Origin of the sequence: Arthrobacter sp. NPDC080031 (assembly GCF_040702485.1) — a bacterium.
Classification (GTDB): domain Bacteria; phylum Actinomycetota; class Actinomycetes; order Actinomycetales; family Micrococcaceae; genus Arthrobacter.
In genome coordinates, this window is the sequence record NZ_JBFBLA010000009.1 from 1 (window position 1) to 56568 (window position 56568).

The 56568-nt window shown below is 64.9% G+C and carries 59 protein-coding genes (1 of these 59 only partly in view); 18 read left to right on the top strand and 41 right to left on the bottom strand.

What is annotated here, in order from left to right:
* From AB0323_RS09030 to AB0323_RS09045, 4 genes are all read right to left on the bottom strand, one after another.
* Positions 1-3107, bottom strand: a 3107-nt coding sequence (locus AB0323_RS09030) for a fibronectin type III domain-containing protein (RefSeq protein WP_366177023.1), incomplete at its 3' end; no start/stop codon positions are given.
* 240 nt (positions 3108-3347) lie between these two features.
* Positions 3348-4730 (bottom strand): NAD(P)(+) transhydrogenase (Re/Si-specific) subunit beta, encoded by a 1383-nt coding sequence (locus AB0323_RS09035; protein WP_366177024.1) that lies wholly within the window; start codon positions 4728-4730, stop codon positions 3348-3350.
* Positions 4727-5068, bottom strand: coding sequence for an NAD(P) transhydrogenase subunit alpha (locus AB0323_RS09040; protein ID WP_364538841.1), 342 nt, complete (start codon positions 5066-5068; stop codon positions 4727-4729). The genes AB0323_RS09035 and AB0323_RS09040 overlap by 4 nt, the downstream gene beginning before the upstream one ends.
* Complete coding sequence (locus AB0323_RS09045) at positions 5068-6258, bottom strand: Re/Si-specific NAD(P)(+) transhydrogenase subunit alpha (RefSeq protein WP_366177025.1); 1191 nt, start codon at positions 6256-6258, stop codon at positions 5068-5070. The genes AB0323_RS09040 and AB0323_RS09045 overlap by 1 nt, the downstream gene beginning before the upstream one ends.
* A 226-nt stretch (positions 6259-6484) precedes the next feature.
* On the opposite strand from AB0323_RS09045, the gene AB0323_RS09050 reads away from it, so the two are divergent.
* The gene (locus tag AB0323_RS09050) at positions 6485-7096 is read left to right on the top strand and encodes an NADPH-dependent FMN reductase (RefSeq protein WP_366177026.1); all 612 of its coding nucleotides are present in this window, start codon (positions 6485-6487) and stop codon (positions 7094-7096) included.
* A 24-nt stretch (positions 7097-7120) separates the two neighbouring features.
* On the opposite strand, the gene AB0323_RS09055 is transcribed toward AB0323_RS09050, so the two are convergent.
* The 12 genes from AB0323_RS09055 to AB0323_RS09110 form a co-directional block, all read right to left on the bottom strand.
* Entirely contained in the window at positions 7121-7927 is an 807-nt protein-coding gene (locus AB0323_RS09055; RefSeq protein WP_366177027.1) for an IclR family transcriptional regulator C-terminal domain-containing protein, read from the bottom strand.
* A 96-nt stretch (positions 7928-8023) separates the two neighbouring features.
* A complete protein-coding gene (locus tag AB0323_RS09060) occupies positions 8024-8710 on the bottom strand; it encodes a 3-oxoacid CoA-transferase subunit B (protein WP_366177028.1) in 687 nt (228 codons plus the stop codon).
* A gap of 1 nt (position 8711) precedes the next feature.
* A complete protein-coding gene (locus AB0323_RS09065) occupies positions 8712-9371 on the bottom strand; it encodes a 3-oxoacid CoA-transferase subunit A (RefSeq protein ID WP_366177029.1) in 660 nt (219 codons plus the stop codon).
* Between the two features lie 4 nt (positions 9372-9375).
* Complete coding sequence (locus tag AB0323_RS09070) at positions 9376-10590, bottom strand: thiolase family protein (protein WP_366177030.1); 1215 nt, start codon at positions 10588-10590, stop codon at positions 9376-9378.
* An 80-nt stretch (positions 10591-10670) separates the two neighbouring features.
* Positions 10671-11132, bottom strand: coding sequence for a 4-carboxymuconolactone decarboxylase (gene pcaC / locus AB0323_RS09075; protein ID WP_366177031.1), 462 nt, complete (start codon positions 11130-11132; stop codon positions 10671-10673).
* Positions 11129-11935, bottom strand: a complete 807-nt coding sequence (locus AB0323_RS09080) for an alpha/beta fold hydrolase (RefSeq protein WP_366177032.1) — start codon at positions 11933-11935, stop codon at positions 11129-11131. Before AB0323_RS09080 ends, pcaC begins: the two co-directional genes overlap by 4 nt.
* Positions 11928-13391 (bottom strand): lyase family protein, encoded by a 1464-nt coding sequence (locus tag AB0323_RS09085; protein ID WP_366177033.1) that lies wholly within the window; start codon positions 13389-13391, stop codon positions 11928-11930. Before AB0323_RS09085 ends, AB0323_RS09080 begins: the two co-directional genes overlap by 8 nt.
* On the bottom strand, positions 13388-13963 hold the full coding sequence (gene pcaG / locus AB0323_RS09090; RefSeq protein ID WP_366177034.1) for a protocatechuate 3,4-dioxygenase subunit alpha: 576 nt from the start codon (positions 13961-13963) through the stop codon (positions 13388-13390). Before pcaG ends, AB0323_RS09085 begins: the two co-directional genes overlap by 4 nt.
* A gap of 3 nt (positions 13964-13966) precedes the next feature.
* Entirely contained in the window at positions 13967-14842 is an 876-nt protein-coding gene (gene pcaH / locus AB0323_RS09095; RefSeq protein WP_366177035.1) for a protocatechuate 3,4-dioxygenase subunit beta, read from the bottom strand.
* Positions 14843-14893: 51 nt separating this feature from the next.
* Positions 14894-16825 carry a TIM barrel protein gene (locus AB0323_RS09100; protein WP_366177036.1) on the bottom strand — a complete coding sequence of 644 codons (1932 nt, stop codon included), beginning with the start codon at positions 16823-16825 and terminating at the stop codon, positions 14894-14896.
* Positions 16825-17748, bottom strand: coding sequence for a shikimate dehydrogenase (locus AB0323_RS09105; RefSeq protein WP_366177037.1), 924 nt, complete (start codon positions 17746-17748; stop codon positions 16825-16827). Before AB0323_RS09105 ends, AB0323_RS09100 begins: the two co-directional genes overlap by 1 nt.
* Positions 17749-17915: 167 nt before the next feature.
* Positions 17916-18686, bottom strand: coding sequence for an IclR family transcriptional regulator (locus AB0323_RS09110; RefSeq protein ID WP_364538813.1), 771 nt, complete (start codon positions 18684-18686; stop codon positions 17916-17918).
* A gap of 207 nt (positions 18687-18893) precedes the next feature.
* On the opposite strand from AB0323_RS09110, the gene AB0323_RS09115 reads away from it, so the two are divergent.
* The gene (locus AB0323_RS09115) at positions 18894-20210 is read left to right on the top strand and encodes an MFS transporter (RefSeq protein WP_366177038.1); all 1317 of its coding nucleotides are present in this window, start codon (positions 18894-18896) and stop codon (positions 20208-20210) included.
* A gap of 173 nt (positions 20211-20383) precedes the next feature.
* The gene (locus AB0323_RS09120; protein WP_059388807.1) at positions 20384-20620 is read left to right on the top strand and encodes a hypothetical protein; all 237 of its coding nucleotides are present in this window, start codon (positions 20384-20386) and stop codon (positions 20618-20620) included.
* A gap of 16 nt (positions 20621-20636) precedes the next feature.
* Here AB0323_RS09120 and AB0323_RS09125 read toward each other — a convergent pair whose 3' ends face one another.
* From AB0323_RS09125 to AB0323_RS09135, 3 genes are read right to left on the bottom strand one after another with little or no spacing between them, the layout of a single operon-like run.
* The gene (locus AB0323_RS09125; RefSeq protein WP_284982690.1) at positions 20637-20924 is read right to left on the bottom strand and encodes a MoaD/ThiS family protein; all 288 of its coding nucleotides are present in this window, start codon (positions 20922-20924) and stop codon (positions 20637-20639) included.
* 8 nt (positions 20925-20932) lie between these two features.
* Positions 20933-22099 (bottom strand): exo-alpha-sialidase, encoded by a 1167-nt coding sequence (locus AB0323_RS09130; RefSeq protein ID WP_366177039.1) that lies wholly within the window; start codon positions 22097-22099, stop codon positions 20933-20935.
* Between the two features lie 57 nt (positions 22100-22156).
* Complete coding sequence (locus tag AB0323_RS09135) at positions 22157-22357, bottom strand: hypothetical protein (protein ID WP_366177040.1); 201 nt, start codon at positions 22355-22357, stop codon at positions 22157-22159.
* A 405-nt stretch (positions 22358-22762) separates the two neighbouring features.
* Here AB0323_RS09135 and AB0323_RS09140 point away from each other — a divergent pair, with 405 nt between their 5' ends.
* From AB0323_RS09140 to AB0323_RS09155, 4 genes are all read left to right on the top strand, one after another.
* Positions 22763-24151 carry an EAL domain-containing protein gene (locus tag AB0323_RS09140; protein ID WP_366177041.1) on the top strand — a complete coding sequence of 463 codons (1389 nt, stop codon included), beginning with the start codon at positions 22763-22765 and terminating at the stop codon, positions 24149-24151.
* A 72-nt stretch (positions 24152-24223) separates the two neighbouring features.
* Positions 24224-24577 carry a metal-sensitive transcriptional regulator gene (locus tag AB0323_RS09145; RefSeq protein WP_366177042.1) on the top strand — a complete coding sequence of 118 codons (354 nt, stop codon included), beginning with the start codon at positions 24224-24226 and terminating at the stop codon, positions 24575-24577.
* 49 nt (positions 24578-24626) lie between these two features.
* On the top strand, positions 24627-24866 hold the full coding sequence (locus tag AB0323_RS09150; RefSeq protein ID WP_366177043.1) for a heavy-metal-associated domain-containing protein: 240 nt from the start codon (positions 24627-24629) through the stop codon (positions 24864-24866).
* Between the two features lie 8 nt (positions 24867-24874).
* Positions 24875-27364 carry a heavy metal translocating P-type ATPase gene (locus AB0323_RS09155; RefSeq protein WP_366177044.1) on the top strand — a complete coding sequence of 830 codons (2490 nt, stop codon included), beginning with the start codon at positions 24875-24877 and terminating at the stop codon, positions 27362-27364.
* 7 nt (positions 27365-27371) lie between these two features.
* Here AB0323_RS09155 and AB0323_RS09160 read toward each other — a convergent pair whose 3' ends face one another.
* Together AB0323_RS09160 and AB0323_RS09165 are read right to left on the bottom strand one after the other, a co-directional pair.
* Positions 27372-27644, bottom strand: coding sequence for a DUF2277 domain-containing protein (locus AB0323_RS09160; RefSeq protein ID WP_364538797.1), 273 nt, complete (start codon positions 27642-27644; stop codon positions 27372-27374).
* Positions 27645-27685: 41 nt separating this feature from the next.
* Complete coding sequence (locus tag AB0323_RS09165; RefSeq protein ID WP_366177045.1) at positions 27686-28717, bottom strand: EamA family transporter; 1032 nt, start codon at positions 28715-28717, stop codon at positions 27686-27688.
* Between the two features lie 70 nt (positions 28718-28787).
* On the opposite strand from AB0323_RS09165, the gene AB0323_RS09170 reads away from it, so the two are divergent.
* Positions 28788-29336, top strand: a complete 549-nt coding sequence (locus AB0323_RS09170) for a CGNR zinc finger domain-containing protein (protein ID WP_366177046.1) — start codon at positions 28788-28790, stop codon at positions 29334-29336.
* 119 nt (positions 29337-29455) lie between these two features.
* Here AB0323_RS09170 and AB0323_RS09175 read toward each other — a convergent pair whose 3' ends face one another.
* From AB0323_RS09175 to AB0323_RS09185, 3 genes are all read right to left on the bottom strand, one after another.
* Positions 29456-29806 (bottom strand): hypothetical protein, encoded by a 351-nt coding sequence (locus tag AB0323_RS09175; protein WP_364538791.1) that lies wholly within the window; start codon positions 29804-29806, stop codon positions 29456-29458.
* 67 nt (positions 29807-29873) lie between these two features.
* Positions 29874-30428 (bottom strand): hypothetical protein, encoded by a 555-nt coding sequence (locus AB0323_RS09180; protein ID WP_366177047.1) that lies wholly within the window; start codon positions 30426-30428, stop codon positions 29874-29876.
* 9 nt (positions 30429-30437) lie between these two features.
* On the bottom strand, positions 30438-31781 hold the full coding sequence (locus AB0323_RS09185; protein WP_366177048.1) for an MATE family efflux transporter: 1344 nt from the start codon (positions 31779-31781) through the stop codon (positions 30438-30440).
* Between the two features lie 40 nt (positions 31782-31821).
* On the opposite strand from AB0323_RS09185, the gene AB0323_RS09190 reads away from it, so the two are divergent.
* Positions 31822-32391, top strand: coding sequence for an antibiotic biosynthesis monooxygenase (locus tag AB0323_RS09190; RefSeq protein ID WP_366177049.1), 570 nt, complete (start codon positions 31822-31824; stop codon positions 32389-32391).
* Between the two features lie 53 nt (positions 32392-32444).
* A complete protein-coding gene (locus AB0323_RS09195; RefSeq protein ID WP_366177050.1) occupies positions 32445-33413 on the top strand; it encodes an acyl-CoA thioesterase in 969 nt (322 codons plus the stop codon).
* On the opposite strand, the gene dnaB is transcribed toward AB0323_RS09195, so the two are convergent.
* A complete protein-coding gene (dnaB, locus tag AB0323_RS09200) occupies positions 33410-34792 on the bottom strand; it encodes a replicative DNA helicase (RefSeq protein WP_366177051.1) in 1383 nt (460 codons plus the stop codon). The genes AB0323_RS09195 and dnaB overlap by 4 nt on opposite strands.
* A 626-nt stretch (positions 34793-35418) precedes the next feature.
* On the opposite strand from dnaB, the gene AB0323_RS09205 reads away from it, so the two are divergent.
* Both AB0323_RS09205 and AB0323_RS09210 read left to right on the top strand, forming a co-directional pair.
* Positions 35419-35898 carry a hypothetical protein gene (locus AB0323_RS09205; RefSeq protein ID WP_366177052.1) on the top strand — a complete coding sequence of 160 codons (480 nt, stop codon included), beginning with the start codon at positions 35419-35421 and terminating at the stop codon, positions 35896-35898.
* Between the two features lie 3 nt (positions 35899-35901).
* Positions 35902-36477, top strand: a complete 576-nt coding sequence (locus AB0323_RS09210; protein WP_366177053.1) for a hypothetical protein — start codon at positions 35902-35904, stop codon at positions 36475-36477.
* 14 nt (positions 36478-36491) lie between these two features.
* On the opposite strand, the gene AB0323_RS09215 is transcribed toward AB0323_RS09210, so the two are convergent.
* The 6 genes from AB0323_RS09215 to rpsF form a co-directional block, all read right to left on the bottom strand.
* On the bottom strand, positions 36492-37118 hold the full coding sequence (locus AB0323_RS09215; RefSeq protein ID WP_366177054.1) for an FMN reductase: 627 nt from the start codon (positions 37116-37118) through the stop codon (positions 36492-36494).
* Positions 37119-37218: 100 nt separating this feature from the next.
* Complete coding sequence (locus tag AB0323_RS09220) at positions 37219-38055, bottom strand: PhzF family phenazine biosynthesis protein (RefSeq protein WP_366177154.1); 837 nt, start codon at positions 38053-38055, stop codon at positions 37219-37221.
* 112 nt (positions 38056-38167) lie between these two features.
* Positions 38168-38620 (bottom strand): 50S ribosomal protein L9, encoded by a 453-nt coding sequence (rplI, locus tag AB0323_RS09225; RefSeq protein WP_236813849.1) that lies wholly within the window; start codon positions 38618-38620, stop codon positions 38168-38170.
* Positions 38621-38637: 17 nt separating this feature from the next.
* Positions 38638-38877: a 30S ribosomal protein S18 gene (gene rpsR / locus AB0323_RS09230; protein WP_003800144.1), complete on the bottom strand. Its 240-nt coding sequence runs from the start codon at positions 38875-38877 to the stop codon at positions 38638-38640.
* A gap of 125 nt (positions 38878-39002) precedes the next feature.
* Complete coding sequence (locus tag AB0323_RS09235; protein WP_078107100.1) at positions 39003-39578, bottom strand: single-stranded DNA-binding protein; 576 nt, start codon at positions 39576-39578, stop codon at positions 39003-39005.
* A 55-nt stretch (positions 39579-39633) separates the two neighbouring features.
* Complete coding sequence (gene rpsF, locus AB0323_RS09240; RefSeq protein WP_028267876.1) at positions 39634-39939, bottom strand: 30S ribosomal protein S6; 306 nt, start codon at positions 39937-39939, stop codon at positions 39634-39636.
* 228 nt (positions 39940-40167) lie between these two features.
* On the opposite strand from rpsF, the gene AB0323_RS09245 reads away from it, so the two are divergent.
* Positions 40168-40506 carry a YnfA family protein gene (locus AB0323_RS09245; RefSeq protein ID WP_366177055.1) on the top strand — a complete coding sequence of 113 codons (339 nt, stop codon included), beginning with the start codon at positions 40168-40170 and terminating at the stop codon, positions 40504-40506.
* 163 nt (positions 40507-40669) lie between these two features.
* On the top strand, positions 40670-41341 hold the full coding sequence (locus tag AB0323_RS09250) for a DUF1345 domain-containing protein (RefSeq protein WP_366177056.1): 672 nt from the start codon (positions 40670-40672) through the stop codon (positions 41339-41341).
* An 18-nt stretch (positions 41342-41359) separates the two neighbouring features.
* On the opposite strand, the gene AB0323_RS09255 is transcribed toward AB0323_RS09250, so the two are convergent.
* The 6 genes from AB0323_RS09255 to AB0323_RS09280 all read right to left on the bottom strand — a co-directional run bounded on the left by AB0323_RS09255 (position 41360) and on the right by AB0323_RS09280 (position 48300).
* Entirely contained in the window at positions 41360-42661 is a 1302-nt protein-coding gene (locus AB0323_RS09255) for a M18 family aminopeptidase (protein WP_366177057.1), read from the bottom strand.
* Between the two features lie 51 nt (positions 42662-42712).
* Entirely contained in the window at positions 42713-43408 is a 696-nt protein-coding gene (locus AB0323_RS09260; RefSeq protein ID WP_366177058.1) for a response regulator transcription factor, read from the bottom strand.
* Positions 43405-44691 (bottom strand): sensor histidine kinase, encoded by a 1287-nt coding sequence (locus AB0323_RS09265; RefSeq protein ID WP_366177059.1) that lies wholly within the window; start codon positions 44689-44691, stop codon positions 43405-43407. Before AB0323_RS09265 ends, AB0323_RS09260 begins: the two co-directional genes overlap by 4 nt.
* 63 nt (positions 44692-44754) lie before the next feature.
* A complete protein-coding gene (locus AB0323_RS09270) occupies positions 44755-45642 on the bottom strand; it encodes an ABC transporter permease (RefSeq protein WP_366177060.1) in 888 nt (295 codons plus the stop codon).
* Entirely contained in the window at positions 45639-46637 is a 999-nt protein-coding gene (locus AB0323_RS09275; RefSeq protein WP_366177061.1) for an ATP-binding cassette domain-containing protein, read from the bottom strand. The genes AB0323_RS09270 and AB0323_RS09275 overlap by 4 nt, the downstream gene beginning before the upstream one ends.
* A 166-nt stretch (positions 46638-46803) precedes the next feature.
* Entirely contained in the window at positions 46804-48300 is a 1497-nt protein-coding gene (locus AB0323_RS09280; protein WP_366177062.1) for a phosphatase PAP2 family protein, read from the bottom strand.
* Positions 48301-48458: 158 nt separating this feature from the next.
* On the opposite strand from AB0323_RS09280, the gene AB0323_RS09285 reads away from it, so the two are divergent.
* Genes AB0323_RS09285 through AB0323_RS09300 form a run of 4 tightly spaced genes read left to right on the top strand, consistent with a single transcriptional unit; the run spans position 48459 to position 52446 of the window.
* Complete coding sequence (locus AB0323_RS09285; protein WP_366177063.1) at positions 48459-49997, top strand: HlyD family efflux transporter periplasmic adaptor subunit; 1539 nt, start codon at positions 48459-48461, stop codon at positions 49995-49997.
* A gap of 6 nt (positions 49998-50003) precedes the next feature.
* Positions 50004-50732, top strand: a complete 729-nt coding sequence (locus AB0323_RS09290) for an ABC transporter ATP-binding protein (RefSeq protein ID WP_364538757.1) — start codon at positions 50004-50006, stop codon at positions 50730-50732.
* On the top strand, positions 50729-51976 hold the full coding sequence (locus AB0323_RS09295) for an ABC transporter permease (RefSeq protein WP_366177064.1): 1248 nt from the start codon (positions 50729-50731) through the stop codon (positions 51974-51976). Before AB0323_RS09290 ends, AB0323_RS09295 begins: the two co-directional genes overlap by 4 nt.
* A 56-nt stretch (positions 51977-52032) precedes the next feature.
* Positions 52033-52446, top strand: coding sequence for a hypothetical protein (locus tag AB0323_RS09300; protein ID WP_364538753.1), 414 nt, complete (start codon positions 52033-52035; stop codon positions 52444-52446).
* Between the two features lie 87 nt (positions 52447-52533).
* Here AB0323_RS09300 and AB0323_RS09305 read toward each other — a convergent pair whose 3' ends face one another.
* The 4 genes from AB0323_RS09305 to AB0323_RS09320 form a co-directional block, all read right to left on the bottom strand.
* Positions 52534-53727 carry an MFS transporter gene (locus tag AB0323_RS09305; protein ID WP_366177065.1) on the bottom strand — a complete coding sequence of 398 codons (1194 nt, stop codon included), beginning with the start codon at positions 53725-53727 and terminating at the stop codon, positions 52534-52536.
* The gene (locus AB0323_RS09310) at positions 53724-54494 is read right to left on the bottom strand and encodes a DeoR/GlpR family DNA-binding transcription regulator (RefSeq protein WP_366177066.1); all 771 of its coding nucleotides are present in this window, start codon (positions 54492-54494) and stop codon (positions 53724-53726) included. The genes AB0323_RS09305 and AB0323_RS09310 overlap by 4 nt, the downstream gene beginning before the upstream one ends.
* A gap of 227 nt (positions 54495-54721) precedes the next feature.
* Complete coding sequence (locus tag AB0323_RS09315) at positions 54722-56404, bottom strand: ATP-binding cassette domain-containing protein (RefSeq protein ID WP_364538747.1); 1683 nt, start codon at positions 56402-56404, stop codon at positions 54722-54724.
* Between the two features lie 122 nt (positions 56405-56526).
* Positions 56527-56568: the final stretch of an FAD-dependent oxidoreductase gene (locus tag AB0323_RS09320; RefSeq protein WP_366177067.1), read on the bottom strand. Its footprint extends 1239 nt past the window's final position; 42 of the gene's 1281 nt are visible here — the last part of the coding sequence; its start codon lies off the right edge, out of view; it ends in the stop codon at positions 56527-56529.

Here is a 56568-nt window from a genome sequence, read left to right on the forward strand (position 1 = left end):
GACAGGCTGCTGTCCCCGAGGGGCTCGGCTCCGGAGGCCAGGCCCAGGAGCGCGGAGCCGGTGCCGGTGTGGGCGGTGGTGGAGGCCACGGGTGCGCGGACGCCGCCGGTGGTCCAGGAGGCCAGCCCGGATTCGAAGCCGCCGTTGGTGATGGCCGTGGTGGTTGTTCCGGTGGGGGTGACCGGTGCCGAGGCGGCCGAGGCCGGGGACGTGCCGACGGCGTTGGTGGCGGTGACGGTGAAGGTGTAGGCGGTGCCGTTGCTCAGCCCGGTGACGGTGGTGCTGGTGGCGGGCGGGTTGCCGGTGACGGTGACCGGGGCCAGGGTCGTGGCCCCGGTGTGCGGGGTGAGCGTGTAGGAGGTGATCGGGGAGCCGCCGTTGGCCGGCGCGGTCCAGGACACGGTGGCGGAGGCGTTGCCGGCGGCCGCGGTGACCCCGGTGGGGGCGGCGGGTGCCGTCGCCCCCGCCGTGGGGGTGACAGCGGCAGAAGCGGCCGAGGCCGGGGAGGTGCCGACGGCGTTGGTGGCGGTGACGGTGAAGGTGTAGGCGGTGCCGTTGCTCAGCCCGGTCACGGTGGTGCCGGTGGCGGGCGGGTTCCCGGTGACGGTGACCGGGGCCAGGGTCGTGGTGCCGGCGTGCGGGGTGACCGCGTAGGAGCTGATCGGGGAGCCGCCGTTGGCCGGCGCGGTCCAGGACACGGTCGCGGAGGCGTTGCCGGCGGCCGCGGTCACGGCGGTGGGGGCGGCCGGTGCCGTGGGGGTTGTCTGGGTGTTGGTGAGGGTGACGTCGTCGAGGTACATCCAGGTGTCGTCTGCGGGGCTGGAGCCGTCGAGGTGGACGTTGAACCAGAGGGTGATGCTCTGCCCGTTGTAGGCGGAGAGGTTGGTGCTGAGCTGGGTCCAGGTCCCGGAGTTGCTGCTGAGTTTGAACAGGCTGGCCAGGGTGGTGCCGGTCGTGGAGCGGACTTGTGCTTCCATCCAGTCGTAGCGGCAGGTGGTGCCGGTGCAGGTGTCGTCCGCGGTGTGGGGCTGGTACCAGAAGGACAGGGTGGTGGTCCCGGCGGCGGGCATCGTGATGGTCTGGGCCAGGCTGCTGTCCCCGAGCGGCTCGGCCCCGGAGGCCAGGCCCAGCAACGCGGAGCCGGTGCCGGTGTGCGCGGTGGTGGAGGCCACCGGTGCCCGGACGCCGCCGGTGGTCCAGGACGTGAGCCCGGATTCGAACCCGCCGTTGGCGACGCCCGGGGCGGGCGCGCCCGGGGTGATCGGTGCTGACGCGGGAGACGGCGCGGACGTTCCCACGGCGTTCGTCGCGGTGACGGTGAACGTGTAGGCGGTGCCGTTGCTCAGTCCGGTCACGGTGGTGCTGGTGGCGGGCGGGTTACCGGTAACCGTGACCGGAGCCAGGGCCGTGCCGCCGGACGAGGGCGTCACCGCGTAGGAAGTGATCGGGGACCCGCCGTTCGCCGGCGCCGTCCACGACACCACCGCCGAAGCATTCCCCGCCGTCGCACTCACGCCTGTGGGAGCGGCAGGTGCGGTCGGCGCCGTCGGGGTGACCGGTGCCGACGCGGGAGACGGCGCGGACGTTCCCACGGCGTTCGTCGCCGTCACCGTGAACGTGTAGGCCGTTCCGTTGCTCAGTCCGGTGACGGTCGCCGTCGTCGCGGGCGGGTTACCGGAGACCGTGACCGGAGCCAGGGCCGTGCCGCCGGACGAGGGTGTCACGGTGTAGGAGGTGATCGGGGACCCGCCGTTGGCCGGAGCCGTCCAGGACACCACCGCCGAGGCGTTGCCCGCCGTCGCGGTCACGCCAGTGGGTGCGGCAGGCGCCGTTGCCGCTGCCTGGGTGATATCGATCATCGAATAGTCATCAGTGGTGATGGAACCGTTGGATTGGATATTCAATCCGTAGCTGATTCCTGAGGCGCCTGCCGGCAGCGCTGGCGTGGTCCAGGTTATCTGGGTCCAGTTACTGCTCGCGTTGAACAACGGGCTCGCCGTCCAGTAGGTCCAGTACCCCGTTCCGGTGCGGTAGTAGACCTCGAACTGGGTGATGACATTGGATTTATACCAGGCGCTGAGCTGATAGATATGGCCTGGAGTGCCCGTCGGTGAGCAGCCGCCGAGGTCCAAGGCGGGCAGGAGCTTCGCGTCGCCGCTGACATAACCGCTCATTGTCAGCTGTTCTGCGTTGTTGCCCGTGTGGCCCGGGGAGACCACCGAATAGCTGGGTGTGTTGGTGCCGTATCCACCCGCTGCCCAGCACAGCGGAATTCCGCTGGTGAGCGTCTCCAGGCTCGGGTTCTGGATCATGTTGGTCCCCTGTGGAGGCGGGGGCGGCACCGGCGGGCCGGAGACGAGGGGCTGGACCGCGCCACCGATTACCTGGTCGACCGTCTTCACGACAACACTGCCCGCTGTCTGTTGTTGCGCGAGCCACGAGGCGAATTGGTTGAACAGACTAGGGCTGATGGTGAGGGTCGGATCGGTCCCCACTGCGATGTGGTGGAACGTCAATTGAACCCAGCCACCGCCAGCCGCCTGCGCCCTGGTCACGGAGTTTTCAAGGTTGGACAGCGTCCATGTGCTGTCCACTTCCTCCGGCGCTGCGGTGTCATAGGGGTTGGCAGGCGGGATCGTCTCGGCAGCAGGGAGGCCGGGATCGTCCTTGCTGTAAAGGTCCCCGAGGCCGCGCGCGCTGTTGAAACCGCAATTCTTCACGATGGTCTGAACGGCAGGGTCCAAGGAAGCGAACGGGTAGGCGAAGCTGGTGATCTTGAAACCCATGTTTGCCAGGGCGACCCTGCCGTTGCACACCTGCCGCGTCACTTCATCCGACGTCAAGGTGACCAGGTCCGGGTGGGTGACCGTGTGCCCGGCAATCTCATTGCCGTCCGCATAGAGTTGCTGCAGGTTCGCCGACGTGAAATAGCTCGGCTGATCGACCCATCCCGAGACCGTGTAAAAGGTGCCGTGAAGACCCAGGTTCTTCATCGTGGCAGCGGCGGTCAACTGGTCGGCGTTGCCGTCATCGAAGGTAAGCGTGATGACAGTATTTGCCGCCGCATGGGCTGGCAAGGCAAACCCGCTCAGTAATGCCAAGACCATGGCAGCGCACGCCCCAATGGCACCCCAAATGGTCCCAAGGCGCGGCGTTGCAGCCCACTTTCGCGTCGAGGATTCACCCACAACACTCACCGTCCAATCGAAGCCCAGGCAACCGGTCAAGGATGGGAGTGCTCCCCCCACAAGACCTGCGCTGACCATACGGCGCCGCATCCGACCAAGTCGTGAGTGTGCTTCACCCGCTTCGGCAGAATCCCTGGCCGTCGGGCACCCCAGGGTTGGTTAACTAAGCTTGAGCGCCTTGACCGCACTCAACACTTTGGTGAGGGATTCCTTGGCGTCGCCGAACAACAGCGTTGTTTGCGGCTCGTACATGAGTTCGTTCTCGATTCCCGCGAAACCCGGCCGCATCGACCGCTTCAGGAAGACCACCTGGCGGGCCTCAGCCACTTCGAGGATGGGCATGCCGTAGATCGGCGAACCTGGAGTGGTCTTCGCGGCCGGATTGACGACGTCGTTCGCGCCGACCACGAGCGCTACGTCGGCCGTCCGGAATTCCGAATTGATCTCGCCCATTTCCTTGAGCGACTCATAGGGAACGTTGGCTTCGGCGAGCAGCACGTTCATGTGCCCGGGCATGCGGCCGGCCACCGGGTGGATCGCGAAATCCACATCGATGCCCCGCGCCTCAAGTTCGAGCGCCAGTTCCGCGGCCGTGTGCTGACCCTGCGCTACCGCGAGCCCGTAACCAGGAACGATGATGACCCGCTGCGCGTAGCCGAGAAGCACGGCCACGTCTTCTGCACTGGAGGAGCGCACGGGGCGGTCGCTCACCGCCGTCGACCCCGCCGTCGAGCCTCCCTTGAACGCGCCGAAGAGGATACCCGCAACGCTGCGGCCCATGGCCGCGGCCATGGCCCGGGTGAGGATGGTGCCGGAGGCGCCCACCAACGTGCCGGCCACCACCAAAAGCACATTGCCAAGCACCAGGCCGGAAGCTGCCACGGCAAGGCCCGTAAAGGCATTCAGCAGCGAGATGACGATCGGCACGTCCGCGCCGCCTACCGGCAGCACCAGCAGCACGCCTGCCGCCAGCCCCAGCACCAGGAGCAGCAGGGCGAGCGACAGGGAACCACTGAAAACGACGGCGACGGCGGCACTCACCGCCGCGAGCAGCACCGCTCCCATGAGGGTCGGCAGGCCAGGGAACACCACCGGGCGGGTGGTCATGAGCTCCTGGAGTTTGGAGAACGTGATGGCGGAGCCGGCCAATGACACCGCCCCCACCAGCAGCGTGAAGACAATGGCCACCCGCACCCAACGGTCCTCAGTATGCGCGAGTTCCAGGAGTGCGACGAGCGCCGCGGCGCCGCCGCCCACGCCGTTGAACAGCGCCACGAGCTGTGGCATCTGCGTCATCTTGACGTGGCGCGCCACCGGCGCGGCCACGCCCGAACCGACCACCATCGCCCCCAGGATCCAGGGAACGTTGTCCATTTTGACGGACATGAAGACGGTGGCGACGGCGAGCGCCGCGCCGAACGCGCCCACCAGGTTGCCTCGCCGGGCGGTACGTGGCGAATTCAGTCCCTTGAGCGCGAGGATGAAACACACGGCAGCCGCGAGGTAGAGGAGCGAGGTCCACACCGGATCGATGAGGGTCATCGCGTGCGCTCCGTAGACTCGGCCTCGACGGCCGCAGCTTTCCCGTCCGGGGGCACGACGCGTTTACGCCCGCGGAACATTTCCAACATGCGGTCGGTCACTACGAAACCACCCACCAAATTGGCGGTGGCGAGCACCACGGCAAGCAAGGCGACCGCGAGGACCCAAGGGTCCGAGGCCTGCCCTGCAACGATGATCGCGCCCACCAAGATGATTCCGTGAATGGCGTTGGCCCCGGACATCAAGGGCGTATGAAGCGTGCTTGAGACCTTGGAGACCACTTCGAAGCCCACGAAGACCGCCAAGACGGTGATGGTGAGCAGGGCGATGCCGTCCATCAGGAGACCCCCTCGTTGGCGGAGCTTACGGATTCCGCCGTCTCGGCGGAGAGCGCCGCAAGGGCCTCGGCGGTCGGACCGTGCCGCACCTCGCCGTCGTGCGTCAAACACGCACCCGCCACCACCTCATCGCCGAAGTCCGGGACGACTGCGCCATCACAAGTCATCAGGGCCAGCAAGTTCGCGACGTTCTTCGCGTAGAGGCGCGAGGCGTCCGCGGGCATGGCAGAGGCGACATCCTTCATTCCCACCAGGGTGACCGTGCCTTGGCCGTCCGCCGTCGGAATCTCAAGGTCCAGGCCAGGCACCGTGCCTTCCACATTGCCGCCGGACTCCGCGGCGAGGTCGACCACCACCGAGCCCGCGCGCATGTGCTGAACCATTTCCCGGCTCACCAGGAGAGGGGCCCGCCGTCCGGGGACCGCCGCTGTCGTGATGAGGACGTCCGCCTGGGCCACGTGCGGGGCGAGCAGCTCACGCTGCAGGGCGCCGCGGTCGGCGCTGAGCTCGCGCGCGTAACCGCCGGACGATTCCGCCGTCTCCACGTCGAGCTTGATGAACGTGCCGCCCATCGACGCGACCTCGTCCGCCGACGCCGGCCGGATGTCGTTGGCGGAGACGCGCGCACCCAGCCTTTTCGCTGTACCGATGGCCTGCAGGCCGGCCACGCCCGCACCCAACACCAGCACGCGGGCCGGGGGGATGGTTCCGGCGGCCGTCATGTAGAGCGGGAAGAAGCGCGGGAGGCGCATTGCCGCCTCGAGCACGCAGCGGTATCCGGCCACGAGGGCCTGGGATGTGAGCGCGTCCATGGATTGTGCCCGGGAAATCCGCGGCACCAGCTCAAGCGCGAAGGAGGTCACGCCCGCTTCGGCGAGCGCGCGGACAGTGGGAAGTTCCGACGACGGCGAGGCCAGCCCTACGGTGACAGCGCCCCGGCGCAGCGCGGCCGCCGTCGTGGGTTCGAGGGGGCGGACGTGCGCGTAGACGTCCAGCCGGGCGAGATCCAAGGCGGGGACGATGAGGGCTCCTGCCTGGCGGTAGTCCTCGTCGCTGTGGCCAGCGGCGGTTCCGGCTCCGCTTTCGACAACGACTTCGAGTCCCAGTCCAGCCAACTGGGTGACGGTCTCCGGCGTCGCAGCCACACGACGTTCACCCTCCAGGCGTTCCCGCGCTATGCCAAGTTTCACGCGCGCTCCCTTTCCGAACCCCAGTGTCCCTCTGAACATCATTGTCATGAGCCGTTGTTGGCTTGAGTCTAGGACGCGGAAGGCCCTGGCGGGAGTAGGGATGACGGCCCTGCCCGGCCATTCCCATCTTCGGGCTGCTCTAATAGGCTCGCTGTGGGCTGGGAGCCTCCAGTTACGCACCGTCGATGAGCCGGTTCCGGCCGCGCCGTCGGGAAGGAACACAGCTATGGCAACGTACAAGATCGGATACTTCGTCGGCAGCCTTTCAAGCCGCTCCATCAACCGGGTCCTGTCCAAGGCGCTCATCAGCGTTGCGCCGGAGGAACTCGAATTCACCGAGATTCCGATCAAGGACCTGCCCCTGTACAGCCCGGATTACGACGCCGATTACCCGCCAGCCGGCCGGGCCCTCAAGGAGGCGATCGCGGCGTCGGACGGCATCTTGTTCATTTCCCCCGAGTACAACCGCTCCGTCCCCGGCGCACTGAAGAACGCCATCGATTGGGGATCCCGGCCCTGGGGCACCAACTCATTCGCGCGCAAGCCCACGGGCATCATCGGCGCATCGCCCGGAAGCATCGGGACGGCCGTGATGCAGGCCTCGATGCGCAGCGTGTTGAGCTTCCTCGACGCGCCTCAGCTGAACGCCCCGGAGGCCTATATCAAATTCAATCCGGCGTCCTATAACGAGGACGGATCGGTCAGGGACGAAGGCACGGCATCCATCCTGCGGCACTATGTGGAGGAATACTGTGCGTTCGTCGAGCGCGTCCTGGCTGCCAACGCACCTGGGCACATCGGCGACCACCATCCGGACCACGCCAAACTGACGCGGTAGCGCGGGCGCAGGTTCTACGCGCGGCTAGTGCTTCGCGCAGACGTCCTGCGATATCGCACGCGCGGTCTCCACGATCTGCTCCCGGACCGACCCGATATAGGCTCCCGGATCAGGCTGAGCGGCGACGTTTTGAGCCTGGAGCGAGACGTTGACGGCAGCCACCACCTTGCCGGCAGCATTGCGGACGGGCGCAGCAACGGACATGAGCCCGAGTTCCAGCTCCTGGTCCAGGACGCACCAGCCCTGCCTGCGCACGCGGTCCAGCTCGGCCACCAGTTCTTCACGGGACGTGACTGTGCGCGGCGTCAGGGCGTTGAACTCCACCGTGGACAGGTACTCGTCCAGTTTCTGCTGCGGCAGGCCGGCCAGGAGCACCCTTCCCATGGACGTGGCGTAAGCAGGGAAGCGGGTGCCCACCGAGATGCCAACGGTCATGATGCGGCGTGTGGTCACGCGCGCCACGTAGAAGATGTCCGCCCCATCCAGCACCGCGGCCGACGTCGACTCCCCCAATTTCAGGGAGAGTTCTTCAAGGTGCGGCTGCGCGAGCTGGGGCAGTGACAACGCCGACAGGTAAGAATAGCCAAGTTGCAGCACCATCGCGGTGAGCGCGAAGGTCTTGCCGTCGGTGCGGACATAGCCGAGCTCCACCAGGGTGTGCAGGAACCGACGGGCCGTGGCACGCGTCAGGTTGGTACGCGCCGCCACCTCGCTGAGCGTCATGACGGGGTTGGCCGCGTCGAACGCACGGATCACGGACAAGCCACGTGCCAGGGATTGCACGTACTGGTCACTCGCCTGCGGAGCTCCGGCTACTGCTGCGTCGGTCATGGTTACCAATCTTATTGGCGCGAACTGGCAGCAGGTGCCCCTTGGATTGCTTCCAAAGGGCATTTGCTGCCAGTTCGCGCTCGACTTGAGGCGCGTTTAGACACCGACGACGGCGCCAGCCGCCTTCTCGTCGAACGGCACCAGCGGGACCGGCACCATCGCTTGGAGTTCTTCGAAGGTGCAGCCGAACGTCTCACGCACGGTCACGCCGTCGGGCCCTATCAGGAAGACCGCTTTGTCCGTGTACACGCGCGTCACGCAGCCTACGCCGGTGAGCGGGTAGCTGCAGTGCTCCACGAGCTTGGACACTCCCTCGCGGGTCAGGAGCGTCATCATGACGAACACGTCCTTGGCGCCGGTGGCCAGGTCCATCGCACCCCCGACCGCGGGAATCGCGTCCGGCGCGCCGGTGTGCCAGTTGGCGAGGTCGCCCGTGGCGGACACCTGGAAAGCGCCGAGGACGCAGATGTCCAAGTGGCCGCCGCGCATGATCGCGAAGGAATCGGCATGGTGGAAATACGAAGCGCCTGGGAGCTCGGTGACGGGGATCTTGCCGGCGTTGATGAGGTCGCCGTCAATCTCCTCGCCCTGGGCCTCCGGGCCCATGCCGAGCATACCGTTCTCCGTGTGGAGCGTGATGTTCTGCTCTTCCCTAAGGTAGTTGGAAACGAGCGTGGGCTGCCCGATTCCGAGGTTCACGAACGAGCCCGGAGCGATGTCCAGCGCGACGAGACGCGCGAGGTCGTCGCGCCCCAGGGGTGTTGCTGAGGTTTGGATGCTCATGTCAGGCCACCTTGACGATGCTGTTGACGTAGATTCCGGGGGTCACCACGTTCTCCGGATCCAGGGCACCGGTCGGAACGATCTCCGACACCTGGACGATGGTGTGCTTCGCCGCTGCGGCCATGATGGGACCGAAGTTCCGGGCGGTCTTGCGGTAGACGAGGTTGCCTTTGCCGTCGGCCTTGAGCGCCTTGATGAGCGCGACATCGGCGTGGATCGGCGTCTCGAACACTTGCCACTTGCCGTCCAGCAGCCGGGTTTCCTTGCCCTCGGCCAGCATGGTGCCGTAGCCGGTGGGCGTGAAGAACCCGCCGATGCCGGCCCCGGCTGCCCGGATGCGCTCGGCCAGGTTGCCTTGCGGCACAAGCTCCAGCTCGATTTCCCCGGCCTTGTACTTGGTGTCGAAGTGCCAGGAATCGGACTGGCGCGGGAAGGAGCAAATCATCTTGCGGACCCTTCCTTCCTTGATGAGCAGCGCCAGGCCCTGGTCCCCCTGGCCCGCGTTGTTGTTCACCACGGTGAGGTCGGTGGCGCCGGAATCGAGCAGCGCGTCGATGAGTTCGAACGGCTGGCCGGCGTTTCCGAAGCCTCCGATCATCACGGTGGAGCCGTCCTTGATACCGACGACTGCTTCGCCGACCGTGTCAATGAAGTCCAGCATTGCCCTAGCCCTTCACCGATTGAGCCGGAATTCCGGCAGTGACGTTCTCAAGCACCACGGCCAGGCCCTGCCCGACGCCGATGCAGATCGCCGCGACACCCCAACGCTCACCGGAAGCCTGCAGGCTGCGGGCCAAGGTGCCCAGGATCCGGGTGCCGGAGGCGCCCAGCGGGTGGCCCATCGCGATCGCGCCCCCGTGCCGGTTCACGATGGACGGATCGATCCCCCACGCATCGATGCAGGCCAGGGACTGCGCGGCAAAGGCTTCGTTAAGCTCGACGGCGCCCACCTGCTCCCAGCCGATGCCCGCCTTCGCGAGGGCCTTGTTGGCCGCTTCCACCGGCGCGTAGCCAAAGAACTGTGGATCGTTTCCGTGGGCCCCGCGGCCTGCGATCCGGGCGAGCGGTTCCAGCCCGAGCAGCCTGGCGGCGCTTTCGCTGCCGATCCACGCCGCGGAGGCGCCGTCGGACAGCGGGGACGCGTTCCCCGCGGTAACCGTTCCGTTTTCGGTCCGGAACACGGTCTTGAGCCCGCCGAGCTTCTCCGCCGTCGAACCCGCCCGGATGCCTTCGTCACGGACCAACTCCGTACCCGGAACCTGGCTCACCAACTGGTCGTAGAAGCCCTCGTCCCACGCTGCCGCGGCGAGGTTGTGGGAGGCCGCGGCGAACTCGTCTTGCCGCTCCCGGGTAATCCCATACTTCTCGCGGAGCCGTTCGGTGGCCTCGCCCAGGGAAATTGTCCAGTCCTTGGGCATGGCCGGGTTCACCAAACGCCAGCCCAGGGTGGTGGAGGCCAGGGTCATGTCCCCGGCCGGGTATGGCTTGGAGGTCTTGGGCAATACCCAGGGTGCGCGGGACATGGACTCAGCGCCGCCCACCAGAACCAGCTCGGCGTCGCCGGCGTTGATCTGGCGGGAGGCGATGATCGCGGCGTCCAAGGAAGAGCCGCACAGGCGGTTGACCGTGGTGCCGGGGATCGACGTCGGGAGCCCGGCCAGGAGGGTGGCCATGCGGGCGATGTTGCGGTTCTCTTCGCCGGCGCCATTGGCGTTGCCGAATACAACCTCGTCGATGCGCTCAACATCCAGGTCCGGCGCGCGTTTCACGGCCTCGCGCACCACGTGGGCCGCGAGGTCATCCGGGCGCACCCCCGCAAGGCCCGAGCCGAACTTTCCGAAAGGGGTGCGTACGGCGTCGTACACATACGCCTGGTTCATGGGTCTCCTCTAGATTCTGTGGTCCCAACTAGCTCGCAGTTAATGTCGTTATGAGGGCTCAAAACGACATCTAATTCGAGCTAGTTGGGCGGGGTGGGGCTCGCGGGTTCGGTGGATTCGGGGCTCGCGTCGAGCTCGGCGAAAACGGCCTGCGCGGTCTTGAATGCGGTGTTGGCGGAGGGGACTCCGCAGTAGATGGCGGTCTGCAGCAGGATTTCCTTGATTTCGTCCCTGCTCAGCCCGTTGGTGATGGCCGCGCGGATGTGCATGGCCAGTTCTTCCCAGTGCCCGTGCGCCACCATCGCGGTGATGGTGACGGCGGAACGCATCTGCCGCGTCAGGCCCGGGCGGGTCCAGATGCCGCCCCAGGCGATGCGGGTGATCATGTCCTGGAAGTCCTCGGTAAAGGAATCCTTGTTCGCGTTGGCACGGTCCACGTGCGCGTCGCCGAGCACTTCACGGCGGACCACCATGCCGGCGTCGTAGATTTCCTGCGAGGTGGCGCCGCGCTGAACGGCGCCCTGTGAAGAATCAGTGCTCATTTTCCGGCCTCCGTCATGAACGTCCGCATGAAGTCCGCGACGACGGCGGGCGCCTCCGCTGGCGCAAGGTGCCCGACGCCGTCGAGCGCAATAGCGATAGCGGTGCCGCCGCCAGCGTTGATGCCCGCGGCAATTTCTTCCGCGAACGACGGCGGCGCAACAGTGTCCTCGACGCCCGCCAATGCCTGGGTGGGGACGGTGATGCTGCCGAGTTCGGCGCGGACGTCGAATCCGGCGAGGGCCTCACAGCAGAACGCGTAGCTGAAGCGGTCGGCGTCCCGCAGGGCGTGCAGGAGGCGGCTGCCGACCACGGGCTGGCGGTCCATGAAACCGGGGGCGAACCAGCGCTGCGCGGACCCTTGGATCATCACTGCAGTACCTTGCGCACGAACAGTTTCGGCGCGTTCCAGCCAACCCTCCGGGGTGCCGAGCTTCGCTCCGGTGCACTGGACGGACAGGGATTTGAGCCGTTCACCGTGTTTGATGCCGAGCTGCAGTCCTGTGGCGCCGCCCAGGGAGTCCCCGGCGTAGTGGAACACGGCGGCTCCCGGCGCGATCGAGTCCACCAGGTCCACCACCGCGTCGGCCAGTTCGGCGACACTGAACGTTTCCGAGGCTGCGGGCGACACGCCGTGACCGGGAAGGTCCCAGCCGATGACGTCGAAGTCGTTGCCGAGCAGGGCTGCCGTCTCGGTCCAAAGCACCGTTGACGTTCCGAGCGACGGTCCCACGACCAGGAGCGGCTTCTCCCCCAGGGTTCGCTGCGGGGACAGCAACACCGCTTTGACGTTGGGCTTAGCCACGATCGGCTCCCTTCGGATTGGTGTGGGAAAACTCGGGGTAGGCGGCCAGGATGCGGCGGCTGATTTCGGCAGCCTCACCCACGTAGTTGGCCGGATCCAGAAGGGCCTGCAGGTCCTCGTCGGACAGTTTGCTGGCCGGCACGGCTTCGCGGAGGAGCTTGGTGTAGATCCGGGCCTGCTCCGCAGCGGGTGCCCGTAGGGTCTCGTCGACGACGGCTTGCAGCCGGGCCTTCGCGTCGCTCCTGTCGGCGCCGAGGAGCGGAGCAACGGAGGATGCCACGGCTTCGCTGAGCAGTAAGGGCCCGGAAATTTCCAGGTTGCGGCGCATCGCCTCTGGGAAGACCCGGAGCCCTTCGGCAAGCGCGCGCAGCTGGGTCGCGGCGCCCAGGCTCAGGCGGAGCAGCTGGCGGAATGCCTGCCATTCGCTGTGCCAGGCGCCGTCCGGGCGTTCGTCGTTGAAGTTCGCGGCCGCAAGGTGCAGCTGCATCGCCAGCCCGGGTGCCTGAAGCGCCGCGCTGCGGATCAGCACGGACAACACGGGATTCTGTTTTTGCGGCATCGCCGAGGAGACGCCCCGACCAGCGGCAAGCGGCTCACCCAGCTCGGCCACCTCGGGGCGGCTGAGGAACAGCAGGTCAGAGGCGATCTTGCCGAAGGAGTCCGTCAGTGCCGCGAGGGCGTCGCCGAGCCCGGTGACGGCAAGACGGTTCGTGTGCCACGGTGCGGGAACGGGAGCGAGGCCTAGTTTCCCGGCCAAGTCATCGGCCAGCGCAAAGGGGCTCGACGCCGAGCCTTCCGCCAGCGGCGACCCTTCCGTGAGCACCGTACCGGCAGCCAGGGTGCCACCGGCGCCGCCGAACTGCACGGGCAACTCCAGAGCTTCAAGGCGACGGGCCGCGGCGGCCACTCCATGGAACCATTGCGCCGCCTTGAGCCCGAAGGTGAACGGAAGAGCATGCTGCGTCAGGCTCCTGCCCACGCACAGCGTGTCCGCATGCTGCTCCGCAAGGGCCGCGAGCGCCGTCGTCGTGCCTTTTACTTCGGCGAGAAGCACGGAAACCACGCGGTGCGCGAGCAGCATCAGCGCCGAATCCAGGACGTCTTGGCTGGTCAGGGAGGTGTGCACGGCTGAAAGGGCGCCGATGGCCCCGCCGGGATGCCCGGCGTCGAGCTGCCTGACCCTGCTCCGGAGATCGGCCAGCAGCGGAATGACAGGGTTGGCTCCACCCTTTGCGCGTTCGGCGATGGAAGCGGCGTCGTACGCCCAGGATTCCGCGGCCTCGGCGACGACGGCGGCGGAACCGGCGGGCGCGAAGCCCGCCTCTTCGAGCACCGATGCCCAGGCGGCCTCCACGTCGAGGATGGCGGCGATCACTCCGCGGTCACCCGTCAGCGCCACCACGGCGGGCGAGGCCGAAACCGGGCTGAGCAGCCCGAAATCGCCGTCGCCACTCACTGGGAGGCGCCTTCGACGCGTTCGAAGTCGAGAAAGACGGTCTCGTTCCCGCCCTGCAGGCGCAGATCCCAGGTGAGTCCGCCATCCGCGTCGCGGCGGGCGATCAGGGTGCTGCGGCGCTCGGGATCGAGGGAGCTGAGCAGCGGATCGGCGGCGAGCGCTTCCTCGTTTTCCGGCAAGTAGATACGGGTGAACAGGCGGTTCATGAGGCCGCGGGCAAAAACGGCGACGGAGATGAACGGAGCTGCCCCCGCTTTGGTGGGTCCGGGGTTGACCGTGGTGAAGGTGAAGACACCGGAGTTGCCTACCGCGGCACGGCCCCAGCCGGTAAACGTGTAGCCATCCCGGACCAGGGATCCCGTGCGCTGGACCACCTTGCCGTCGGCGTCGGGCTGCCAGATCTCCAGGATGGCATCCGGGATGGCGTCTCCCGCGCCGTCGTACACGGTGCCTTGCAGGCGGATGCTTCCGGCGCTGCCGGGGGCGAGGAGCTCGTTGTCCTTATTAAAGGGGAGGGCATAGCCGTAGAAGGGGCCAACGGTCTGGCCGGGTGTGGGGATCAACTTGCTCATGTTCTACTCCTCATCTCCGGCGTCGCCAAAGGCTTCGTTTTCGGTCCAGGTCCGCTTCGACCCGCTCAGGACAATGTCCCAGTTGTAGCCGAGGGCCCACTCGGGGCTCGTCAGCTCGTGGTCGTACTTGGCGACGAGCCGGTCGCGGGCGTCCGGGTCCACGATCGATTGGTAGATGGGGTCCAGCGGGAACAACTGGTCACCGGGGAAGTACATCTGGGTGACGATGCGCTGCGTGAAGTCTGTCCCGAACAGCGAGAAGTGGATGTGCGCCGGCCGCCAGGCGTTGAGGTGGTTCTTCCACGGGTAGGCGCCGGGCTTGATGGTGGTGAAGCGGTAGGAGCCGTCCGGTCCGGTGATGCAGCGTCCGACGCCGGTGAAGTTCGGGTCGAGCGGGGCCGGGTGCTGGTCGCGCTTGTGGATGTAGCGGCCGGCGGCGTTGGCCTGCCAGATCTCCACGAGCTGGCCGGCAACCGGGCGGCCGTCGCCGTCGAGCACTTTGCCTTGCACGATGATCCGCTCACCCTGGGGTTCACCGTTGTGCTGGATGGTGAGGTCCGATTCCAGGGCGTGCACGTCCTGGTGCCCGAACGCCGGAGAGTACAGTTCGATGGTCTCCGGATCCGCGTGGTGCAGGCTCTTGGTGGGGTGGCGCAGGATGCTGCTGCGGTACGGCGCGAAGTCCAGGCGGGGCTGGGTCTCCGGCGCGGCACCGTCGTTGAGCGCCTGGGCGTACGCTTCGCCGATGGCCTTGATCTCGGCGCTGAGATCCGCTTGGGTTTCGACGGCGGCGTCCGACGGCGCGTGGGCGGCATGCGGTTCGGCCGCCGGTACGAGCTCGTCGTCTTGGTAGTGCCCGGCATTTGTATCTAGCAGCACGGCCGGCTCCTTTCGGGTGGTTGCTTTCCTGGTTTCTGCTTGCGATTCTGCTCAGCGGTGCATGTGGTGGGCGTGAAGCGAGTCATATTGAACGGCATGCCGTACGGGGGCGTTGGGGGCGCCGTAGCCGTCGTAGTTGCCGCGGCGTTCGACCATTTCGAAGAACACGCTGCCCACCGTGGCGGTGTAGAAGTGGAGGAATTCACCGTTGGCATCCCTGTCGTAGAGCAGGTTCAGTTCCTTGAGGGTGGCGAGGAAGGCAGGATCCAGGGCGAACCGCGCATCCAGGTCCTCGTAGTAGTTGGCCGGGATCTGCAGGAAGTCGAGTCCGCGTGCTTGCGCCGCCCGGGCCGTGTCCACGAGGTCGTCCACGGCGAAGGCTATGTGTTCCTGGTAGCTCTTGCGGTCGCCTTGCTGAAGCAGCGGCGCGAGGTTCAAAACCAGGCGCACCGCACGGTCCGACGTCTGCATGACCTGGGAGCGCACCAGGCCGCTGGGGCTCGGCACCTCGGCGAACGGCTGAGGTTCCAGTGCCAGGGCACTCGTGTAGAAGAGCACGGCTTCGTCGAAGTGCTGCCAGGGTTGGGCCAGGTTCACGTGGTCGATCACCGCTTGAGCTCCCGCGGTAGAGCGCTCCTGGGCGCCCCCGAATTCGCGGGGCTCCCCGAATTCGGCCGTCCAGGCCGCCGTGCCGTCCGGGCTGCCCTGGCACAGGAAGATCTCGGTGGAGTCCGGGGCTGCGATGCCTTGGAACACTTCCTCGTCGGCCTGCACCTTGCGGGGCACCACGGGAGCCTTGAGTTGCTGGGCGCGGGCCGAGGCAATCACAGGAGAGTCGACGTCGAACCCCAACGCCGCGATGGCGGGTTCACTGTGCGAGGGGGCCTGCTCGTTGATGATGACGCGTGCTTGCCCCATGGACCACAACTGCACGTCCTTGGTCCGGTGCCGGCCGTCGAATTCGAAGCCGAGCTGGCCCAGGAGCGTCTCGAGCTGCGCGGGCTCATCGGTCTTGACCTCTGCGAAGTTGAACCCGGCCGGTTCGGCCACCTTCGGCAGCGTGGCCAGTTCCATGGGATAACGACGCCGGCCGGCCGCGCTGGCGGGCGAGTCACCGCGGGCGCCTCCCGCTGCTCCTCCCTGCGTAAAGGAAGCCGCGTTCGCGTCGAGCCACTTGGCGCTTTGTTCCTCAAGCCAGATCAGCGAGCGCATCGCGTCGACGGCGGTGCGCTCCACATCGGATTGGCGGAAGACGTCGTTGAAGACCTCCAGCGAGACCGGGCCGGAGTAGCCCGCACGGGCCACGTGGCCCATGAACTTGGCCAGCTCGAACTGTCCCTCGCCCGGGAACACGCGGTAATGGCGGCTCCAGGACAGGACATCCATGGAGAGCTTCGGGGCGTCGGCCACTTGGACGAAGAAGATCTTTTCGGGCTTGATGGCTTCGATGGGCGCGGTGTCCCAGTCGCGGGAAAGGATGTGGAAGGAGTCCAGGCACGTGCCGAGGTTGGGGTGATCCACCGCGTCCACCAAGCGATGCGCGTGCTCGTAGTCGTTGACGTATTTGCCCCAGGCCAGGGCCTCGTACGCTACTTTGACGCCGTGGTCCCCGGCCAGTTCCGCTAGGCGGGAGAGCTGCTCGGCCCGGAGGTCGTCGTCGTCGATCGTTGCGGTTCCCACGTTGGTGCACACCAGGATGGTGTCCATGCCGAGGCGGGACATGAGCTTGAACTTGGCGTCCGCCCGGCGAAGGTTTTCCTGCAGGATGTCTTCGGAGACGCTGTCGAAGTCGCGGAATGGCTGGTAGAGGTCCAGGCCGAGTCCGAGGTCCGCGGCCATCTTCCGCACATCCTCAGGGCTGAGCGGCGAGGTGACGAGGTCCTGTTCGAAGATCTCGATGCCGTCGAAGCCCGCGATGGCGCAGGCCTGCATCTTTTCCTTGAGCGTGCCCGAGAGGCAGACGGTGGCGATTCCCGTGCGCATCAGTGCTCCGCTCCGGCGAGTGCCTTGTCAGCCTTCGACTCTTCGGCTGTGGACTCTTCGGCGGTCACCAGCTCCAGGAAATGTGCCCGCATCCGCTCCGGATCGGCGTCGCGGCCGGTGAAGATGCGGAAAGCGTCGGCGGCCTGGCCCACGGCCATGCGTCCGCCGTCGAGCACACGGCACCCCTTGGCCCGGGCCTCGAGAACCAGCTGGGTCTCGATCGGCCGGTAAACGATGTCAGCCACCCAGTGCCGCGGTTCCACGAGGGACATGTCCAGCGGGAGGCCGGGATGAGCGGCCATGCCCACCGGGGTGCAGTGCACCAAACCGTCGGCAAGCGGCATGAGTTGCGGCAGCTCCGCCGTCGTGCGCGCCGTGACAATGCTGCCAGGAAACAGGGCGGCGAGTTCCGCCGCCCGTTCGGCGCAGCGCGCAGGATCTACGTCCACAAGGTCCAGTTTCTTGACGCCCGCCGAAAGAAGGGCGTAGGCGACGGCGGAGCCGGCACCCCCGGCGCCCAACTGGACGACGCGATCCAGGCCGGCGTCGGGAAGCCCGCTGGCCAAAGCGGAACCGAAACCGGAGAAGTCTGTGTTGTGGCCAATGAAGCGGCCGTCCTGGATCAGGACGGTGTTGACGGCGCCGAGCCGCCGGGCGTCCTCGGAAACCTCGTCGAGGAACGGCAGGACCAGTTGCTTGCATGGATGCGTGATGTTGAGGCCGTTGTAGCCAAGCCGGGAAGCGGCGGTCAGCAAGTCGCCGACGGCGGAGCCGGGCAAGGAGAGCTCCAGCAGGTCGATGGGCCGGTACAGGTAGCGAAGCCCCTGGACGTCGGCCTCCCTCTCATGCATGGGCGGCGTCAGCGAAGGCGATACGCCTTCACCGATCAGGCCCACCAGGAAGGATTCGGCTCGGTTGCTCATGCTCATTGCTCCTTTGACAACTGCACCCGCGGATTGGCCCACTCTGGATGCCGTTGAGTCATCCAGAGTCTGTTGCCCCGCAAGGCGGTATGAATCAGACTACACAAAGTGTTCACATATTGCACTAATGTTCTTATCGCGAACAAAAGTGGATGCCGTTAGCGCCTTTAGCGCTGCGGCAGGCGGTCGGCGAGCTCGGACGCAGCGCTCTTCAGCAAGGGGACCACCGCCACCAGCTGCTCCACGCTCATCCGGAAAACAGGCACCGCGGTGGCAAGGGACGCGAAGGCGACGCCTTGCGAATTGAGGACGGGGACCGCGACGGCGCGCATGCCCACCTCGTTTTCCTCGTCCATGATCGCGTAGCCCTGGCGCCGGACCTTCTCGATTTCCAAACGGAAGGCGTCGCGGTCGGTAATGGAGAACTCCGTCAGCGGCTCCAACTCGAGCTCTTCCACCAGCTGCTGCCGCTCGTCGTCGTCCGCGAAGGCAACAAGCGCCTTGCCCACTGCCGTGGTGTGGAGCATTCCAAGGTGCCCCGGATCGCTCGTGACCCGGAACATTTGGGGACCATCTACCTTGTTGACCGTGAGGTGGTGGTGGCCATCCCGGACCGAGAGGATGGTGGCCTCGCCGGTCCCCTCCGTCACGCGCTGCAGGATGGGCCGCGCGGTGCCAGCAAAGCCATGGTGGTTTGATACACGCTGACCGAGCTGGAAGACGCGAAGTCCCAGATGGTAGCGGCGGCCGTCGGCCTCGTAGTCGACGAACCCGTCGCGGGTCAGCGATCCGAGCAGCCGGTAAGTAGTACTGAACGGCAGCTCCGCCTGGCGGGCGAGCTCCGAGGCGCTGGCCCCCTTGGGCTCATTGCCCAGCAATACGAGGAGGCCCAGGGCCTTGCCGATCATGTCGGTTTTTGTGTCTTCCTTCACATCCATAACTAAAGATTGCCACATCGTGAGAGCTATATCTAGATGGTGAGTAAATATCTTGACAAGTGACTGCGCTCACAGTCATCATTGCTATATCGCACAAGTAGCTCTCACAATGTGGCTACAGTGCGAGGCCGCTGCCGGACCTACATCGACGTTCCAGGTACGCAAATTTCAGCCAGATGCGACATCGCCGTCACACAAAGGAACACCATGAGTCACACGATCCCGTCTACGACGCCGGGCACTGCCACGTCGGGAACGCCGAAGAAGGCCGCCCTCGCCAGCTTCCTCGGCAGCGCCGTCGAGTACTACGACTTCTTTATTTTCGGTTCGGCCGCGGCCTTGATCTTCCCGCACGTCTTCTTCCCCAGCGCCGACGCCAACGCAGCCATCATGTCCTTCGCGACATTCGGCTTCGCGTATGTGGCAAGGCCTGTTGGAGCCATCATCCTGGGGCACTTCGGCGACCGCATCGGCCGCCAACGCGTCCTGATGTTCACCCTGCTGCTCATGGGCGGTGCGACGTTCATCATCGGCTGCCTCCCCGATTTCAAGTCCATCGGATGGTGGGCTCCGGCGCTGCTGGTCTTCGCGCGCCTTTGCCAGGGCCTCTCGGCCGCCGGTGAACAAGCCGGAGCTTCGTCCATGACGCTGGAACACGCCCCGGACAACCGTCGCTCCTTCTTTACTTCCTGGACCCTTACGGGAACCCAGGGCGGCCAGATCCTCGCAGCGCTGGTATTCATCCCCGTGGTCGCCCTCCCCGACGAGCTCAAGTACGGCATCGGCTGGCGCATCCCGTTCTGGCTCAGCGCCGTAGTGGTCATCGTCGCGTTCTTCATCCGCCGCACCCTGCATGAGCCGCCTGCGTTCGCCGAGGCCAAGAAGAACAACCAGATTGCCAAGCTTCCCGTGGCCGACCTCCTCCGGCTGCACTGGGCCGACGTCCTGCGCGTTATCTGCTGCGCCTTCATCTCGGCCGTGAGCACCGTCTTCGGCACCTTGGCGATTGCCTATGCCAAGGACGTGGCCCACGTCAACAGCACCATCACCTTGTGGCTCGTTGTGGCGGCAAACGTCGTCGCGCTCGGCACCCAGCCGGTCTTCGGCCGGATGGCTGACCGGATCGGCCGCAAGCCCGTCTTCATCTACGGCGCCGTTGCCAGCGCCATCATGACGCCGGTGTTCCTCTTGACGCTCGAATCCGGAAACGTGCCGCTCATGTTCCTGATCTCCGTGGTGTACTTCGCTCTTGGATACGCCGCTGCAAACGCAGTGTGGCCCTCCTTCTACGGCGAAATGTTCAGCACCAAGGTCCGTTTCTCCGGCTTGGCCATCGGCACGCAGATCGGCTTCCTCATGGCAGGCTTCGCCCCGACCATCGTCACCGCAATGGGCGGCACCAAGGCCGGCGGTTGGGTCCAGATCAGCATCTTCACCGGCGTCATCTGCGTCATCGCAGCGGTCTCCGCGATGACCGCCCGGGAATCCTTCAAGACCCCCACGGCGGAACTCGGCATCAAGTAGGTAAATACCCCGCCCTACCCGATCCATTGGCCCCACCCACAGGGTGGGGCCAATGGATTTTTTGCTAACGGAAGTCTTACCCGCGGCTAACCCATACGAAACCACCCTGCAACATTGGCCCGTCACACTGGAATGGCCGGCAAACGCTGGCAGCTCCAGCCAGGGAGGCCACCATGTTGAAGGAAGTATCAACCCACCCCACAAGAATCCGCGCCCTTGACCAGTTGCACCGTGGCGACCAGATCGAAGCCCGCCTATCCGTCGGACCCTCCTACGATGACGTTGTCATCCGCAGGGGCAGCGTCCAGGAAACGGCTCCGGGCATCGGCGTCGTCTGGATCATGGATCAGCTGACGGGCCTGCGCAAGGCCATCAATACCGACGAATGCACAGTCTGGCGAGTGGCCTGACCTGGCCCCGAACCGCTCAGCCGCCAGCCACGGACTGGATGATCAAGACCTCCTGGCCGGCCGCAACCTCAGTATCCAGACCCTTCAGACGCCGGACCTCCTCGCCGTTCACGTAAATATTCACGTAGCGGCGGAGCGAACCGGTTTCATCCCGGAGCCTCCGGGCAAGCACCGGGTAGTCCCCGGTCACAGCATCAAGCAAGCTTTCCACGGTCACAGCTCCGTCGGCGGGCGTAGTCAGGTAGGACTGCCCGCCGGCGAGGGGCTGGAGAACGCTAGGCAAAACCACGGTGATGTCGGGCAAGGTCCGTCCTAAGCCGGAAGGCCGGATGCCGCGGAGGCAGCGGCCAATTCGGCAGCCACATCCGTGGAGACAACTCCGGAGACAACGGCAGCCCGGACGCACAAAACATCGGGGAGGTGCGAGGCCACTTCGATGAAGGACTCGCCTTCGTCGGCGCTGGCGTAGACCGAACCGCCGCGTGTTCCGAAGTACACCCCGGTAGGTTCAGCAGTATCCACCGCGGCTGCGTCACGGAGCACGGCGTTGTATTCGTGGTCCGGGAGGCCCACATCCAAGCGCTTCCAGGACTCACCGGCGTCGTCCGTGCGGTGGACTGCAAGGCGGCCGTCCGGCGGAATCCGTTCACTATCGGCCTTGATCGGGATCACCCAGGCCGTCCCTTCGCGGCGGGGGTGCGTGAGCATCACGAAGCCGAAATCTGCCGGGAGGCCGTCGGCGATGGAGATCCAGTTCTCAGCGTTGTCATCCGTGCGGTACACGCCGTGGTGGTTCTGCGCGTACAACCGGCCTTCGACGGCGGCATCCGCGGCGATCTTGTGCACGCACTGGCCGAACTCCGGATTGGGATCAGGCATGAAGTAGGCCGAAATCCCCTTGTTGCGGGCCTCCCAGGAGGCTCCGCCGTCGAGCGAGCGGTAAACGCCTCCGGTGCTCATGGCGACGTGCACGTCCTCCCCGGAAGGGTTGACCACGATCGAGTGGGCGGCAGCGCCGCCATAGCCGGCTCCCCACTCGCTGCGGTGCGGGTGGTCCCACAGGCCGCGGTTCAACTCGAAGTGCTCGCCGCCGTCGGTGGATTTCCAGACGGAGATCGGTTCGCAACCCGCCCAGACGACCCCCGGCCGGGAGGCGGAGTCGGGGTAGATCTGCCAGATCCGTTCCAGTGCGGCGTCAGTGCCCTCCGGGAATTTGATGGCGCCTTGTTCGGGCTCGGTCCATGTGGCGCCCAGGTCATCGGAGTGGGCCACGGTGGGACCCCAGTGTTCGGAGCGCACCCCCGCCATGATCCGGGGTTTGTCCCCGCGCGTATCGATCCCGATGCTGGGGATCTCGCTCATGAGGAAGTGCGGACCGGAGAGGGACCATTCCTTGCGGTCTGTGCTGCGTGCCAGCCACAGTCCTTTTTTGGTCCCGATCGCCAAGACATAACTCTCTGCGGTAGCCATGCACCCCATGCAACCATCCCGGCGCGGGAGCCGCAACGGTTTTATGAACCGGCCTGGGAAACCGTCTCAGTCCACGAACTCGGACTGCGTCTCAATGAAGTCCCAGTCGGCATCGCTCAGCCCGCCAGCCAGCTCCTCAACGCGCGGGCCGCCGGCATCCGCAATGCGCTGCAGAACTTCGGGCGGAAGTTCCGTGGCACGCAGGTTCTCCCGCAGCCATTCCTTGCTCTTGAGGTCTATGTCCAGCCACCACATGAAGATCTCCACGTGGACCACCCCTTCCTGTGCAACGTTAACGCTAGGCCCGGGCGTTGTGCTCTACAAGGGGCCGGGGACCCGATCAAACGCCGGATTTCGCCCTGAATTAGGGGTCGGGAAAAGTAAAGTGAAAGTAGTTATTCGGATTGGTAGCGGAGTGCTGTTGGGGCACGTAAGCTAATTGTCAGCAGGAACCGAAAGAACCTGCTCCAAAGTCCGCTCCGGAGTGCGTATCCCCCAATAACGCACTCCGGAGCTCTTTGTTTAAGCCCTGGTTTCCGGGCGGCGGGTAAGCCCTGGTTTCCGGGCGGCGCCCTGGGCGGCGGCCACGCGCCGTCGTCCTGGTCGCGTGCCCTCGGATCGACGCGCTGCCGGTTTACGGCGCGATCCTCGGCATGGTGGCACTATTGGGTGATGCCCTTCATGCGCGATCCCAGGTTCAAAAGGGCGTCTTCACACAAGCGACGCCAAGCGAACCGGCTGGCCTCCGCGTCAACCGGATGGTGGCTGCTCGTCGTCGTATTCATCGAGGCCGCGGTCGCCTTGTCTATCCGCCTGCCATTGGCTTTCGGACTTCCGCTGTGGGGCGGCATCGATGAACAAACCGGATTCCCCGCTCTTCTAGCACTGCTGATGGTGCCGCTGGTGGTGCTGGCAGCGTGGCGTCTCATGCGGCAGCAGCAGCGCGAGCGAAACCAAGCGTTCCGAACCTCGCGCTTGATGGACACCGTGCTGCATACAAGCCTGGACTGGCTGTGGGCCACGGGGCCTGACGGACGATTTACGTTCAGCAGCCCGGCTTGCAAGGACATCACGGGGTACGAACCTTTTGAACTGCTGGGAAAGCACATCACTTGCGTCATCGACCCCGGGGACCTCGCGGACGCCCGGTTGGAGTGGAAAGCCAGGGAAAGCGGTGACTCCTCGTGGTCACGTGTTGTCACGGTGTGCCGCCACCGGGACGGCCGCCGCGTCTTGATTGATGTTGCCGGAAGGCCGATGCGCGACAGGGACGGCAGAGACTACGGATTCGAGGGCACCTGCCGTGTCTTGAATCCAGAGGCGGCACGTTCGCGTGCAGAAGTCACCCGCCGCATCCAGGAATTGCTCACTGACGGTTCACTGGTAACAGCATTCCAGCCGATCCGGTGCCTGAAAACGGGCAGTGTCGTTGGCGCGGAATCGTTGACAAGGTTCAGCGGATCCCAGGAGTTCTCCCCGGAGGCGCGCTTCATGGAAGCCGCCTCGATCGGTCTGGATATCGAGCTCGAAATCCTTGCGCTCCGGACTGCTCTGGCCACCGCTGCCGGACTCCCAACGGGATTGTATGTCGCGGCAAATCTCTCGCCTCGGGTATGCCTTGACCCCCGGCTGGCAGCTGCGATTACGGAATCGACCATCCCGCCGCGACGCATCGTGCTTGAGGTCACCGAACGCCACGAGGTCGGCAACTACGAACCGCTCGCGGAGGCGCTGGCACCGTTGCGACGCGCTGGCCTGAGAATCGCGGTCGACGACGCCGGGGCCGGCTTTGCTTCCATGCGCCACATCCTGCAGCTCAAGCCAGACCTCATCAAGCTCGATCGCGGGATCATCGCCGGCATCGACACGGATCCGGCACAGCGGGCCCTGGGAGCTGCGATGGTCGGCTTTTCCTCCGAAATCGGAGCTGCCCTGGTGGCCGAAGGGATTGAGACCGAAGCCGAACTGGCTGCGGTCACCAAGCTCGGGATGACTGCAGCCCAAGGCTACCTGCTTGGCCGCCCCTCGCTCAGGCCGGAGGACTGGCGCACCTGGGGGTAGCGGGGGCCGATGCCTGCCATATACCCCCAGGGGGTACTTGCCTTATACCCCTAGGGGGTATACCTTTGCACTATGAGCACGATCGATGTGAACCCCACCCATGTGGAATCCGCAGATTCGAAGCCGGATTCCCAGCACGGCTACTCTCCCAACAAGGACGCATACTTGCTGCGCCTCAAGCGGATCGAGGGCCAAGTACGCGGTATTGCGCGCATGGTGGAAGAGGACAAATACTGCATCGACATCCTCACGCAAGTCTCGGCAGTCACCAAGGCGCTGCATGCAGTCAGCCTCGGGCTCGTGGAGGAACACATCGGGCACTGCGTCGTCGGCGCAGCATCCGAGTCCGATCCGGTCGTGCGGGCCGAGCAAATCGACATCAAGGTCAAGGAGGCAGCCGATGCCATCGGGCGCCTGCTGCGGTAACCCCGCAAGCACTCACCACACCATTCAACTCACCACCAAGGAGCACACCATGGGCCACACCGCTACCATCCAGACGAGCGTCAGCGTTTCCGGCATGACCTGCGGGCACTGCGTTTCTGCCGTCAGCGAGGAAATTGAGTCCATGGCGGGAGTGGAGAATGTCGAGATCGACCTGAATGCCGGCGGAATCTCCACCGTCACCATCACCTCCACCCAGGAATTGTCACCGGCCGAAATCGGCGAAGCCGTCGCCGAAGCCGGTTACCTGGTAGTCGCCAACGAGGCCTAGGGGCCAATGTGAGCAATCACGACATCCTCCACCAAACAGGTACACGCATCATCGAACTCGACATCGAGGGCATGACGTGCGCATCCTGTGTGGCCCGCGTAGAGCGGAAACTGGGCAAGCTCGAGGGCGTGGAAGCTTCAGTCAACCTCCCCCTCGAATCAGCCCAGGTAACAGTTCCGGACAATGTCACGGACCAACAAATCGTGGACACAGTGAACGCAACGGGCTACAAAGCCTGGATCCGCGAAACGCACCCAAGCCCGTCGTCCACGGCCCCCGCCAACTCCGTAACCCAGGCCCCTGATCGCGAAACCAGCGCCGGTGACGACGGCGCAACGGAACATGACCACAGCGACGACGCGGGGGGCATGCGGCAGCGTGCGTCTAAGGGAGGAACGACCGAGCACGCAGAGCATGTGGCCCGTGGCGCCGCGACAGGCGACCACGGTGCCACCGCGGCGGGCGCCGGTGCCGGCACCCACGAAGACCACATGCACCACGGACCAGCAGCGTCGAAATTGCGTCCGAGACTGATCGCCGCAGCCATGTTGACGGTCCCTGTCTTCGCCATCTCGATGATCCCAGCTTTGCAGTTCCCGCAATGGGGCTGGGTGGCCGCTGCACTTGCACTTCCCGTGGTCACGTGGGCTGCCTGGCCCTTCCACCGCGCCGCCGCCATCAACGCGCGCCATTTCGCCTCGACTATGGACACCCTCGTCTCCATTGGTGTCCTCGCCGCATACCTTTACTCTGCGTGGCAGCTTTTTGCCAACCCCATGATCACTGAACACCCCGGCATGGAGACCATGGGAGGCGCGGGCGGTGGGCTCTACTTCGAAGTTGCGGCCGTGGTCACCACCTTCCTGCTTCTGGGCCGCTTCCTTGAGGCCAACGCCAAAGCGAAGGCCGGCGATGCCCTCAAGGCACTGCTGAATCTTGGAGCCAAGGACGCGACGGTGCTGCGCGACGGCGTCGAACACAAGATCCCGGCCGAGCAACTCGTGGCAGGGGACATCTTCGTCGTTCGACCGGGAGAGAAGATCGCCACGGACGGCCTGGTGACGAGCGGTTCGTCTGCCGTGGATGCCTCATTGGTCACAGGTGAATCCGTGCCCGTGGAGGTCGGACCGGGAAGCCAGGTCACGGGCGCCACCATCAATACTTCGGGCCGCTTGCTGGTCCGCGCGACCCGCGTGGGTTCCGAGACTACGCTGGCACAAATGGGGCGGTTGGTGAGCCAGGCGCAGACGGGCAAGGCCCCGATTGCACGGCTCGCCGATCGCATCAGCGCCGTCTTCGTTCCGGTGGTGCTGGTCATCGCCGTCGTTACCTTCGTCTTCTGGCTTGCCCTGAGCGGTGACCTCAATGCCTCGTTCACGGCTGCTGTGGCGGTGCTCGTGATTGCCTGCCCGTGTGCGCTTGGGCTCGCGACACCCGTTGGCCTCCTGACCGGGACCGGCCGGGGCGCGCAGCTCGGCATCCTCATCAAGGGCCCGCAGGTGCTTGAAGATACCCGCACTGTGGACGCCATCCTGCTGGACAAGACCGGGACCGTCACAAGCGGCAAGCTCGCCGTCGGACACACCTTGGCCTTGAACGGCCACTCCCCCGCCGACGTCCTGTCTCTCGCCGGCGCCGTCGAGGCAGCGTCTGAGCACCCCATCGCCCACGCCATTGCCGCTGCCGCCAAGTCCGCTATGCCCGACGCCGGCCCGCTGCCCGCTGTGAAGGATTTCAGTTCCGCCCCGGGCGGCGGAGTCCGGGGGATGGTTGCGCTGAACGGAGCCGGAAATGGCTCTGTGCGAACGGTCGTGGCCGGCAGGACCGGCTGGTTGGAACGCAACGGAATCTTCCCTGACGATGCACAGCGCCAGGCACTGGCCACTGAGGAAGCACGTGGCGCTACCGCCATCTGGGTTGCTGTGGACGGGAAGCCCGCTGGAATAGTCACGCTAAGGGACACCGTCAAACCCGGTTCGGCGGCCGCGATCGCGAAGCTCAAGGAACTCGGGATCCGCCCCCTGCTGCTGACCGGAGACAACGCCGCCGTCGCCGCCCAAGTGGCCACCACCGTCGGGATCGCCCCGGAAGACGTATTCGCCGGGGTCCTGCCGGAAGGCAAAGTGGACGCGGTACGGAAGCTTCAGTCCCAGGGCTCCACCGTGGCGATGGCGGGCGACGGGGTCAACGACGCCGCGGCCCTGGCACAGGCTGACCTTGGCATCGCCATGGGCTCGGGAACCGACGTCGCCATCGAGGCCTCGGATCTGACCGTCATGGGCAGCGACCTTGGCCAGTTGGTGCAAGCCATCGAGTTGTCCCGGAAGACGCTCGGCACTATCAAGACAAACCTGTTCTGGGCGTTCTTCTATAATGCCATCGGTATTCCCGTGGCCGCCCTTGGGTTGCTCAACCCGATGATCGCCGGCGCGGCCATGGCTGCGAGCTCGGTCCTGGTGGTCGCGAACTCGCTTCGGTTGCGTTCCTTCGCGAAGTAACCCTGCTTCAGGCAGTTCCGAAACGAACGGCCGCACGGGCCCTGGCTTTGGCCGCTTCCTCGTCGCGGTTGCGGGCTGGCGCATGGGTCACCAGGGAATCGAGCAGATGCTGGGTGACATGCGCGATCTCGTGGACCGCCTCGGCGAAGGCTTCCTCGTTGGCCTTGGACGGCTTGGTGGTGCCACTGATTTTGCGCACGTATTGCAGGGCTGCGGCTTCCACCTCCGCGGAGGTGGCTCGTGGCTCGAAATTGTGGAGGGTGTGGATGTTCCGGCACATATCAACATGCTAAGCCCCGGTCCCCCATCAATGGTCGGTGTCTAGAGCGCCCTCTCGGATGGAACCGGCTCGACGTCGTTCGCGTGGTCAAGCTGCAGCGCCGCGTAGTCTTCACCGGCCTCCGCGGCATAACGCTTGTCCGCGCGGAGCTCGTCGATTCGCACCAGGACTACTCCGCACACGATGAGTGCCCCGCCCACGAGCTGGATGGCTCCCGGCAACTCGGCCAGCAACAGCCAGGCCCACACGACTGCGAACAGTACTTCCGTGAGCGAGACAAAGGATGCCACCTTGGAGCCGAGGCTTCGTGCCGCCATGATCCCCGTGACGTAGGACAGCACGGTGGACAAGATGACGAGGCCCGCGATCGAAACCCACCACGGCGTGGTCCACGGTCCGAGATGTGTGTCTGTGGTGGCAAAAGTCATGGACACCACGCCGGTCCCACCGGCAATCCAGATGAGGACTGAGCCTGCCGTAAGACCGCCGGCGGCCAGCACAATGGGCGGCAACGTGTCGTTCTGCCTGGCTGTGATGAAGAAGTAGATGACCAGGCAGACGGCCGCGGCCATGCCCCAGAGGACGCCGACGAAGTCCACCTTCACGGCGCCGGTGAGATCAAGCACCAGGACAAGTCCGCCGAGGGAAAGCAGTGTTCCAATGGCGGTGAGGGCCCTCGGACGGCGTCGGCTGGCTGCCCACAGCCACAGGACGATCATGGTTGGCGCGAGGTATTCGAGCAGGAGCGCGACCCCCACGGACAGCCTGGACACCGCGTTGAAGTAGAAGAGCTGGCATGCTGCAACGCCAATCACACCGAATAGCAGGATGGTGAGCCAGTTGTCCTTGAGCTGGTGCCAACGGCCCCGGAGAGCGACGACGGCCGGGATCACCAGGGTGAGCGAAGCACCGCTCAACCGGATCGCAACTGCAGCGCCGGGGGTCCACCCGGTTTCCAGGAGGGACTTGGCAAACGAGCCGGACAAGCCAAAGACCGCCGAGGAAAAGAGCGCGAGCCCCAGACCCGACGCCATGAAGCCCGCAGCACCAGCCCGTTTTGTTGCAGCTGACACAGCAGCCTCCTGTCAGGAGTAAAATGGGTTACGCTGCTGACACTACTCCCGAGAGATGTAAGGAGTCAAAGTGCTTTTTGCACCTGACACTGAAGTGGCGCTTCGAAGCGTGGTCAATTTGATCAATACGGCCGCAAACGGCACCGAGGCCCTTGCGAGTGTCGCCGAACTCCACACCTTCCTCGATGCGGAAGAATTCACGGGGACCAGGGAGGGAACCGAGGCCGAATTGGCCAGCGTGAAGCGACTGCGGAGCCAGCTGGCTTCGCTGTGGACGTCCGATGAGGACGCGGCCGCAAAGACCGTCAACCAGCTCCTCACAGACGCGCGCGCACTCCCGCAGCTGGTCAAGCACGACCACTGGGATTGGCACCTGCACGCCACTACCCCCGAAGCGCCCCTCGCGGAACGCATGGGCACGGAAGCTGCCATGGCCCTCGTGGACGTCATCCGCAGCAAGGAAATGGACCGCCTGCGGGTGTGCGCGGCGGAGGATTGCGACGCCGTCGTGCTTGACCTGAGCCGCAACCGATCCAAGCTCTACTGCGACACCGGCAACTGCGCCAACCGAACGCACGTGGCAGCCTACCGGGCACGGAAAGCCTCAGGTACGGAGTAGGCGGGCGTCACGCCGTGCAACTTTTCAGGGCGCACGACGGCGGTCTGCCGCGGGTTTCCGGGGTTGCTGCGTCGGCCAGCCGGCAAAAAGTTGCCTGGCGCGACGCAGACTAAGACGGCCTAGTCTGCGTCGGGGGTTTCCGTCTCACTGCCCGCGTGGGGGGCCGCGGAACCGTGGCCCTGGCCCGGCTTCCTGGAGCTCAGGTTGACGCCCGAGCCCTTGCCGAGGTGTTCGGCGTTTTCCTTGTGGCTCATGGAAAGCATCGCAGAGAGGACGAGGCTCACAATGAAGGCGATGCCGGCACCGGTAAAGGCGAGGTCAAAGCGCGGCGTGCGGGCGCTTCCGCCGGAGGCGAAGATCAGCACGGCGAAGAAGATCACGACGCCCCAGAACGCGGAGAACATCAGCGGTCCCTTCACCGAGGTCCGCATCTTGCGCGGCTCTCCTGGTTTCTGGTCTGCCAAGGTCATTCCTCCAATGTGGGTGCTGGCGCCGTGCGCGCCTTGAGAGTTCTACGCAGGGTAGAACGTACGACTACTAGTTTACGGCCTCAGCGGAGGGGGTTCGCCCATCGTGCCGCAGGCTCAGCCCTGACAGCACCCACAAGACTCCCCAGATGATGGCGCCGCCGCCGGCAACACCGAGAAGCGCGTGGGCTCCAAGGCTGATGAAGAACGGCAATGCAACGGCGGTGCCGATGCCCACCACACCGGAAATGATCCAGTCGCGGGCAAGCACGTGCCGTCCGCGCTGCCGGAATCCCTGGACCAGCTCAAACGCCCCGAGCACCAGCAATCCTACGAGCGCGGAAAGTCCGGCACCTGCGTCGGACTGCGTAATCAGGGCACCCACCCCTGCCAGGCCGACGACGACGGCCGCGGCCGCCGGGACGCTCGCGGCCAGGAACGCGGTGCCCGCGGTTGCGAGCAGGTAGAGTCCGGTAGCCCAGGCAAGAACGTGAACGGAGGGCGAGCCCCAGAAGACGGTCACGGCTCCAAACACCAGCGCAGTACCGGCGCGGAGAAGTACGGGCTTCCAGAGACCAGCTGCTGTAGGCGTGGATGAAGTCGCTGAAGAGGCGGGGAGAGTCACCAGTCCAGTTTAGTGCGAACCGAGGACCATCCATTTGTCAGAACGGGCCCGCACCCCGAGAGTGACCCCGCGGGCCATCATGTAGCCCAGCGCGAACGCTGCCCACAGCCACACCAGCCCCGCCGCGCCGTCGGGCCTTGTCAGGTGGACTGCCGCCAAAAGCGGCAGATAGACCACGAGGTTCACGACGCCGGCAATCGCCAGGTAGCGGGCATCTCCCGCGCCGATCAGCACGCCGTCCAGGACGAAGACGTACCCCGCGAGGGGCTGCCCGACGGCGAGCACCCACAGTGCCGCTGTGAGCGCGGACTGAACGCCGGCGTCGGAGGTAAAGAGGAAGCCTGCCCACGGAGCGGCCACCGCGAGGAGTACGCCAGTCACCACACCGAAGCCCACGCCCCAGCGGATCATGGTGCGGGTGAGTTCCCGCGCCCGGGCCGGATGGGAGGCTCCGAGTTCCTTGCCGATGAGGGCCTGTGCGGCAATCGCCAAGGCGTCCAGGGCGAAGGCGAGGAAGGAGAAAATGGTCATCGCAAGCTGGTGGGCGGCGAGGTTCACGGACCCTTGGGAAGTGACCACCAGGACCGTGGCGAGGATAGCCAGGCGCAGGCTAAGAGTGCGGAGCATGAGCCATGAACCCACGGTGGTCATCGTGCGGATGCCATGCCAGTCCGGGCGCAGCGAAACGCCGTGCCGCCGGGCATTCCGTCCCACCATCACCAGATAGACGGCGGCCATGGCCCACTGGGCAATGCTTGTGCCTATGGCTGACCCCGCCACGGACAAATGCAAACCGTAGACCAGGACGGCATTGAGGCCGATGTTCACGGCGAACCCCGCCGTCGCAACCACCAACGGCGTGCGGGTGTCCTGCAGTCCGCGCAAGACACCCGTCCCAGCGAAGATCAGCAGCATGGCGACGAGTCCCGGCATGGACCAGCGCAGATAGTCGACGGCGTAGGCCCGCACCTCGCCGTTGGCTCCAAACAGTCCGAGCAGCGGGCCGGCCGCGAAGAAGCCGGCCACGGCCAGGACTGTGCCCAGCAGCAAGGCCAGCCAGACGCCGTCGCGCCCTGCGGCCAGCGCTTTGCCGAGCTTTCCGTCCCCGATGGCCCGCGCCACAGCGGGAGTCGTCGAATATGCCAGAAAGACCATAAGTCCGACGGCGGTGTACAGCAGGGTGGAGGCCAGACCCACTCCCGCCAGCTGAGGGACGCCAAGGTGCCCCACAATGGCGGAGTCGGCCAGGAGGAAGAGGGGTTCTGCTATGAGCGCCCCAAAGGCAGGGACAGCAAGGCGCAGGATCTCGCGGGCAGTGGAGGGCGCGGTGGGACGGGTCACTGTTTGGGGCACTTTCCCAGCCTAGCGGGACACCGGCGGGTAGATTGTTGAGGTGTCGCTCGAGCATCCCATCACCGTTTCCGTCGCCCGCACCATCACTCCCGGTTACACCCGCCAAGCCAACGCTTGGGCCCACGCGGGCCAGGAACTTGCCAGGGAATGGCCCGGCTACTTGGGTTCAGGGTGGGTGCGCACGGCGGCTGACTCTGATGAATGGCACATGCTGTACCGCTTCGCGGACGCTGAAACCCTGCAGGCATGGGAGGAATCCGGAGAGCGCCGATGGTGGATTGAAAGCGCCTCCGAGCTCATGGAGGTCACACGGGTGGAGCGCCGTTCCGGCATCGAAGGATGGTTCTCCCAACCCGGCGACGTGAACCTCGTGGTCCCGGAGACGGTGGTGCCGCCACGATGGAAGCAGGCGGTCAGCATCTTCCTGCCGTTCTTTCCGTTGAGCCTGCTCGCCAATTTCCTGCTGCACCCCCTGATTCTGGGCTGGCCGCTGGTTCTGCAGGTTCTGTTGAACATCTGCATCCTGACGCCACTCATGGTCTACATTTTCCTGCCGGTCACCACCCGGCTGCTGAAACCCTGGCTGGAAGGAAAGCGGAAGGGCCAATAGCGCCTGCCCGTCATACAGCGCATCAGTATCCACGCCGTCGATACACTCTCGTCATGAGCGAGCTTCCCTCCAACTCCGTCACGCTGCGGTTCCTTGCTTCCCCCACCGACGTCGGACACAGCGGGTCGGTCGACGCCGGCACTGTCCTTGAGTGGGTGGACAAGGCGGCGTACGCGGCAGCCGTCGGCTGGGCGAAGTCCTATTGCGTCACGGCTTATGTGGGCAACATCCATTTCGCCGACCCTGTGAACAGCGGAGACATGGTCGAGGTCGAAGCGACCATCGTCTACACGGGCCGCTCCTCGATGCACATCCGGACCATCGTGTCCTCCGGCGACCCCAAGGGCGGGCCGGCCACGATGCGCAGCCAGTGCCTGGTGATCTTCGTTGCGGTTGGTCCCGACGGCCGCCCGGTACCAGTCCCCCAGTTCAAGCCCTCGACGCCGGAGGAAGTCGAGCAGCGCGACAACGCCCTCGCGCGGATCGCCGTGCGGGAAAAGATTGTCGAAGCCATGAACGCGCAGGAATATACCGACGCCGGCACTGCCGAGCGCGTTGTTCTCCGCTTCATGGCGGCCCCCACCGATGTGAACTGGGGCGGAAAGGTCCACGGCGGCATCGTCATGAAGTGGATTGATGAGGCCGCGTACGTCTGCGCTTCCCGGTACTGCGGCAAGGACACCGTGGCGGTTTTCTCCGGCGGCGTGCGCTTCTACCGGCCGCTCTTGATCGGCGACGTTGTGGAAGTAGAAGCCCGTCTCGTCTATACAGGCCACAAAGGCATGCACATTGCCGTCCATGTTCGCTCCGGAAGCCCCAAGAGCCGTGAGATGAACCTGACCACGTACTGCCTCACGGTCATGGTGGCCAGGGACGAAACCGGCACGTCCGTACCGATCCCAGCCTGGGTGCCGGAAACCGACGAGGACCGGCGCCTTCACGCCCACGCCCGCGAACTCCTGGAGATCCGAGGACGGGCTCCCGGAAACCGGATGCCCGATCATTTGCTCAACGGAGCCTAGAACCCGCCTCCGCCCGTCTCGCCCGCCATATTGGCGAAGCGGGAATAATGCCCCTGGAAGGCAACCACGATGTCCTTGGTGGGGCCGTTACGGTGCTTGGCGATGAGGATGTCGGCTTCGCCGGCGCGCGGGGATTCCTTGTCGTAGACGTCTTCGCGGTGAAGCAGGATGACCATGTCGGCATCCTGCTCGATGGAACCGGATTCGCGGAGGTCCGAGACCATGGGACGCTTGTCCTGGCGCTGTTCGGATCCACGGTTGAGCTGCGAGAGCGCGATGACCGGAACCTGCAGCTCCTTGGCCAACAGCTTGAGGGCACGCGAGAATTCGGAGACTTCCTGTTGGCGGGATTCCACCTTCTTGCCGGAGCTCATGAGCTGGAGGTAGTCGAGGATCACCAGTTTGAGGTCGTGCTGTTGCTTGAGGCGGCGGCACTTGGCCCTGATTTCCATGAGGGACATATTGGGGCTGTCATCGATGAACAACGGCGCATCGTTCATGCGGCCCATGGTGGTGGCGATTTTGGACCATTGCTCGTCCTTGATGGTGCCCTTGCGCAGGTCCTGAAGGCCAATGGTGGCTTCCGCGGACAGCAGGCGCATCGCGATTTCGTTGCGTCCCATTTCCAGGGAGAACATCACGGTGGCGAGGTTGTTCTTGAGCGCGGCGGAACGGGCGAAGTCAAGGGCGAACGTGGACTTACCGACGGCGGGGCGCGCGGCGATGACGATCATCTGGCCCGGGTGCAGGCCATGGGTGAGTTCATCGAGTTCGTAGAACCCGGTGGGAACCCCAGTCATGCCCTCCCCGCGGTGGCCGGATGCCTCGATCTCGTCAACAGTGGATTCCATGACGTCCTTGAGCGCCACGTAGTCCTCCGCGGTGCGGCGTTCGGCCACGGCATAGATCTCGGCCTGGGCCTGGTTGACGAGGTCTTCGACCTCTCCGTCCTGGCCGTAGCCCATCTGGACGATCTTGGTGCCGGCGTTGACGAGGCGGCGCAGGACGGCGCGTTCAGCCACGATTTCGGCGTAGTAGCCGGCGTTGGCCGCTGTGGGCACGGTCTGGATCAGCTCGTGCAGGTAGGCAGGGCCGCCGATCCTGTTGATCTCGCCGCGCTTGGTCAGCTCATCGGACACCGTGACGGCATCGGCAGGTTCGCCGCGGCCGTACAGGTCGATGATGGACTCGTAGATGGTCTCGTGGGCCGGGCGGTAGAAGTCATGGCCGCGGACGATTTCCACGACGTCGGCAATGGCGTCCTTGGACAGCATCATGCCGCCGAGAACTGATTGCTCAGCGGGAATGTCCTGGGGAGGTTTGCGGCTGGCGTCCGATGTCCGGCCGCCCTCGATCGAATCCAAGTGCGTAACTGACAAGCCGTCCTCCATTTTGTGCCGCGCAGATAACTGTTCCCGGCGGTGCGGTAGGCCAATACCCGGTGTGGGTTGCTCCGACCGCGCCGTTTATGCCGGCTGGTCCAAACTGTTCCGTAGGGCACCGACAATTTTGGTTTCCCCGAGATTTCCACAACTTATCCACAGACAGGTCCGCGGGCGTGCTGCTTTTCGACGGCACCAGGGTGCCATCCACAAGAAACAGGGGTTTTCCGAGTACCTAAAGCAGGTACTCAGCCACGTTAGCCCTGCTTTTCCGAGCCACCAAGCCGGGCCTGTGGATAAAGTGTGGAATACACACCCCTGCTTGTGCACAGTCTGTGCATGACCCTGTGGAAAGAGAAATTCTTTTGCCGGAAAGTAGCCCCTGAGCTGGGAAGACGTTCGTTATGCCATGTGGATTAAAAGTATTTTCTTCAGCAGATCATCCACAGGCTGGTTCGCTCAATCCGTGCCCCGCCCGTCCTCCAATGACCCAAAGAGGGATAAATATGCCAAAAATGTGATACTCCCCACAATGGCTCCGGAAATTTGACAGCCGGCTCTCAGAAGCTATGCCGGAACAGGAATGTGCTGTGGATAACTGCGTTCTGACATAAGCTCTAGGTATGGGTTTCACCGTGGGGGATGTACTGCTGGTCGCAATGCCCGTTGTCATCCTCGTGGCTGTGATTTGGGCCCTGACGGCGGCATTCAAGCCACGCAACTCAGGGCTGTCCGACGCCGAGCGCTATCAACGGGAGCTGGCCGCACGCTCGGCAGCCCACCAGGCAGCCCAGGTGCAGGCGGCGACGGCGGCAAGGGCCCGCATCGATGCATCCACAAGACCGAGCCAAAACGCGCAGCAACAGTCCCAGCAGGACAGCCAGTCGCGGGCCGCGCTGAGGGCGCAAGCCGGAGGCAGCCCGGGGCTCGGCCAGGCCGGCTACAACGGTCCCGTTCTTCCCAACGGGCAGTTGAATCCACAGTTCGCCCTGCAATTGCAGGGCATGGTCCGCAGTGGGCAGAAGATTCAGGCCATCAAACTCCTGCGCCAGCAAACCCATTCGGACTTGTTGACCGCCAAGAACTACATAGATCGGCTTTAGCGCATGTCATCCCTACTCATTCCGGTCTTGATCCTGGCGACCGTCGTCGTTGGCGTGCTGCTGATCAGCCGCGCGCTCTCCCGCCGCTCCGCGGAACTTCGCGACAATGCCGCCGCTGGGAAGGCGGCCGTGGACCCTGCGGAGCTGGCCCGCGAGGCGGCTGCAAAGCTCAGCGAGGATCAGCACCGGCAGCTGTATTCCCTGATCGCCCAAGGCCAGGCCATGGCTGCCATCAAGCTATACCTCAGCGCCACCGGGGAAGGCCTGCGCGCCTCACGTGATGCCGTCGGCGCCCTTGCAGCGCACCCGCAGCCCTTCCGCAAGCCCGAGCCCGCTCCGCAGGACCTCTTGCCCGACGACGACGAGCCGGAGCGCTTCCCTTACCGCTACCGGGCAATCGCCAGCAAGGGAGACGTTACGCGTGAGGTGAGCAGCAACATGCTCAATGACGAGATCTACGGACGGATCCGCACCCTGGCCAAGAGCGGAGATGTCGAAGCGGCAGCGTTGGCCCTGACCAAGCACTCCGACATCAGCATGAAGCAGGCCCTGGAGTTCATCGAGCTACTGGACGACTAGCAGCCGAGGCTCCCCTAGCGTCCCGCAGTGATCCCCGCGAGGAGTTGTTCAAAAGGCAGGGATTCCATCGCGTCCGCCTTGCGGTGCGGCTGTTCGCCGCTCAGAAGCCGGGCAAGCTCGCCCGCCGCCCGGTCCACGCGGACCGATAGTGGCGACGCGCCGTCGTCGGTGTTTCCCCAATCCTGGGGTCCGGCGAAGACGGACGTCTGGGTGATCCGGGTGCGAAGGTAGGTGAAGAGCGGACGCATGGCGTAGTCGAGCACCATCTGGTGCCGGTCGGTGCCGCCCGTGGCGCCGAGAAGAACGGCCTTGCCGTCGAGGGACTTCGGGTCCAGAACGTCGATGAAGGACTTGAACAGCCCGCTGTAGGATGCGCTGAAGACGGGCGTGACGGCGATGATGCCATCGGAATCCTCGACGCCGGCGATCACCTCAGCAAGGCGCGGCGCTGCATAGCCGGTGACGAAATTGTTGGCGATATCCACGGCCAGGTCCCGGAGTTCGACAACGTCCACGCGTACCTCGTACCCGGCATCGCCCAGCTGGCGCTTGGCTGATGCGGCGAGCTGGTCTGCAAGAAGCCTGCTCGACGACGGTACGCCAAGTCCGGCGGAAAGGACGGTTATGCGGCGGGTCTCCATGGCGATCTCCTGTTGCTGGTCGGTTTGATGGCTTCAAACCAGAGTACATGCGTTTGCATCTATACTCCCAAACTGTGCCCCCTCCGCTTTTATTCCCCCGCTACAGCCGCACTGTTCCCTGGATGCACATCACCGAGCTCCCGCCCACCCAGATGTCGCCGTCTTCCGCTTTGACGTGGATGCGTCCCGCCCGGCCCAGCACCGTACCCTGCGCGGCGACGTATTGCTCAGGCGCCCGGCCGCTGCCGATCAGCCACTGGGCCGCTCCCGCGTTAAAGCTTCCGGTCACGGGGTCCTCCACCATGGCGTCTCCGGGAATGAACGTCCGGACCTCGAAATCGACGCCGGCCCCCGGTTCATGGGCACCGATCACGCCAACCTTCAGATCCCCCAACGCCGCAAGGTCGGGTTCAAGGCCAAGGACCTGTTCGGCCGATTCGAGCAGTACGCCGATCCACTGCGGGCCGTTGACGAGCCACGAGGCATCCAAGAGCGCAGTTCGGGGCAGCCGGAGTCCGGCAGCCAACTGTTCCATGGTTGCCTCGCCGACGGGCCCGAAGCGGGTCAGCGGCGGCGCAGCGAAGGCAAGGCGGCCGCCGTCGAGCTTTACCTTGACCAAGCCTGCGCCGCATTCCTGAACCAGCGTCCCTTCCTGTTTCGGGACACCGCCGGCCGCCAGCCACGCATGCGCCGAGCCGAGAGTCGGATGTCCCGCGAATGGAAATTCCTCGCTGCCAGTGAAGATCCGCACGCGGTAATCGGCCGCAGGATCGCTGGGAGGCAGCAGGAAGGTGGTCTCAGACAGGTTGGTCCAGTTGGCAAAGTGCTGCATCTGCTCCGTGCCGAGCCCCTCGGCGTCGACGACCACGGCAAGCGGATTGCCGAAATACGGCACGTCAGTGAAAACGTCCACTTGCGACAAGGGCCTGGTGCGCATCGTTTCAAGGTTCACCGCTGCAGGCTATCACCGCCGGTGCGCGCGCAAAGCAAAGGACCCCCGCCTCCGGAAACCGGTGACGGGGGTCCTTCAAGCTACGTCAAAGATAACGCTACTTTGCTGCTACGACCTCAAGGTCGATGACAGCGGAAACGTCCTCGTGCAGGCGGACGTTGGCCTGGTACGAACCAAGGGACTTGATGTGGTTCGGCAGTTCAACGTTGCGCTTGTCGATGGAGCCGAGGCCAGCGGCCTCGACTGCAGCAGCGACATCAGCCGGCTTGACGGTGCCGAAGAGACGACCGGACTCGCCGGCCTTCACTACGAGCTTGACCTTCTTGGAAGAAAGCGCAGAAGCCTGGGCCTGTGCAGCTTCAACCGAAGCGTGGGCACGAGCAGCGCGGGCAGCCTTGATGGACTCAACCTGCTTCTCGCCACCCTTGGTCCAGGTCAGGGCGAAGCCGCGGGGCAGCAGGAAGTTACGTGCGTAACCGTCCTTGACCTCGACAACATCGCCAGCAGCACCGAGACCGGTTACTTCGTGGGTCAGAATGAGCTTTGCCATGTTAGTTAATCCCTTCCTTAGCCGCGGCCAGCGCCGGAGTAAGGCAGCAGAGCAACTTCGCGGGCGTTCTTGATTGCCTGGGCGATTTTGCGCTGTTCCTGCACCGTGACGCCAGTGACGCGACGGGCGCGGATCTTTCCGCGGTCGGAGATGAACTTGCGCAGCAATGCTACGTCCTTGTAGTCGATGACAGTGATGTCAGCGGCCTTCAAGGGGTTGGACTTTGGTTTGGGCTTACGGAGTTCAGCCTTAGCCATCGTGGAGCTCCTTTTCTATGGAGCCCGTGGAATGGATCCACGGGATGGTGGTGCTCGACGGCGGTCGCCACCCGGGTGCCTCGCGGCACGTCCGGCGGATTCCGGCGTCGAACTTTAATGAGTATTTAGAAGGGAGGTTCGGAATCCGGGCCGTTGCCCCATCCACCCGCATTGCTGACACCCGGGGTAGCCCAGGGGTCTTCCTGCGGTGCGGATTGGCCGCCGCCCCACGTTCCGCCGGAGTTGCCGCCCTGGTTTGCACCAGCGCCGCCACCTCCGAAGCCACCGCTGTTGTTGCCGCCGCCGAAGCCGCCCTGGCCACCCTGACCGCCGGAGCGCTGGGTGCGGTTGACCTTGGCGTTGGCGTAACGCAGGCTCGGGCCGATTTCATCGACTTCGAGCTCGATAACGGTGCGCTTCTCGCCTTCCTTGGTTTCGTAGGAACGGCTCTTCAGGCGGCCGGAAACGATCACGCGCATACCCTTGGTGAGGGATTCGGCGACGTTTTCGGCTGCTTCGCGCCATACCGATGCGCGGAGGAACAGGGTTTCCCCGTCCTTCCATTCATTGGACTGGCGGTCGAAGGTCCGGGGAGTAGACGCGATGGTGAAGTTCGCTACCGCCGAGCCTGACGGTGTGAACCGCAGTTCGGGGTCATTGGTGAGATTACCGATGACCGTAATAGTGGTTTCGCCTGCCATCTACTGCCTCCTTGTTCGTTCCTGCGGGGTAAAGAATGAAAGCCTGGAGCTGAAATTACTCAGCAACGACCTTCTGCTCTTCGGGGCGGGTGATCTTGGTGCGCATGATGGTCTCGTTGAGACTCAGCTGGCGGTCAAGTTCCTTGGCGGTTTCCGGCTTGGCGGTGAAGTTCACCACAGCGTAGATACCTTCGGACTTCTTCTTGATGTCGTAAGCGAGGCGACGGCGGCCCCAGATGTCAACCTTTTCGATGGTTCCACCATCGGTGGTGATGACATTGAGGAACTTCTGAAGCGACGGCTCTACGGTACGCTCTTCGACCTCGGGGTCGATGATTACCATCAATTCGTAAGGACGCATATGTGAACCCACCTCCTTTGGGCTAAGCGGTTACGGCATTTCCGTAACAGGAGGTTCATTTGCGATGAACGGTGCTGCTGACCGCTTCCAGAAGCGGAAGCAGGGCGCAGCATAGACTTCAATATCTTAGTCCATTTCCCGCCCCTAAGCCTATTCGGCGTGTCGGCTGCGCGGAACGGCTTGCCTCGCCTATGTGGATAACTTTGGCGGCTCAGGCAGACTGAACCCATGACCGTCCTCAAATCCGTCGCACTCTTTATCCTCGCGGCCGTCGCCGAGATCGGCGGGGCGTGGCTCGTGTGGCAATCAGTCAGGGAGGCCAAACCGTGGTGGTGGGCGGGCCTCGGTATCGCAGCCTTGGGTATCTACGGTTTCGTCGCAGCGTTCCAGCCTGACGCACACTTCGGCCGTGTCCTCGCAGCATACGGAGGGGTGTTCATCGCCGGATCATTGGCTTGGGGAATGCTCATGGACGGATTCCGCCCGGACCGTTGGGACGTCATCGGCGCCATGATCTGCATCCTGGGCGTCGCCGTCATCATGTTCGCGCCCCGGCCGGGAAGTTGAGCCGCCGGGGCAGTTGAGCCGCCGAAGCCGTCACGCTGCGCAGCTTTCTGGACGGTAAGACGTCGGGATCCCCCGGATTTCCGGGTCGCAGCTCGACGCCGGACGCTAAAAGTCTGCGTGGCGTGACGCCGGGGCGTGCCGGCCCCCGTGCCATGATCTGACTATGAACGCCCCAGCAAAGAACCACCGTCCGAAGTCTGCCCGAGCCAAACGTTCGCAATTGCGGTTTTGGCTCATGATCGTCACAGGCGTCATTGCGGCGGTAGCGACCGGAATATGGGGTCAGTGGATCTACGCGCCCGCCGCGGGCTGGGCGGTGGCCGCGGCGGTGTACAACGTTTTCGTCTGGGCCGTCATCACCCCGATGAAAGCCGATCAGACGAGAAGCCATGCCACGGAAGAAGATCCACGGCGCTCCACCGCCGACCTCCTCATCCTGTGCGCCGCCGTCGGTTCCCTCGCCGCCGTCGTGCTGGTGATGATCGGCGCCAAGGACGCGCACGGATTCGACAAATTCATGCTCGCCCTGCTGGCCCTCGGCGGTACAGCGGCCTCGTGGCTCCTGGTCCACACCCTCTTCACCTTGCGCTATGCCGAGGTGTACTACACGTCCGATCCGCCCCGCGGCATCGAATTCAACCAAAAAGAACCGCCGCAATACACGGATTTCGCCTACATGGCGTTCAGCCTCGGAATGACCTACCAAGTCTCGGACACGTCGATCACCACCAGGGCAATGCGGTCCGCTGCTTTGCGGCACAGCCTGCTCGCCTACGTATTCGGCGTCGGGATCCTGGCCACCACCATCAACCTCGTAGTGAGCCTCGCTTCCTGAGCCGGAGCCGACGCCGAGCTAGATAGCTGTGCGGAAGAACAACTCCGCCACCGTGGCCAGGTGGAGCGGGTCCTCAACGCCGCACAGCTCGCGTGCGGAGTGCATCGACAGAAGGGGAACCCCGACGTCGACCGTCCGGATCCCCAGGCGGGTAGCCGTCAGGGGACCGATGGTAGAGCCGCACGGGACGTCGTTGTTGGAGACGAACTCCTGGTAAGGGACTCCCGCCTCGCCGCAAAGCCGGGCCCAGAATGCCGCGCCGGTGGCATCCGTGGCGTAGCGCTGGTTGGCGTTGATCTTGAGAAGCGGTCCGCCGTTAAGGATGGGCCGGTTGGCGGGATCGTGCCGCTCGGGGTAGTTGGGGTGCACGGCGTGGCCGGCATCCGCGGAGACGCAGAACGACGCCGACAACGCCTGGCGCCGTTCGCTCGCCGTCGCGCCGAATCCGTCGGAGATCCGGGTGAGGATGTCTTCGAGGATGGGTCCGCAGGCACCGGAGCGCGAGGCGGAGCCGATTTCTTCGTGGTCGAAGGCGGCCAGGACCGCGATGGGCCCCCCGGCCGGCGCACCCGCGGCTGCGTGCGCGATGAGTGCCGCAAGCCCGGCGTGGGTCGAGGAGAGGTTGTCGAGACGTCCTGACGCGAAGAACTCGCCCTTGGCGCCGAACTGCTCAGGCGCCTGGGTGTCCGCGACGACGATGTCATAGCCGCCGATCTGCGCGGGATCCACGGAAGCCCCGGCCACGGAGTCCGCCAGGATTGCCAGGACGTCCGCGGAATCGGGATCGCCGAGGCCGAACACCGGGTTCATGTGCTGTTGCTTGTCGAGCGTGAGGCCGTCATTGACGGCCCGGTCCAGGTGGATGGCCAACTGCGGAAAGCGCAGGAGCGGTCCGGTGGCCGTGAGGTGCTGGGTGCCGTCCAGCATCACGAGCCGCCCCGCGAGCCGAAGCTCACGGTCCAGCCAGGAGTTCAACAAAGGGCCGCCGTAGACCTCGACGCCGGCCTGGAGCCAGCCGAACTTTCCCGTCGTCGGCTTGGGCTTGAGTTTGAAGGACGGAGAATCCGTATGGGCTCCAAGGATGTTGAATGCAGTGGTCGGAGTTGCACCTTCGGGCGTCACCCAAGCGATGAGGGCTCCGTCCCGGATCACGTAGAAACTGCCGGCCCCGCCTTCCCATGGCTGAAGTTCATCAAGGGCCGTGAAACCGGCCGCATCGAGGCGGCGCGCGGCCTCGTTGACGGCGTGGAAGCTCGACGGCGATGCGCTCACATACGCGCCAAGGTCCTGGATGTGTTCTGCAGCGGAGTTCGAAGGCATGGCTCCGAGTCTAGCCTCGGCGACGGGCGGCGCGGCCTCGAACCGGCGGTCCTAGTAGTCCGGGTTGCTCGGGATCACGAGTCCTGTTTCGTACGCGTAGACCACCACTTGGACCCTGTCGCGCAAGTGCAGCTTGGTGAGGATCCGCCGCACGTGGGTTTTGACCGTGGCCTCGGACAGAAAGTACTTGTGGGCGATTTCCGCGTTGGACAGCCCTCCCGCGATAGCTTCCAGCATCTCGGTTTCGCGGGGCGTCAATTCTTCGAGCAGCGGATCGCGGGGCTGGGCTATGGCCTGGCCGGGCATGCGACCCCCGCGGACGTAGGTTTCCAGGAGCCGCTGGGTGACCCTCGGAGCCACCACGGCGTCACCGCTGGCCACAAGCCGGACGCCCTGGACCAACTCGGCAGGTGCAACATCCTTGAGCAGGAATGCCGAAGCCCCTGCCTGCAGGCCGGAGAAGGCATATTCATCGAGGTCGAAAGTTGTCAGGATGATGATCCTGGCGTTGGATGCCGAGGCCGTGATCCGCCGTGTGGCTTCGATTCCATCGACGGCGGGCATCCGGACGTCCATGAGCACCACGTCCGGTTCCAATTCCTCGACCCTCTGTACTGCTTCGGCGCCGTCGGAGGCTTCGCCCACTACCTCAAGGTCGTCTTCGCCTTCCAGGATGAGCCGAAACCCCATGCGCAGCAGCGGCTGGTCGTCCACCAGCAGAACCCTGATCGGAGCATTGTCAGTCATGATTTCCCCTTGTCGCCATTCCAGTTCAGCTCCGCATGGACGCGCCACCCGCCGTGTATTCCAGGACCGGCATCCACGGTTCCAGCATAAATTCCCGCACGTTCACGCATTCCCGCGATGCCCTGGCCGGTTCCCAAGGCCGCCTCTTCGGTGCCCGGATCCCGGGAGCCCCGGCCGTCGTCGAGCACTTCAATGGTGACCGAGTCGCCCTCACGCACGATCCTCACATCCACGTGGCTGGAGGAACGCCCGTACCTGAGCACATTGGTCAGGGATTCCTGCACGATCCGGTAGACGGTGAGCTGGAACGCCGGGTCTTCAGGAAGGGCCGGGCCCGTGTGTGAATAGTGCAACGGCAGACCTGCCGTCCGGAATCCATCGAGCAGCTTGCTCAAGTCGTGCCCGGAAACCAACGGCTCCAAAGGCGCCGGGCGGGCTGAGTCGTCGCGCAGCACGCCGAGCACGCGGCGCATGTCGGCCAGCGCGGCCCTGCCGGTGCGGGACAGTTCGCCAAGCACCTCTCCCGCGCGCTCAGGATCCTTCTTGACCACGACGGCGGCGCCGTCCGAGAGGCTGATCATGACAGTGAGGGAGTGGGCCACGACGTCGTGCATCTCCCGGGCGATCCGGTTGCGTTCGGTGACGGAACCCAAGCGGGCCGTGCGTGCTGCCCAGGCCCTGATTTCGCTCTCGTGCTCACGCCGCTGCCGCACCGAAATGCCGATGCCGGTGGCGATCAGGTTGGACAACAAAATGCTGACCGCGGCGGCGATGTTGCTGACGAGGTGGAAATTCTCCGGAACCGCTTCTCCGTTGGATGGGGTCGCCGGGCTGATCCACATGAACAGGTACACGAGGGTCAGCGGCAGGCTCGCCGCGCCAAACACCGTCAACGCGTATCTCCGGGTCCTCGCCACGGCCACGGCGTACAGCGCGAACCACAATCCCGCGGAGACATTCGAACCCCAGGGATTCAACAGCGTCACGGCCACTTCGAGGACCGCAACGGCCGCAGTGACACTCAGCGGATTGCGGCGTCGAAGGAACAGGATGGCTGCAATGGCAACGAGCAAAAATGCGGCGAACCACTTGCCATCCACAATGGAGTTGATGAATGTGGGCAGTGCCAGCAGCGAATAGCAAAGCACCACCACCGAGTCCATGACCCGCGGGTGCTCAAAGAGGTAGCGGCGGATCCTGCCACGGCGGCGCAGCGTGATTTCAGCAAAGGACGCGTCGGCCACGTGGGCCGACGCGTCCTGTGCTGGCAACTCTTCACTCATGGCTTGAGCCTAGTGGCCTTGCCTGGAGTGGGCGTCCCCGGCTTGCGAATCAGAGATCGCGAATCAGACGTCGCGCGTCTTGAGCACAATGAGGGCAGGAACCATGAACAAGATGACGTAGCCAAGGAACACGAGGCCGCCCGCCCATGGATCCAGGATGCCGTCCGCGTGGCCGATCGACAAGAAGCGGCCCCCGGCGTCACTGGGCAGGTACTGCGGGACGTACTTCCAAAAGTCTCCCGGTGCCAAGCTAAGGAACTGCCCGGCGAACGGGAGGACGAACATGATGCCCACCAGGACGGTAATGCCGCCCGCAGAGTTCTTCAGCAGTGTTCCGAGCGAGAGGCCGATCAGCGCAACGCCCGCGACGTACAAGCCGCCGGTGAAGACGCTGTAGAGGACACCATCCGTGCTCCAGCCGAGGTTAAGGCCGAAGTTGGCGAACATGGGCGAAGCCAGGAGGAAGGTCACGATGCCGGCCACAACCGAAAGGACGTAGGACACCACAACCAGGACCACGGCTTTGGCGCCGAAGGTGGAGAGCCGGCCTGGCGCCGCGTTCATGGTTGAGCGGATCATGCCGGTGGCGTACTCGGAAGCAACGAAGAGTACGGCCAGGGAACCTAGGACGAGGATGCCGATGTTGAGTCCGGCGTTCGGCAGGTTGTAAAGATCGAACCCCGATCCGGGCGGGAAGGAGGCAACGGCTTGCTGCACCGTTTCCTTGTGACCCTGCCGGCCGACTTCGACCATCTGGTTGATGAAGTTCCAGCGGACCAGGGCGGACAACAGGCCGATGCCGACGATGGCCACGAAGGTCAGGACCAAGAGGAGCTTGGTGCTCATGAGGGTCCTGAACTTGATGGATTCGGAGTTCAGTATCCGGAGGAAGGTGACGCCACCGGTCCCGGCTGACGGGACCGCAGGTTTCTTGTTGATGGTGGTGCTCATGACTGGATCCCTTCCATGGTGGCAGCGGATGTGGCGCCGACGCCGGCGGGGCTTCCGTCCAGGGGCCCGCCTGGTGCTGCCGGTCCGCCGGTGATGTGCGAGTGGTATTCCACCTCGTCCTTGGTCAGCTGGAAGTAGGCCTCTTCCAGCGACGACGTGAGCGGAGTGAGCTCGTAAACCAGTACCCGGCTGTCGAGGGCCAGCTCGGCGATGCGGAGCGGCTCGACTCCGTACACTTCCAGGGTTTCACGTTCGTTCTGCTCCACCCGGACGCCGTCGCGGGCCAGCAGCTCGGACAATCGCGTTGTCTCCGAGGTCCGGACCAAAGTGCGCTTGCGGGACTGGCTCTCAATCAGCGCATCCACGGTGGTGTCTGCGATGATCCTGCCGCGACCGATCACAATGAGGTGATCCGCGGTCTGGGCCATCTCGGACATGAGGTGGCTGGAAATGAAGATGGTCTTGCCCTGGCTTGCCAGGTAGCGTGCAAGGTTCCTGACCCATTGGACGCCCTCGGGGTCCAGCCCGTTGACCGGTTCGTCGAGGATGAGCGTCTGGGGATCACCGAGCAGCGCGTTGGCAATGCCAAGCCGCTGGCCCATGCCGAGGGAGAACCCTCCGGCCTTCTTCTTGGCAACGGCGGTGAGGCCCGTCATCTCGATGACTTCCTCAACGCGCGAGTTCGGAATCCCGTGGGTTGCGGCCATGGCGCGCAGGTGGTTGTACGCGCTGCGGCTGGTGTGCACTGCCTTGGCATCGAGCAGCGCTCCCACCTCGTGGAGCGGGGCCTTGTGCTGGGAGTAATGCCGGCCGTTGACAATGACGTCTCCTGACGTCGGGCGGTCGAGACCCATGATCATGCGCATGGTGGTGGACTTGCCGGCGCCGTTCGGGCCAAGGAAGCCCGTGACTTTCCCGGGCTGTACGGTGAAGCTGATTCCGTCCACGGCAGTCTTTGCGCCGTAGACCTTCCTCAACCCTGTTGCCTCAATCATGGAAGCGTTCCCTCCGCTTGCTGCAGCTGTGTGGTGACTGTAAGTACAACGCTAGCCACCGGCACGGCGGAATTCGCCGGTCTCAGGGATGATTCAGGGGCCGGTCAGGGTAGTCCCTATGGATGATGCCGGCCGCGGCCATGTCTTCCCGGGGACTGGGAAAGCACTAGGAAAGCGGTGAATACACCCGTAGTGCCCGCCGCTTCACGGTGAACTCCGCGGTCCGCACACCGGGCAACGGCTCGCCGTCGACCGCAATCACGAGTGGTTCACCGATCGCTTCGATACTGCACTCCGCGGCTTCGCTGAGGTGGGTCACTTTGGAGGTACTCACGGTTCCGGTGACGACCGCCCACAGGAGGCGCAGCCGCGCAAAAGGCTCATCGGCCGTGACCATGCGGATGTCCAGGACGCCATCGTCGAGGACGGGACGCGTCAATGGCGCGAGGTCCCGCGGGTAGTAGCGGCCACGGCCCAAGTAGAGGATCCATAACTTGTGGGGGACACCGTTGATCCGGAGGGTGGTAGGCGTTGCTGCGCCGAAGGTGCGCAGGCCTGCGACAAGTCCCGCGAGGGGCTTCCCCAAGGCGGGCTGCAGCCGTTCGCGTCGCCGCACCAAGTTGGGGTAAACGCCGACGCTTGCCGTATTGAGCATGATGAGCTCAGTGGTCTCGTCCTTGCCATCGACGCCGCGGCCCGCGCTCACATGGCCCAGGTCCGTCCATGCTGCTGCTCCCGTTTTGGCGGCTTTGAGGGCCCCTTCGAGGGACCGGGCGTCAACGTCACGTGCGAAATGGTTGAGTGTTCCGCCGGGCAGCACCAGCAAAGGCAGCGAGTGCTCGACGGCGGCCGCCGCTGCGGTGCCGACGGTTCCGTCGCCGCCCCACACGCCCAGAGCCTTCGTCCCGGGCCGGCCTGCCGCGGCCTGGATTTCGGCAGCCACGTCATCGCCATCGGAAATGATCCTTATATACGCCTTGGGGAATATCTCCCGAAGCTCGGTTTCGGTCTCAGGCGAGTAGGAACCGCCAAGGGCGTTGACCGCAATGCTCAGCCCCTCGCCGTCGCCGACAGCGGGCGCGTCGGCCGGTGAACGGTCCGTGGCAGGAACGGGAGGCCGGGCCGGCCACCATTTTCGGGTCAGGAGGGCCGCTCCGGCGCCGATCGCCGAGCCGAGAACCACATCGGAGGGCCAGTGGGCGCCTGTATGAACCCGGGAATATGCCACACCCGCCGCAACAGGGGCCAGAACTGCACCAAGGCGGGGATTCACCAGTGCGACGCCAAGCGTGAATGCCGCGGCAGAGGCCGAATGGCCGGAAGGCATCGAGGAGCTTGTGGGCTGCGGGTTGACAAAACGGAAGACCGGAAGATGCTCGGGCAGCGGCCGCGCCCGCGGAAGCAGCGTCTTGAAGCCGAGGTTGGTGACGGCCGACGCAACACCAAGGGCCAGGAGTCCGTGGATCGCTGCGTTGCGGGGCTTGCCCGGAAATGCCGCGCAGACGCCAGCGACGGCAAACCAGAGCTTGCCCTTGGTAGCGGCCTCCGAGAGGTTCTTCAAAACGGTGTCGTGCTGGCCCGCAGGCCACCGCGAGACCGCCCGGACCGCTGCCCGATCGAGTCGCGCTATCTGTCCTGGCCCCCATCGCAGCATCCTTCGCATCCCACCAGACTATCGGCGGGCTGGTTAGGATGTGGGATAGTGAGGGTCCTTCTTCCCCGCAAGCGCGTCGCAAGCGGCACGGAGAGCAGAACGTCACATAGGGTAAACCATCAGGTAGCACTCGGCATCCTCCAAGACAGCGACCATAGTCTTCGGGCATGCTCTCAAAGCCTCAACTCATCAACAGCGGCATCGGGGTGGCCGTCATCGGCATTGCCGCCGGCGCCTTCTTCGTACTGAACGGTGTGCCGCAAACGGCCGCCGACACCACCGCCCGCACCGTCGCGGTCAGCGCTGTGGACCTCTCCGCCGTCTCCACGGCGAGCGGAAACGTCTCGCCCGCAAGTACCACGGTCATCAACGCCCAGAACTGCACCGGGCCTATCGCCACGGTCTCCGCCGTGACCGGTCAGCAGGTCACGGCCGGGCAGGTGCTGGTCACCATTGATCCGACCAACGCCCAGAACGCCCTGGCGGTTGCCCAGGCCCAGCTGGATTCCGCCGCGGCGCAGGCAAACCAACAGCAGGCCTCAGCCAACAACCAGGTAGCTTCGGCGAGCCAGAGCCTGGCCAACGCCCAGCAAACGGCGAACCTGGACGCGAGCCAGCAAGCCAGCGCCGTGGCCGCCGCCCAGACAGCCGTGAACAATGACAATGCGACTGTCGCTGCGGCCCAGACCGCTGCCAGTGCCCAGCCCAACAGCCAGCCCGCGCAGAACGCGCTTAGTGCGGCGCAGGCCCAGCTGGCGAAGGACAACCAAGCACTGACCCAGGCAGCCAACCAACAAGCCAGCTCGGCCCTCAAGGACAAAGAGCAGATCGCCTCGGCCGCGACGGCCCTCAATTCGGCCCAGAGCGGCGGAGGCGCCACGTCCAACACCACGTCTGCCCAGATAGCAGTCGACACTGCAACCAAGAACCTCGCGTCCTGCTCACTCGCGGCCCCGGTTTCAGGAACTGTCACCGCCGTGAACGCTGTGGTCGGAGGCAACGCCGGAAGCAGTTCCGGCTCGTCCGGGTCTTCCGGATCCGGCTCTTCCGGAGCTTCCGGCTCCTCGAGCAGCACTTCCGCGAGCGCCGCGAGCACATCGTCCTCGGGACTGATCACCATCAGCGACACCGCGCACCTGCAGGTCATCGCCAACTTCGCCGAATCCGACATTGCCGCCATGAAGACCGGCGACTCGGCCACCTTCACCTTCCCGGCACTCAAGACCGACCCCTCCGCGGCACCGGTCACCGGTACCATCACGGCAATCGCCCAGAACGCCACAACCACCAACAACGTGGTCAGCTACCCCGTGACGATCTCCATCAAGAACCCCCCGGCTAACCTCCGGCTCGGCCAGAGCGCAAACATCTCCGTGACCACGGCGACCGCCAAGAACGCCTTGGCAGTGCCATCGCTGGCCATCACCACCACGGGAACCAAGCAGACCGTCAACGTGATGAAGAACGGGACCACGACGGCGGTGACCGTCACCACCGGGATCACGGACAACGGCCGCACCCAGGTGCTCACCGGACTCAGCGCAGGCGATCAGGTTGAACTCCCGGCCATCTCCTCCACCCTGGACACCACCGGCACTACCGGTCGAACCGGGGCGGGCGGATTCGGCGGAACGGGTGGATTCGGTGGCACAGGCGGCGCCGGAGTTACCGGCGGCAACGGTGGCACACGTGGAAACGGCGGGTAAGCAGCCGTGAACGACGCTGTCATCCAACTGGACTCCGTGAGCAAAATCTATGGCAAAGGCGAGGCCGAAGTACGGGCACTTGATTCCGTCAGCATCTCCATTGATCGAGGCGACTTCGTGGCCATCATCGGCGCGTCGGGCTCCGGAAAGTCCACCATGATGAACATCATCGGTTGCCTCGACGGCGCCACCCAGGGGACTTATCACCTGGACGGCATCGATACCGGGACACTGGACGAGTTCCAGCTCGCGCAGATCCGTAACCGGAAGATCGGCTTCGTCTTCCAGAACTTCAATCTGATACCGCGCACGCGGGCCGTGGACAACGTCTCCATGCCGCTCGCGTACGCGAAAGTGCATCGCAAGGAACGGCGCGAGCGGGCCTTGGAAGTGCTCGGTTCGGTGGGGTTGGCGGAACGGGCCGACCACAAGCCTTCACAGCTCTCCGGTGGACAGCAACAGCGTGTTGCCATCGCCCGGGCGCTCGTGACCAACCCGGTGCTGCTGTTGGCCGACGAGCCTACGGGAGCCTTGGACACCAAGTCTTCGCACGAAATCCTGGATCTCTTTGAGTCCTTGCACGCCAACGGCCGGACCATCGTGATGATCACCCACGAGGCGGACGTCGCGGCGCGGGCCAACCGTGTTGTGCGATTCCAGGACGGGCACATCATTGAGGACCACAGGATCCGCGCCGTTAATGCGCATCCTGTAGCGACGGCGGTGCCGGCATGATGATCGCCGAATCCGTCCGCTTCGCCCTGACCGGGGTGATGGCCAACAAGATGCGCTCCATCCTCACCACCCTGGGCATCTTGATCGGCATCGCCTCCGTCATCGTCCTGCTGGCCGTGGGCGCCGGAACCTCGAACGCCATCAAGGCCCAGATCGGCAAGCTGGGAACCAACGTGCTGACCGTGAGCCGCCAGACGACGGCGGGCGGCCGCGCAGCAGGCGGCGGACAAGCCGTCACCGGTCCGCGGTCCCGTGGCACCAACCTCACGCTCCAGGACATGGCCGCGCTGACGGATCCCGTCATGGCACCCGACGTCGCCGCGACGGCGCCGGTGGTCACGGCACAGAACGTCACGGGTACTTACCAGGACGCAACCCACGCGGTCGCAACGTTCGTGGGGACCACGCCGTCGTACTTTTCCATTTCGAACGACACGCTCGCGGCGGGGTCCTACTTCAGCGACGGTGACGCCAGCAACGGCACCGCAGTGGCCGTGATCGGCAATACCGTTGCGCAGGACCTGGTGGGAAGCTCGGTGGCCTCGGCCGTGGGGCAGACGATCGCCCTCAACGGCCAGAACTTCGTGGTCTCCGGCGTCCTCGCCCAAAAGGGGTCCTCGGGCCTCAACGATCCGGACGACATTGTGGTGATCCCCTACAGTGCGGCCCAGGACAAGTTCACCGGATACTCGCCGTCGCTCGCCTCCACCACTGTTCAGGCGAAGTCAGCGGACGTGATGAACCAGGCCCAGAACGAGGTTCAGATGATCCTCGATGCCAGGCACAACGTCACCTCCGCCAACCGTGACTATCAAGTGCGAAACCAGGCTCAGATCCTCACGACAGCCACCACAACCACGGCCACACTGACCATCCTGTTGGGTGCCGTGGCCGGCATTTCGCTTCTGGTGGGCGGAATCGGCGTCATGAACATCATGCTCGTCACCGTCACCGAACGTACCCGCGAAATCGGTATCCGCAAGGCAATCGGAGCCTCGCGGGGCAGCATCGTGAGCCAGTTCCTGATCGAATCGCTCATCATTTCGCTGATCGGCGGGGTGCTGGGAATTGCCGCGGGCTACATCGGCAGCGCCTTCCCCCTGCTGGGAACGCAACCCGAAGTCCAGTGGTGGACCGTGTGGCTGTCGTTCATGGTGTCCGCGGCGATCGGCCTGGTTTTCGGAATCTACCCGGCCAACAAGGCGGCGAAGCTACGACCGATCGACGCCCTTCGGTACGAATAGCCGCCCACAGTTCCACCTCCAGCAACTAAAAGAAACAGCCAACAGGAGATCCAAAAATGTCCTATTCAGCACCGGAGCCCGGTCCCGTAAACCCGCCGGAGCCCCAGCAGCCCTACACCCAACAGCCCCACGCCGGGCAGCCGACCGCGGTCCTGCAGGCAACCGGCCAGGAACCCACTGGACAGGGTTGGGGCCAACCCCAGACGCCGGAGCCGTTTGTGCCCAAAAAGCGCTTCAAGATGGGTCGCCTGACGCAGATCCTCCTTGCCGTGCTGCTGGTTGCCGTCGGTTTCTTTGCCGGCGTCGGCGTCACCAAGGCAATGGACGCGGGCCAGGCCCGTCCCGGCCGCGGCCAGTTCCAGAACTTCAACGGCCAGGGCGGCCAAGGCCGCAACCGGCAGAGCGGCGCTCCCACCAACGGGGCATCGCCGAGCGCTGTCCCTTCGGCACCCGCCACCTCAGCGCCGTAACCACCCAAGCGCTCCGCAGCGACGTAACCACCCAACTGACTCGCAGTTGTTGTCGTTTTGACGCCTCATAACGACAACAACTGCGGGTCAGTTGCTTTTCGCCAAGGGTTTCGCGGCGCCTGCCAGCCACAGGGCAATCAGGATCGGCGCCCCGATGGCAAGCAGGGCCATGCGGATGCCGGTGTGGTCGCCCAGGTATCCCAGAAGCGGCGGCCCGGCCAGAAACGCCACATAACCGATTGTCGATACCACCGAGACGCGTGCGGCTGCGTGTCTTGGATCGTCGGCAGCAGCGGACATGCCCATGGGGAAGGCCAAGGCTGCGCCGATACCCCAAAGGGCCGCGCCCACCCCGGCGAGGATGAGGTCGGCGGCGAAAACGAAGAGAGCCAAGCCCACTGCTGCGGCGGCCATGCTGACCCGGAGCACGGCTACACGTCCGAACCTGTCGATCGCGCGGCCGCCAAGGAAACGCATCAGGGTCATCGCGGCCACGAAGAGCGCAAACAATAGAGCGCCCGTCGATTCGGATGTATTCAGGCCATCCACCGAGGCCTTGGCGATCCAGTCGTTCCCGGCGCCTTCCGTGAGGGTCGCTCCGAGCACCACCACGCCGATCAAGAGGGTGCGGGAGTCCCGCCAGGCCGACAGACCCTTGGCAGGGGGCGCGCCGCCGTCGGGCATTGTTCCCGTGGTTTCGTGGGGCATGAAGTAACGCGGCGCGGTCAGGGTCAGAACTACGACGACGGCGGCGATCACCAAAAGATGCTCCGGAAGTCCAACCCCGATCTCGGAAAGCCACGCACCAATCAGCGCGCCCACAAAGGCGCCACCGCTAAAGGCGGCGTGGAACTGCGGCATGATGGTTCGCCCGAGCCGGTGTTCGACGTCGGCCCCCTCAATGTTCTGGGACACGTCCCACAAGCCGATCCCGACGCCGAAGAAAAACAGCGCCAGCGCGGTGGCGGCCACGGATCCAGTCATCAAGGAGAACGCGATAGCCGCTCCGGCTGAGGCGGCCAGCAGTCCGGCGGCGCGTACGGTATTGGCCGTTCCGATCCTGCCGACAATCCATCCCGTGGAAGGCAGCGCAACAAGGGACCCGACGGCGGTGCACAGCAGGAGGGTGCCCATCTGCCCGGAGGTCAGGTGCAGGGCCTGGGTGACGGCGGGTATGCGGGCCGCCCAGCTGGCGAAAACCAGGCCGTTCATGCCGAAGACCAGGAAAGTGGCGATTGCCGCGGCTTTGACGTTCGGGGCGGTTCGGGTGCTGGTGGTCATACGATCACAACTTCCACGGAGAGATTTTCAAGTAGGGTGCGTTCTTCGGTGCTTGGCTTCCGGTCCGTCACAATGACATCTACCGCGTCCATGGCTGCAACCAAGGCCACGGCCTGTGCATTCCATTTACTTCCCGTGCAGGCCACGATCACCCGGCCGGCCGATTCCAGCCCTGCCCGCTTAATCGCGGCGTCCTCGAGGTCGTGTGCCAGTAGGCCGTCTTTGAGGTTGATGGCACACGGTGTGACGATGGCGGCGTCAAAGCGAAGGGAACGGATATTTGCCTCTGCCATCGGTCCCCGGAATGACTGCTCGCCGGGAACGAGGCTGCCGCCGGGCAACAAGAGACTTGGACGTCGCGCCGAAGGAAGGTCCACGGCCAGGAACTCCACGGCACGAAGGGACATAGGCATGACGGTCAATTCCCGCGGCGCCAGCCGGCGAGCGATCTCAGTTGCTGTGGATCCGCTGTCCAGCCACACGTGATCGCGGTCGCGAAGTAGCCGTTGGACCCCGACGGCGATTCTCTCCTTGGCGTCCCGGTCCTCGAGTTCGCGCTGCCCGTAGCCGGGGTTGTCGCCGCGATCCACCAGGCTGCGGGCCCCGCCATGCACCCGGCGAAGGACGCCGTGGGAGGCGAGGATCTCCAGATCGCGCCGAATAGTGGCCCCCGATGCTCCGCATGCGGCAACGAGTTCGTCAACCGTTACCTCTTCGCGCTTGCGCAGCAGCTCGCCAATGAGCCGGTGGCGGTCAAGAGTCTTCATGCTCATATGCTATCCAGAAATGATCATCTAATCATCCTTTGTGAGCATATGGGCGCCTGGCGCGGGAACTTGTGCGCAGAAATCGCCCTGTGTGCCGAACGGCTCAAACGCTCGCTCACTTTTGAGGCGTTTCAGATAAACGCTCGCTCACCAAAGGTGAGCGAGCTTCGGGGCTTGGAGCCGGCTGGGCGCTTGGAGCCGGCGGCGCCGGGGGAGTCCGGCGGAAGCTAGCGCGCCCGCTCTACCCGGGATTCGTCCCAAACCGGCTCGGCGGACTCGTAGACTTTGCCGTCGGATCCGAAGACGAGGAAACGGTCGAAGGATTTGGCGAACCAGCGATCGTGCGTAACGGCCAGGACGGTGCCTTCGAATGCGTCGATGGCACGCTCCAAGGCTTCACCCGAGTGCAGGTCCAGGTTGTCCGTGGGTTCGTCCAGGAGCAGGAGCGTTGCGCCGGACAGCTGGAGGAGCAGGATCTGGAAGCGCGCCTGCTGCCCGCCGGAGAGCGACTCGTACTTCTGCTCGGCCGAGCCCACCAGCCCGTAGGAGTCGAGCGCGCCGGAGGCGGCTTCGCGGCCCAACCCGGAACGGTGTTCGTCACCCCGGTGCAGGATGTCCAGGAGTGTCCGGCCCAGGAGGTCCGGACGGGAATGGGTCTGCGCGAAGAATCCCGGACGGATCCTCGCACCCAGCTTGACGGTTCCTTCGTGCGGAACTTCGGCGATCTCGACGTCGGAAACGGGCAAATGCTCCCGCTCCGGGTCGGTGCCGCCGGCGGCCAGGAGCCGCAGGAAGTGGCTCTTGCCCGAGCCGTTGGAACCGAGCACGCCCACGCGGTCGCCGAACCAGATCTCCGTGGAGAACGGCTTCATGAGGCCCGTGAGTTCAAGTTTTTCAGCCACCACGGCGCGTTTGGCCGTGCGGCCTCCCTTGAGGCGCATGTGCACGTTCTGCTCAAGCGGCAGGGCTTCGGGCGGTCCGGCCTCCAGGAACTTGGCGAGCCGCGTCTGGGCGGCCTGGTACTTGTTGGCCATGTCCGAACGGAATGCGGCTTTGGTCTTGTACATGATGACGAGTTCCTTGAGCTTCAGGTGCTCCTCGTCCCAGCGCTTGCGGAGTTCCTCGAAACGCGCGTTGCGGTCGATACGCGCGTCCACATAGGTGCCGAAACCGCCGCCGTGCACCCAGGCGCCGGCGCCGTTGATGCCGGGTTCAAGCGTCACAATGCGGCCAGCGGCGTTGTTGAGCAGCTCGCGGTCGTGGCTGATGAAGAAGACCGTCTTCTTGGATTCGTTGAGCTTGCTTTCGAGCCAACGCTTGCCAGGAACATCGAGGTAGTTGTCCGGTTCGTCGAGGAGCAGCAGCTGGTCCGGTCCCGAAAACAGCGCCTCAAGCACCAGCCGCTTCTGCTCGCCGCCTGAAAGGCTCGACGCCGGGCGGTGCTGCGCGCGGTCAAAGGGGATGCCGAGTGCTGCCATGCAGACCTCGTCCCAGACGGTCTCGACGTCGTACCCTCCGGCGTCTCCCCAGTCCACGATCGCTTGGGCGTACCGCATCTGGGTGGGCTCGTCATCGTGCTCCATCATGGCGAGCTCGGCGTCCTCGACCGCCTTCGCGGCCGCGGCGAGGGCCGGCGGCGCAGCGGAAACGAGCAGGTCGCGCACGGTGGATTCATCGCGGACCTGTCCGACGAACTGCCGCATGATGCCCATGGTTCCGGAACGGCCCACCACTCCTTCGTCAGGAGTGAGATCGCCGGCGATGATCTTGAACAGGGTGGTCTTTCCCGTTCCGTTGGGCCCGATCAGGGCCGTTTTGCTGCCGTCCGGGACCTTGAAGGTCACACCGTTGAGCAGCTGGGTGCCGTCGGAGAGGAAGTAGTCGATGCCTGAAACGTCAATATGGGCCACTGCCCAATCTTCCCACGGACCGCGGGGGACTCCTTAGTCGCCGCCCTTCCGGTAGGACTGTTCGCGGGCGGCACGGAGGACCGCGTCCCGGCTGCTCGCTTGTCCCGGGCGGCGACCCCTGCTCACACCGGTTTCCGGTTCATTGCGGGCTTCCGGCGCGCAAA

Coding starts and splice junctions, on each gene's coding strand:
- AB0323_RS09140 (WP_366177041.1), top strand. CDS start 22,763: ATGCCCTTCATGCGCGATCCCAGGTTCAAAAGGGCGTCTTCACACAAG.
- AB0323_RS09310 (WP_366177066.1), bottom strand. CDS start 54,494: ATGAAGACTCTTGACCGCCACCGGCTCATTGGCGAGCTGCTGCGCAAG.
- AB0323_RS09260 (WP_366177058.1), bottom strand. CDS start 43,408: ATGACTGACAATGCTCCGATCAGGGTTCTGCTGGTGGACGACCAGCCG.
- pcaC (WP_366177031.1), bottom strand. CDS start 11,132: ATGAGCACTGATTCTTCACAGGGCGCCGTTCAGCGCGGCGCCACCTCG.
- AB0323_RS09265 (WP_366177059.1), bottom strand. CDS start 44,691: ATGAGTGAAGAGTTGCCAGCACAGGACGCGTCGGCCCACGTGGCCGAC.
- AB0323_RS09220 (WP_366177154.1), bottom strand. CDS start 38,055: ATGCGCACCAGGCCCTTGTCGCAAGTGGACGTTTTCACTGACGTGCCG.
- AB0323_RS09160 (WP_364538797.1), bottom strand. CDS start 27,644: ATGTGCCGGAACATCCACACCCTCCACAATTTCGAGCCACGAGCCACC.
- AB0323_RS09215 (WP_366177054.1), bottom strand. CDS start 37,118: ATGGAGACCCGCCGCATAACCGTCCTTTCCGCCGGACTTGGCGTACCG.
- AB0323_RS09065 (WP_366177029.1), bottom strand. CDS start 9,371: ATGCTGGACTTCATTGACACGGTCGGCGAAGCAGTCGTCGGTATCAAG.
- AB0323_RS09235 (WP_078107100.1), bottom strand. CDS start 39,578: ATGGCAGGCGAAACCACTATTACGGTCATCGGTAATCTCACCAATGAC.
- rpsF (WP_028267876.1), bottom strand. CDS start 39,939: ATGCGTCCTTACGAATTGATGGTAATCATCGACCCCGAGGTCGAAGAG.
- AB0323_RS09175 (WP_364538791.1), bottom strand. CDS start 29,806: ATGACCTTGGCAGACCAGAAACCAGGAGAGCCGCGCAAGATGCGGACC.
- AB0323_RS09100 (WP_366177036.1), bottom strand. CDS start 16,825: ATGCGCACGGGAATCGCCACCGTCTGCCTCTCGGGCACGCTCAAGGAA.
- AB0323_RS09035 (WP_366177024.1), bottom strand. CDS start 4,730: ATGACCCTCATCGATCCGGTGTGGACCTCGCTCCTCTACCTCGCGGCT.
- AB0323_RS09105 (WP_366177037.1), bottom strand. CDS start 17,748: ATGAGCAACCGAGCCGAATCCTTCCTGGTGGGCCTGATCGGTGAAGGC.
- AB0323_RS09255 (WP_366177057.1), bottom strand. CDS start 42,661: ATGCCTTCGAACTCCGCTGCAGAACACATCCAGGACCTTGGCGCGTAT.
- AB0323_RS09110 (WP_364538813.1), bottom strand. CDS start 18,686: ATGGATGTGAAGGAAGACACAAAAACCGACATGATCGGCAAGGCCCTG.
- AB0323_RS09120 (WP_059388807.1), top strand. CDS start 20,384: ATGTTGAAGGAAGTATCAACCCACCCCACAAGAATCCGCGCCCTTGAC.
- AB0323_RS09300 (WP_364538753.1), top strand. CDS start 52,033: ATGTCCTATTCAGCACCGGAGCCCGGTCCCGTAAACCCGCCGGAGCCC.
- rpsR (WP_003800144.1), bottom strand. CDS start 38,877: ATGGCTAAGGCTGAACTCCGTAAGCCCAAACCAAAGTCCAACCCCTTG.
- AB0323_RS09250 (WP_366177056.1), top strand. CDS start 40,670: ATGAACGCCCCAGCAAAGAACCACCGTCCGAAGTCTGCCCGAGCCAAA.
- pcaG (WP_366177034.1), bottom strand. CDS start 13,963: ATGAGCAAGTTGATCCCCACACCCGGCCAGACCGTTGGCCCCTTCTAC.
- AB0323_RS09115 (WP_366177038.1), top strand. CDS start 18,894: ATGAGTCACACGATCCCGTCTACGACGCCGGGCACTGCCACGTCGGGA.
- AB0323_RS09270 (WP_366177060.1), bottom strand. CDS start 45,642: ATGAGCACCACCATCAACAAGAAACCTGCGGTCCCGTCAGCCGGGACC.
- AB0323_RS09285 (WP_366177063.1), top strand. CDS start 48,459: ATGCTCTCAAAGCCTCAACTCATCAACAGCGGCATCGGGGTGGCCGTC.
- AB0323_RS09040 (WP_364538841.1), bottom strand. CDS start 5,068: ATGGACGGCATCGCCCTGCTCACCATCACCGTCTTGGCGGTCTTCGTG.
- AB0323_RS09060 (WP_366177028.1), bottom strand. CDS start 8,710: ATGAGCATCCAAACCTCAGCAACACCCCTGGGGCGCGACGACCTCGCG.
- AB0323_RS09245 (WP_366177055.1), top strand. CDS start 40,168: ATGACCGTCCTCAAATCCGTCGCACTCTTTATCCTCGCGGCCGTCGCC.
- AB0323_RS09070 (WP_366177030.1), bottom strand. CDS start 10,590: ATGAACCAGGCGTATGTGTACGACGCCGTACGCACCCCTTTCGGAAAG.
- rplI (WP_236813849.1), bottom strand. CDS start 38,620: ATGGCAAAGCTCATTCTGACCCACGAAGTAACCGGTCTCGGTGCTGCT.
- AB0323_RS09145 (WP_366177042.1), top strand. CDS start 24,224: ATGAGCACGATCGATGTGAACCCCACCCATGTGGAATCCGCAGATTCG.
- AB0323_RS09055 (WP_366177027.1), bottom strand. CDS start 7,927: ATGACCGACGCAGCAGTAGCCGGAGCTCCGCAGGCGAGTGACCAGTAC.
- AB0323_RS09195 (WP_366177050.1), top strand. CDS start 32,445: ATGAGCGAGCTTCCCTCCAACTCCGTCACGCTGCGGTTCCTTGCTTCC.
- AB0323_RS09305 (WP_366177065.1), bottom strand. CDS start 53,727: ATGACCACCAGCACCCGAACCGCCCCGAACGTCAAAGCCGCGGCAATC.
- AB0323_RS09205 (WP_366177052.1), top strand. CDS start 35,419: ATGGGTTTCACCGTGGGGGATGTACTGCTGGTCGCAATGCCCGTTGTC.
- AB0323_RS09280 (WP_366177062.1), bottom strand. CDS start 48,300: ATGCGAAGGATGCTGCGATGGGGGCCAGGACAGATAGCGCGACTCGAT.
- AB0323_RS09050 (WP_366177026.1), top strand. CDS start 6,485: ATGGCAACGTACAAGATCGGATACTTCGTCGGCAGCCTTTCAAGCCGC.
- AB0323_RS09150 (WP_366177043.1), top strand. CDS start 24,627: ATGGGCCACACCGCTACCATCCAGACGAGCGTCAGCGTTTCCGGCATG.
- AB0323_RS09295 (WP_366177064.1), top strand. CDS start 50,729: ATGATGATCGCCGAATCCGTCCGCTTCGCCCTGACCGGGGTGATGGCC.
- AB0323_RS09275 (WP_366177061.1), bottom strand. CDS start 46,637: ATGATTGAGGCAACAGGGTTGAGGAAGGTCTACGGCGCAAAGACTGCC.
- AB0323_RS09130 (WP_366177039.1), bottom strand. CDS start 22,099: ATGGGGTGCATGGCTACCGCAGAGAGTTATGTCTTGGCGATCGGGACC.
- AB0323_RS09210 (WP_366177053.1), top strand. CDS start 35,902: ATGTCATCCCTACTCATTCCGGTCTTGATCCTGGCGACCGTCGTCGTT.